The following is a 56,615-nucleotide window of genomic DNA, read 5'->3' on the forward strand; positions in this document are numbered from 1 at the left end:
ACATTATGGTGAGGCTTTTCCGTTTCGTCAACACCTAATTTCGAGGTTGTTGGCGATTCGTTTCCCTTCGTTTTGGCGCCTTGCCGGTCTGGCAGGGCCCCTTGCGTCGGGGGAGGGAAAGTATGACCTGTTCCCCCACCCTTGGGAAGGGGGAGTCGGCAAAAATTTTCATGGGATGGTTGCCGCTCTATCCCAGGATAGAGCGGCTGACGTTCACGCTTAGCCGGCGACGAGCCGAACACGTGCGAAGTTGCGCTTTCCGACCTGCAGGACGCCCTCAAACCCGGGCGCAAGCACGAGGCCCGCGTCCTCCACCACCTCGCCCGCCACCTTCACCGCGCGCTCCTTCAGCTTACGGCTGGCTTCCGAGTTGCTGGGCGTGATGCCGGCTGCCGTCAGCAGTGCCGCAATGCGGATGCCGTCGGCCGGAACCACCACATCCTTCAGTTCCAGCAGCGACGTATCGCCCTGACCGGTCACCACGGCATGCCAGCCGGCAATCGCCCGCTCGGCTTCTGCGGCATCGTGGAAGCGGGCAGTCAGTTCGCGCGCAAGCCGCAGCTTGATTTCCCGGGGATTTACGCCGCCGGAGGCCACGGTTTGTTTGAGCTGCACCGCTTCGGCAGCACTGATATCGAAGCTGAGTAGCTCGATCCAGTCCCACATCAGCTCGTCACCGATCTTCATGGTCTTGGTGACGATATCGATGGCCGGTTCCGCCACGCCGATGTAATTGCCCAACGACTTGGACATCTTGTTGACGCCGTCCAGGCCGACCAGCAACGGCATGGTCAGCACGATCTGCGGCTTCTGCCCGTAGTGCTCCTGCAGGCCGCGGCCCATCAGCAGGTTGAACTTCTGGTCGGTGCCACCGAGCTCGACGTCGGCCTCCAGCGCCACGGAGTCGTAGCCCTGCACCAGTGGGTAGAGGAATTCATGGATCGCGATCGACTGCTGGGCGGCGTAGCGCTTGGCGAAATCGTCGCGCTCCAGCATGCGGGCGACCGTATGCTGGCCGGCCAGGCGGATCATGTCGGCGGCCGCCATCTTGCCGAACCATTCGGAATTGAAGCGCACTTCGGTGCGCTCGCGATCCAGCACCTTGAAGACCTGCTCCTCATAGGTCCGGGCGTTGTCCAGCACGTCCTCACGGGACAGCGGCTTGCGGGTGACGTTCTTGCCCGAGGGGTCGCCGATCATCCCGGTGAAATCGCCGATCAGGAAGATCACCTGATGGCCCAGGTCCTGGAACTGGCGCAACTTGTTCAGCAACACGGTATGGCCCAGGTGCAGGTCCGGGGCAGTCGGGTCGAAGCCCGCCTTCACACGCAGCGGCCGGCCCAGCTTCAGGCGGGCCTCCAGGTCTTCGGGCTTGAGGATTTCGTCGGCGCCGCGGCCGATCAGGGCAAGAGCTTCAGCGGAGGACACGGGAGAGCGGTTCCAATCAGGGGGCCCGTGAAGGGCAAGTCAGTGAGGTGAAGTTACCGTTAAAAGAAAGTAAACAGTGATACCAATCAAAAAATCCAATTGACTCAATGGTTTGACGCGAAGTCTTCGCGTGTCTATGGTACGCCGATTGGGGCTTCGCCTTGGCCCCGGGGTGCAACCTTGATGCAAACTCATGGGGGCGGCAACAGCCGCAAGCAACAGTTCCGCGAACGCCTGGGGGTGCTTCGCGACACCGCGCTGCACCAGCAAGTGAAGCGGCACCTGCCTGAAGGCCGCTGGACGCGACGCCACTGGATCCACGCCAGCCTGTTTACGACGATCGGCGTGATGATGGCCACGATCGTGCCCGGCTTCTCCAGCGCGATCCAGGCGCCGGTATCCCAGCCGCGCAACACCCTTCTTCTTGAGCTGCCCGAACTCTCGGCCGCGCGCCAGGCCGGTACCGCCGGCGACAGCTGGCAGGTCGTGCGGGTGAAGTCGGGGCAGACCCTGGGTGCGATCTTCGAGGAGCTGGGCATCCCGGCTGCCACCCTGCACCGCATCCTGGACAACGCCGATGCCAAGAAGGCGCTGACGCGCCTGAAGCCCGGCACCGAGATCGCCTTCGACCTGCCGGTCACCGGCGGCCTGCGCACCCTGCGCTACGACCGCGACGCCAACCATCGCGTTGAGCTGCTGGTCGGCACGGACAAGGTCACCGAGCGCGTCATTGCTCGTGAAACCACCACGCGCACCGTGGTGCTGAGCGGCGAAGTGGGTCGTTCGTTGAACCGGTCGGCGCGCAAGGCGGGCCTGACGTCGGCGAACATCAATTCGATGACCGACGAGATCTTCAAGTACGACATCGACTTCAACTCCGACCTCGGGCCGGATGATCGCTTCAGCGTCGTGGTCGAGCAGACCTGGCGCGAGGGCGAGCTGATCAGCACCGGTCCCGTGCAGGCGGCGACCTTCACCGTGGACGGCAAGCTGCATTCGGGTTTCCGCTTCACCCGTCCTGGCGGCAAGCCGGAGTACTTCACCGCCGCGGGCCGGCCGCTGAAGAAGAGCTTCATCCGCATGCCGATTCCATACGCGCGCATGAGCTCCAAGTTCGGCGCGCGTCGCCACCCGGTGCTCGGCACGATGCGCATGCACAAGGGCGTGGACTACGCCGCGTCGACGGGCACGCCGATCATGGCCGCCGGCGATGGTCGCGTGCAGTTCGCCGGCTGGCAGGGCGGCTACGGCCGCACCGTCATCCTCGACCATGGCCGTGGCCACACCACCCTGTACGGACACATGTCGCGGCTCGGCAAGATCAAGCAGGGCCAGCGCATCCCGCAGGGCACGGTGATCGGCTACGTCGGCACGACCGGCCTGTCGACCGGCCCGCACCTGCATTACGAATTCCGCATCAACGGCGTGCACCGCAATCCGCTGTCGGTGACGATGCCGCCGCCGGAGCCGCTGTCCGGCCCGCAGCTGGCAGCGTTCCGTACGTACACCTCGAATGCGCTGGCGCGCATCCGCACGGTCGAAGACATCATCTACGCCGATGTCGGCCCCGCGGAAGAAGCCGCCAAGCCCGCCACGGCGGTGGCGTCGGCCAAGCCCGTGGCTGGCAAGAAGAGCGGCAAGGGCTGATACCCGCACACATGGCGGGAAGCCAGAAAAGGCGGGACACTGTCCCGCCTTTTTCTTTGCCCGCGAATCCCGCATGACGACACCTGCTTCCGACGAGCTCTACCTGGGATTGATCTCCGGCACCAGCGCCGATGGCATCGATGCCGCGCTCGTCAGGTTCCAGGCGTCGACGACAGGCCTGCGGTGCGAACTCGTCCATGGGCGCACGTTCCCCTGGGATCCCGCCTTGCGGACGCAACTGGTCGCACTGGGCCAGGGCGCCGATGCCGTGTCGCTGGATGCGCTGGGCTCGCTCGATGGCCGCACTGCGCTCGCCTTCGCCGATGCAGCGACGAACCTGTTGGAAGAAGCCGGCGTGCCCCGCGGTCGCGTGCGCGCGCTCGGCTCGCATGGACAGACGATCCGCCATCGCCCGCATGCCAACCCGCCGTTCACCTGGCAGCTCGGCGACGGCAACGTGATCGCCGAACGCAGCGGCATCGACACCGTCGCCGACTTCCGTCGCCGCGATGTGGCCGCGGGCGGCCATGGCGCGCCGCTGATGCCGGCGTTCCATGCCGCCCTCCTCGGCTCGCCGCACGAGGATCGCGCGGTGCTGAATCTGGGTGGCATCGGCAACTTCACCCTGCTGCCGATCGCGGGCGATTTACGCGGCTTCGATACCGGGCCCGCGAACGCATTGATGGACGCCTGGTGCGAGCGCCACACCGGCCAGCCGTACGATGCGGGCGGCGCGCTGGCCGCCGCCGGCCGAGTGGACGCCGCGCTGCTGGCGCGCCTGTTGGCCGAACCGTGGTTCGCGCTGCCGCCGCCCAAGAGCACGGGGCGCGAGCAGTTCCACCTGGACTGGCTCGACGCGCGGCTGGGGGATGCCTCGCTATCACCCGCGGACGTGCAGGCGACGCTGTTGGAGCTGACCGCGCGCACCGTCGCCGACGCATTGCAGATGACGCAGCCGGATACTCGGCGCGTGCTGGTCTGCGGTGGCGGCGTGCATAACGCCGTGCTGATGGTGCGGTTGGCGGCGCACCTGCCGCAGGCCGTGGTGGAATCCACGGCATTGCACGGCCTGGACCCGGACTACGTGGAAGCGATGGGTTTCGCCTGGCTTGCGCGCGAAACGCTTGCCGGCCGGCCCGGCAACCTGCCCGCCGTCACCGGTGCGGCGGGCCCGCGCGTGCTAGGCACGGTGTTCCCGGCCTAGAAGCCCTTGCCGGGCGGCACGTCCTTCAGTGCGCTGATGGCGTCAGCCAGTGCGTTGACCTCGCGATCACTCAGGCCGCCACGGACTTCCGACTCACAGACGAACAGGCCCTGTTCGAGCAGGTTGAAGATGGTGTCGTGGACCGTCCAGCCGCGCGCCTGGGACACCCGCCGGATGCGTTCGGCCAGGATCGGATCCACGTCCTTCAGCACGATGTCGGTCATCTTCCCGTCCCCTGTACTCCCCATCGGCAGACTTTAGCGCAGCTCATGCCGACGGCGGGCGGCCAACGCCGCTGGCAGGCTCGTGGCCGCCACCGAAGCGGATGCGCGGCGCCAACCAGAAGAACAACACGACGGCCGGCACCGCGACCAGCGCAGTGATCCAGAAGTACACGCCGTAACCAGTCTGTTCCACGATGCTCCCCGACACTGCGCCCAGCAGCTTGCCCGGCAACATCATCAGCGACGAGAACAGGGCGTACTGGGTCGCGGTGAAGCGCTGGTTGACCAGGGCCGAGAGGAAGGCCACCAGCGTGGTCCCCTGGAAGCCTTGCGCCAGGTTTTCGCCGGAGATCACCAGCGTCAGTTTCCATACATCGCCGTCGGCGCCGATCAGCCAGACGTACAACAGGTTGCTGATCGCGCCCAGCACGATGCCCGCCAGCAGCGGCCATTTCACTCCCCAGCGCGCGACCGCGATGCCGGCGATAAACACGCCCACGAGACCCACCCAGACACCCCAGATCTTGGATACGGCGCCGATCTCGGTCTTGGTGAACCCTTGGTCGAGGTAGAACGGCGCCATGATGCCGCCGCCGAGGGACTGGTCGGAGATCTTCGCCAGCAGAATGAAAGCCAGCAGGGCGGCCGCCAGGGCCACGCCGAACCGGCGGAAAAAGTCGACGAAGGGCTCCACGACACCTTCGCGCAAGCCTTCTCCCCAGGTCGTCACGCGGATCCGCACGACATCCGGTTCGCGGGACATAAAGACCGCGACGACGGGAATCAGCATGAACACTGCCATCAGCTGGTAGACCAGGGGCCACGGCACCTGGTCGGCCAGGATGAGCGCCAGCGCGCCAGTGATGATCAGTGCAATGCGATAGCCAAGCGAGTAGGTCGCCAGCAACGCACCCTGCGCTTCCTGCGGCGCGATCTCGATGCGGTACGCATCAACCGCGATATCGAGCGTCGCGCCCGCAAACGCGGTCAACAACGTGATCCATATGAAGGGCGCCAGCTGCGTGGGCGTCAGGTGCGCCATCAACAGCAGACCCACGATGACGATGACCAGCGCCAGCAGCAGCCACCCCCGCCGCTGCCCCAGTCGCCCCAGCAGCGGCAGGCGCCAGCGATCGACCAACGGCGCCCACAGGAACTTCAACGTGTAGCTCAGGCCGGCGCTGGCGATCAGCGTGATGCTCTTCAGTTCCAACCCGTTCTCGGTCAGCCAGTAGGCCAACGTGCCCGCCACCAGCAGGAACGGCATGCCCGAGGCGAAACCGAAAAAGAACATCGTCCATGCCGATGGCTGCGCAAAGGCACGCCAGACCGAGGGTTTGCCGGGCCGTTCGCTGGCGGAGGTCGTCATCAGGTGTAGTCCACCGTGAAGGGCGCATGGTCGGAGAATCGCTGCTCGCGGTAGATCGAGCAGGCCTTCAGGCGATCGCGTAGCGAAGGCGTGACGAACTGGTAATCGATCCGCCACCCCACGTTGTTGGCGCGCGCGGCGCCGCGGTTGCTCCACCAGGTGTAGTCCTGGCCTTCGGGGTGCAGCGCACGGTAGGCATCGACCCAGCCGCCATCGTCCACGCACATGCCGTTCAGCCAATCGCGCTCCGGCGGCAGGCAGCCGGAATTCTTCTGGTTGCTGGTCCAGTTCTTGATGTCCAGCCGGCTGCGCACGATGTTCCAGTCGCCGCACAGCACGTAATGGCGACCGCTGCGGCGCCATTCGTCCAGCACCGGGGCCAGCCAGTCCATGACCTTGAACTTGAAGCCCTGGCGCTCGTCGCCCGAGGAGCCCGACGGGATATAGAACGACACCACGCTTAGCTGGCCGAACCGCGCTTCGATATAGCGCCCTTCTTCGTCGAAGTCGGGCCAGCCCAGCGCGGTGCGGACCTCATCGGGCTCGCAACGCGCGTAGATCGCCACGCCGCTGTAGCCCTTCTTGGTGCTGGCGTCGCGGAACCAGGCCTTGTAGCCGGCCGGCAGGAATTCCGGACCGGCCAGCTGGTGTTCCTGCGCCTTGGTCTCCTGCACGCACAGCACGTCGGCGTTCTGCGCGGTGAACCAGTCGAAGAAGCCCTTGGTGGCCGCCGAGCGCAGGCCGTTGGCATTGAAGCTGATGATGCGCATGTGCACTACGTTCGTCGGAAACCGGGCAAGCGTACCCGAACCGGCGCCCCCACCGCGCGACGTGCACGCCATGGCGGTTATCCTGTCCCCCATCCTGTTCAGTCCTTGCTCCCATGACCGACCACCGTTCCCGGTTCCTCCAGCTCGCACTGCACGCGCAGGCCCTGCGCTTCGGCCAGTTCACGCTGAAGTCGGGCCGGCAGAGTCCCTACTTCTTCAATGCCGGGCGTTTCGACAGCGGCGCCCGGTTGGCCGGTCTGGCCGCGTGCTACGCCGATGCGGTCGAGGACGCCGGGCTGGAGTTCGACCTGCTGTTCGGGCCAGCCTACAAAGGCATCCCGCTGGCGACCGCCTTGGCGTGCGAATTCGCCCGCCGCGGCCGCGACCTCCCGGTGGCCTTCAATCGCAAGGAGGCCAAGGATCACGGCGAGGGCGGCCTGCTGATCGGCGCACCGCTGGAGGACCGCCGCGTGCTGATCGTCGACGACGTGATCACCGCGGGCACCGCCATCCGCGAGGCGCTGGGACTGATCCGCGCCGGTGGCGGCCGACCGGCCGGCATCGTGGTCGCGCTGGATCGCCAGGAAGTGCTCGGCGAGCCGGCCTCCGGTAGCGCCCGGCGCTCCGCGGCTCAATCCGTGGCGGAAGAAACCGGCGTGCCCGTCGTGGCCGTCGCCAGCCTGCATGACCTGCTTGCTTTTGCCGGTGAAAGCGCCGACCTTGTCCACCATCGCGACGACCTGCTGGCCTATCGGGCCCGCTACGGCAGCGCGTCCCAGGACTGATGCAGCAGGGGGCTGTCATGACCGTCCGTATCCCGTTGATGTTGGCTGCCTGCTTGCTGGCGCCCTCGGCTCTGGCGCAAGACAAGGCGCCTGCGAAAAAGTTGTTCTGCTGGGAAGAGAAAGGCCAGCGGGTTTGCAGCGATGCCCTGCCGGCTGAAGCCGTCAACGCCGCGCGAGAGGAAATCAGCGCGACCAGCGGCTTGCGGACAGGTGGCGTGGGCCGCGCCATGACCGAAGAAGAGAGAGCGCAAGCCGCCATCGAATCCCAGCAGCGTCAGATGGACGCGGCGGCGGCAGAAACCCGGCGACGCACCGATGCGGCGATGCTGCTGTCTTATCGGGACGAGAACGATCTGCGTCGCGTGTTCAACGAACGCATCGCCATCGTCGACAACAACGTGCGGACGGCCCGCTACAACACGGTGAGCCTGCGCGACGGCTTGGTCAGCCTGCTGCAGACCGCCGGCAACCAGGAGCTGGGCGGTCGACCCGTCGCGCCGGAGTTGGCTGCGAATATCCGGCAGCGACACGCCGAACTGGTACGCACGCGCCGGCTGCAGCACAGCTTCGAGACCCAGCGCGCGGCGCTGGACGTCGAGATCACCGACATCATGCAGCGCTATCGCGCCGTGAAGGGCATCAGCGCGGACGCCATCGAGGAAGCGGCGGGACAGACGCCGGCCACCACGCGCAAGTAACCCCGCAAACGACGACGCCGGGACATGCCCGGCGTCGCTCGCGCCCCACGTCATCAGGCCTCAGAACGTCATCGCCAGTTCCGGTGCAAGTGCCTGCAGGCGCGTGCGGAACTCGGTCTTGATGCGCTCCAGCGCTTCCTTGTTGTCTGCTTCGAAACGCAGCACCAGGATGGGTGTCGTGTTCGAGGCGCGCACCAGGCCCCAACCGTCGTCCCAGTCGGCGCGCAGGCCGTCGATGGTCGACAGTCGAGCGCCTTCGAACTCCACCCCTTCGACGAAGCGCGCAACGATCTCGTGCGGCGTGCCTTCGACGACGTCCACCTTGATCTCCGGCGTCGACACGCCGTCGGGCAGGGCGGCGAGCACCTCCGACGGCGTCTCGGACCGGTTCGCCAGGATCTCCAGCAGGCGAGCCGCCGAGTACAGGCCATCGTCGAAGCCGTACCAGCGTTCCTGGAAGAAGAAGTGCCCGCTCATCTCGCCGGCGAGCTCCGCACCGCTCTCGCGCATCTTGGCCTTGATCAGCGAGTGCCCGGTCTTCCACATCATCGGCGTGCCGCCATGGCGCAGCACCCAGCCCTGCAGCTTCCCGGTGCACTTCACGTCGTAGATGATGAGCGCGCCGGGATTGCGCTCCAGCACGTCGGCCGCGAACAGCATCAGCAAGCGGTCCGGGAAGATCACCGCGCCTTCCCTCGTCACCACGCCAAGGCGGTCGCCGTCGCCGTCGAACGCCAGGCCGATGTCGGCATCGAACCGCTTCACGGTCTGGATCAGGTCTTCCAGGTTGTGCGGCTCGCTGGGGTCCGGGTGGTGGTTCGGGAAGGTGCCGTCGACTTCGCAGTAGAGCGGAATCACCTCTGCACCGATGGCTTCCAGCAACTGCGGCGCGATGTCGCCCGCCACGCCGTTGCCCGCGTCCACGACCACCTTCAACGGGCGCTCCAGCTGCACGTCGTCGGCGATGCGTTGGATGTAGTCGGCCGAGATGTCGCGCTGCTGCAGGTCGCCCGGCACATTGGCGATGTAGAGCCGGTTGTCGCGGATGCGCTCGTACAGGTCGGTGATGGCATCGCCGGACAGCGTCTGCCCACCGACCACGATCTTGAACCCGTTGTAGTCCGGCGGATTGTGGCTGCCGGTCAATGCCACGCAACTGCCTGCACGCAGATGGTACGCACCGTAGTAGACCACCGGTGTGGGCGCCAGGCCGATGTCGACGACATTGCGGCCGGCCTTGCGCAGACCGTTGATGAGGCCGCCGATCAGGTCAGGGCCCGACAAACGCCCATCGCGGCCGACCACGATGTCGGCCAGGTCCTCGTCGCGCATCACCGAGCCGATCGCCAGGCCGATCAGCTCGGCCACCTCGGTGCTCAGTGTCTTGCCCACGATGCCGCGGATGTCGTAGGCACGGAAGATGCCGGGATCGACGTCCACCGTCGCTCGGGCAGGCCGCGCGCCTTCTTCTCGCTCGCCCACCTCGCGGGTCGCTGCGGACATCGGTGGGGGTTCGCGCAGGAGGGCCTCGCCGAGGGTCGGCTCGTCGCCTTCGGGGCCTTCCGCCTTCTTCTTGCCCAGCGCAGGCAAGCGGATGCCACCGCGGGCCACCAGCAGCGCCATGATCGCGAGGATGCCCAGCAGCCCAGCGACCACCATGGCGGGAATCGCGCCGAGGCCCAGCGGGCCGGGCTCGCTGTCGGGTACGGCCGTCGCCACCCGGAGACCGGTCTTGCCGACCACGTGCGCCATGCGCTCTGCAGCGTCCTGCAGGCTGCTGTTACCGCGCTCTCGCACGCTGAAGCCACCCTGGCGCAACGCCAGATAGCCGCCCTGCGGTGCCCGCACCCCATCGAAGCCGACCGTCAGTCGCGCCAGTGGCAACCGTACGTACACCACGCCCTGCGGTACAGCGGCGGCCAGGCCGAAGACCGTGGCCTTGCCATCCCTCAGCACACGCGCGGCGACCTGGTCTCCCTGCATCGCGGCTTCCAGCAGCGCGAGCTTGCTGTACCCGAACGCAGATGCGTCGTCGTAAGCGGCGTCCAGGTTGGCGTCCAGGATCTCGACCGTCTCGACGCCGGTCCATCCGTCCCGTAACGCGGCTGTGGCCGCCGCCGTATCGTTCGCGGCCAAGGCTTGCTTCACCGGCCCGGATTCCAGGCGTCGGGCCAACTCCTTGCTATGGGTGTCGTATTCGCCCTGCACTGCCTGCACCGCCGTGTCGCGAGCACGCTCCATGTCGGTCAGCAGGGTTGCCTCACGCCACTGCCGCACCCCGCTCCAGCCCAGCAGGCCGGCCAACAGGACCAGCAGCAAGGCGAGCATCGGCAGCGCACGCTGCAGATCGCCCACGGGCATGCGCGCACGGCGCTCGTTCGTTGCGTTCATCGGCTTGTCCCCTGTCATCGCACGCCGGTGTGGCCGAAACCACCCGTCCCCCGTGCGCTGTCGGCGAAAGTATCCACCACTTGGAGCTCCACGCGCACCACGGGCAGCACCATGACCTGGGCGATACGGTCGCCTGGCTGGATGGTGAAGGCCTCATGGCCCCGGTTCCATACACTGATCAGCAACGGCCCCTGGTAGTCGGCATCGATCAATCCCGTGCCGTTGCCGAGCACGATGCCGTGGCGGTGACCCAAGCCGGAGCGCGGCAGCACCACCGCGCAGAGATGGGGGTCGCCCAGGTGCAGGGCGATTCCGCTGGGCACGAGGGCGGCGTCGCCCGGCTCCAACACCAGCGGCGCATCCAGCGCGGCACGCAGATCCATGCCGGCGCTGGCTTCGGTGGCGTAGGCCGGTAACGGCCATTCATCGCCGAAGCGGGGGTCCAGCAGTTTCACTTCCACCGCGCGGGGTGCACTCATGCGTTCAGTCGCTCCACGATCAGATCGATCAGTTCGTCCGCCAGGCGGGTCTTGGGCGCGGTCGCGAAGCTGCGCTCGCCATCCTTCCAATACGCCGTCATCGCGTTCTGGTCGCTTTCGAAACCGCCATCGGCGATACCCACCCGGTTGGCCACGATCATGTCCAGCCGCTTGGCTTCAAGCTTCTTGCGCGCGTATTCCGCCACGTTGTTGGTCTCGGCAGCGAAGCCGACCACCAGCTTCAGCGCCTGGGTCTGCGCCGCGACCTCGGCGAGGATGTCGGGCGTGCGCACCAGGTCCAGCGCCAGCGATTCGCTGGATTTCTTGATCTTGTTGGCCGCCGGTTCGCGCGGGGTGTAGTCGGCCACCGCAGCGGCCCCGATATAGATGTCGGCAGGCAGCGCCGCGAACACCGCAGCGTGCATCTGCGCAGCCGAACGGACATCGACCCGGGTCACGCCGGGCGGCGTCGGCAGGTGCACAGGACCGGCCACCAACGTGACGCGCGCACCACGTCGGGCGGCGCTCGCCGCCACGGCGAAGCCCATCTTGCCGCTGCTGCGATTGCCCAGGTAGCGCACCGGGTCCAGGTCTTCGTAGGTGGGGCCGGCGCTCACGACCACGGCCAGCCCGGCCAGATCCTGCGGACCGGACGGCACTGCGCCTTGCGCCAGCGCGGCCACGATCTCCTCTGGTTCCGCCAACCGGCCGGGGCCGGACTCGCCTTCGGCCAGCGGACCATCGTTCGGGCCCACGATCTGCACGCCGCGTTCGCGCAGCGTGGCCAGGTTGGCCTGGGTGGCAGGGTGCTGCCACATCCGATGGTTCATCGCCGGGGCGATCGTGAGGGGCGCAGTGGTCGCCAGGCACAGGGTGGTGACCAGGTCATCGGCCATGCCATGGGCCAAGCGCGCCATGAGATCCGCCGTGGCGGGAGCGATGATCACGCGGTCGGCCCAGCGCGCCAGTTCGATGTGGCCCATCGCCTGCTCGGCGGCGCTATCCCACAACGTGGTCCGGGTAACGTGGCCCGACAGCGCCTGGAAGCTCAGCGGCGTGACGAACTGCTGCGCCCCCGACGTCATCGCCACCTGCACCTCCGCCCCCGCCTCGCGCAGGCGGCGTACGAGCTCCAGCGCCTTGTAGGCCGCGATCCCGCCCCCTACGCACAACAGCACGCGTTGCCCCGCCAGACCCGATGTCTTGTCCGCTCCGCTCACGTCGGCCCATTCCTACGTCGATTCAGGCGATTAGCTTAACCGAACGCCCCGTGATGCCCGATGCATGCCAGCACCCCCGCACGGGAAGCTGGGGCCATGCAGATCCGCGATTGGCCCGCTGAAGAACGTCCCCGCGAAAAGTTGCTGAGCCGGGGTGCCGGGTCCCTGAGCGATGCCGAACTGCTCGCGCTCTTCCTGGGGTCCGGATTGCGCGGCCGCGATGCGGTGACGACCGCTCGCGAGCTGCTCGCTGCCCATGGCCCGCTTCGTAGCTTGCTGGAACGGCCACCGGCGGACCTCCTCACCCTGCCTGCCGTGGGGCCGGCGCGGGCCTGCGCGCTGGCGGCGGCGCTCGAACTGGCGAACCGCCTGCTGCTGGCCCATCTCGAACGCGGCGAGGCCATCAGCGACCCGGCGGCCGCGGGGCGCTACTTCGCGCAGCGGCTGCGTGGGCGGCGGCACGAGGTCTTCGCGGCCCTTTTCCTGGATACGCGCCACCGCGTCCTGGCATTCGAGGAGTTGTTCCATGGCTCCGTCGACAGTGCGGAAGTACACCCGCGCGAAGTCGCGCGCCGCGCGCTGGCGTTCAATGCCTCGGCCTTGATCATCGGGCACAACCACCCCTCCGGCTGCGCCGAGCCCTCCGCCGCCGATCGGGCGGTGACCCAGCGGCTGAAGCAGGCCCTGGCCCTGGTGGACGTGCGCCTGCTGGACCATTTCATCGTCGGCGACGGTGCGCCGCAATCGATGGCGGCGCGCGGCTGGGTCTGAGACAGTCGCTGCCTGAACCGCGCCGGCACCACGCAAGCGCCGGGAAAATCTAGAATAGGCGGTTCCCACGCAACACGACGGCCTTCCGTGAAAGCTTCCCTTCGCGCCTTGATCGCCCAGGGCATCGACGCCCTGCGCTCCGCCGGCACCCTGCCGGCCGACACTGCCACGCCCGATTTCGTGGTCGAGCGACCCAAGACCCGCGAGCACGGCGACTTCGCCACCAACGCCGCTATGCTGCTGGCCAAGGCCGCGCGCAGCAATCCGCGCGCCATCGCCACCGCCCTCGTGGCGGCCCTGCCCGCCAGCGATGACGTCGCCAAGGTCGAGATCGCGGGCCCCGGCTTCATCAATTTCCACCTGACCCCGGGTGCCTACCAGCGCGAAGTGGCGACCGCCCTCGCCCAGGGCGAGGCCTATGGCCGCAACGCCAGCGGCGCCGGCCGCACGGTGGGCGTGGAATACGTCTCGGCCAACCCGACGGGTCCGCTGCATGTCGGCCACGGCCGTGCCGGCGCCATCGGCGACTGCATCGCCCGCGTGCTGGCGGCCAACGGCTGGAACGCCAAGCGCGAGTTCTACTACAACGACGCCGGCGTGCAGATCGACAACCTGGCCAAGTCCACCCAGGCGCGTGCGCTGGGCAAGTCGCCCGACAGCGAAGGCTGGCCGGAAGACGGCTATCGCGGCGACTACATCGCCGACGTCGCGCAGGCCTACCTCAACGGTGATTCGGTCGAGGTCGAGGGCCACGTGGTCACCGGCGAAAAGGATCCGCAGGACCTGGATGCCATCCGCCGGTTCGCGGTGGCCTACCTGCGCCGCGAGCAGAACCTGGACCTGGCCGCATTCGGCGTGTCGTTCGACCGCTATTTCCTGGAAAGCTCGCTGTACGCCGACCAGAAGGTCGAAGAGACCGTGCGCAAGCTGGTCGCCTCCGGCCACACGTACGAGGAAGGCGGCGCGCTGTGGCTGAGGTCCACCGACTTCGGCGACGACAAGGACCGCGTGATGCGCAAGTCCGACGGCAGCTACACCTACTTCGTGCCGGACGTGGCCTACCACCTCAGCAAGTGGCAACGCGGCTATGAGCGCGCGATCACCGAACTGGGCGCCGACCACCATGGCTCGCTGGCCCGCGTGAAGGCCGGCCTGCAGGCGCTGGGCGATGGCATTCCGAAGGGATACCCGGAGTACGTGCTGCACCAGATGGTCACGGTGATGCGCGGTGGCGAGGAAGTGAAGCTCTCCAAGCGCGCCGGCAGCTATTTCACCTTGCGCGACCTGATCGAGGAAACCAGTGCCGATGCGACGCGCTGGTTCCTGATCGCGCGCAAGCCCGATTCGCAACTGACCTTCGATATCGACCTGGCCCGTCAGCAGAGCAACGACAATCCGGTGTTCTACGTGCAGTACGCGCATGCCCGCGTGTGCAGCCTGCTGCGCCAGGCAGGCGAGAAGGGCTATGCGTACGACCAGGCGAACGGCCTGGCGAACCTCGCGCGACTGGACGACGAGACCTCGCTGCTGCTGATGGTGGAACTGTCGCGCTACCCGGAAGTGGTGGAAGTGGCCGGCGAATCGCTGGAGCCGCACGCCGTGGCGCAATACCTGCGCGAGTTGGCCTATGCTTTCCACACGTGGTACGCCGGTACGCCGGTGCTGGTGGACGATGCCGCCGCGCGCGATGCGCGGCTGGCACTGGCCCTGGCGGTACGCCAGGCGCTGGCGAACGGACTGGACCTGTTGGGCGTCAGCGCGCCCGAAAAGATGTAAGCGGAGAAGCAGTACATGGCAGCAAGACGCGGCAAGAACCAGGCCACGCGCAATTCCGGTCACGCTACGCCCGCCTGGGTATGGCTGGTCCTCGGCCTGCTGATCGGCCTGGCGGTGTATTTCATCGTCCCCGGCCTGGGCAAGAAGGACGGCGATGGCTTCTTCCGTCCGCAGCCCAATCCGGATGCGCAGCCCGCACCGATCGACAGCGCCGACGTGGAAGCCGTCGTGCCCGACGCGCCGGTGGGTGATGCCGGCGCGCCGTCGACCGCGACGGGCGATACCGGCAAGGAAACGCAGTACGACTTCTACACGCTGCTGCCGGGCAAGGAAGTACAGATGTCCGACGCCGAACTCGCCGCCAGCGCGCGCGAGGAGGAAGCCCGCAAGGCGCGTGCCGCGCTGAACGGCCAGTCGACGGCCGTCGTGCCGGCACCGTCCGGCAACGACACTGCACAGCCTGCACCGATCGACGAGGCCCCCGCGCCTCGCGCGACGACCGACGCACCGCGCGTCGCCGATACGGCGCCGGCACCCAAGCCCACGACCACGGTGGCGAGCGCGGACACCGGCGCCCGCTATATCCTGCAGGCCGGCGCGTTCGGCGCGTCCGGCGATGCCGAAGCCACCAAGGCCAAGATCGCCATGCTTGGCCTCAGCGCGCGCGTGGAATCGGCGCAGATCAACGGCAAGACGGTGTACCGCGTGCGCATGGGCCCCTACGGCACGGCGAGCGAACTGGCCGAAGCCAAGCAGAAGCTCGCCAGCAGTGGCTTGCCCGCGATGGCGGTGAAGGCGCAGTGAGTGTGCTTCGCCCCTGGCAGCGCATGGCGCTGGCCACGGTAACGGTGCTGGTGGCGCTGCTGCTCGCGTCCTGGATCGCGGCTCGCGTCCTGCCCCCCAGCTGGCAACAGGTCGTGGTGACGCCGCTGGGCTATCTCGCCCCGATCAGCTATCTGGTCACCGCCGCCTGCATGGCGCTGGGCGGCGCCATGGCCGGGCGGCGCTTCCTGGTGGTCGCGCTGGGCATGACCTTCGCGCTGTGGATCGCCACGTTCGTGCTGTTGGCGAACATCGCGCTGCCGACCGCCGACAGCACGCATCCCCTCTTCGCCGTCTTCCGCACGAATGTCGCCAGCGCCGTGTTGTCGCTTGCCGCAGCCGCGCTCGGCACCGACCTCGGTGCCCGCTGGCAGGCGCACCGCGCGCTGCGCGCGGCCGCCTGACCGCCCCTCTTCCCCTCGCTGCAGGATCGACCATGACCCGCACTGCCCTCATCACCGGCGCCACCTCGGGCTTCGGCGCCGCGGCCGTTCGCCGCTTCGTTGCCGCTGGTTGGCGCGTGGTCGCCACCGGTCGCCGGGCCGACCGACTGCAGGCATTGGTCGATGAACTCGGCGCGGACAAGGTGCATGTCGCCGCGTTCGATGTGCGCGACGAAGCCGCCCTCGACGCGGCCCTCGATGCGCTGCCGGAAGCCTTCCGTGGCATCGACCTGCTGGTCAACAACGCGGGCCTCGCGCTGGGCACGGCGCCTGCACAGAAGGCCTCGCTGGACGACTGGCGCACGATGATCGAGACGAATGTGCTGGCGCTGGTCACCGTCACCCGCCGGCTGCTGCCGCAGTTGGTCGAACGCAAGGGCGCCATCATCAACATCGGCTCGATCGCCGGCAGCTACCCCTATCCGGGCGGCAACACCTACGGCGGCACCAAGGCTTTCGTCCGGCAGTTCTCGCTCGGCCTGCGCAGCGACCTGCATGGCACCGGCGTGCGGGTAACCGATATCGAGCCCGGCATGGCCGAAACCGAATTCACCCTGGTGCGCACGCACGGCGACCAGGCTGCGTCCGACAAGCTCTACGCCGGCGCACAGCCGATGACGGCCGCCGACATCGCCGAACAGATCTTCTACGTCGCCACGTTGCCCGCGCACCTCAACATCAACCGGCTCGAGATCATGCCGGTGACGCAGTCATTCGCGGGCTTCCAGGTGGCCCGCGACTGACGCAGACTCAGCCCAGCGGTTCGTCCGACAGATAGGTGTAGCCGGTCAAACCGGCTTCCAGCGCATCGGCCAGCACCACGGCCTCATCCGCGGGCAACTTCGCCTCTTCCACGCGCGTGCGGTAGGCCGCGCGCAGGTCTTCCAGCTTGTAGCCCACGTAATCGAGCATGACGTCGGTGGTGTCGCCGCGGCGCTGCTGGGTGAGCAAGTAGCCGGTACCGGCGTCCGCGCTGACTTCCACCGCATCGGTGTCACCGAACAGGTTGTGGATGTCGCCGAGGATTTCCTGGTAGGCACCGACCAGGAAGATGCCCAGGCGGTAGCTTTCGCCAGGCTTCATCGCATGCAGCGGCAGCGAGGAGTCCAGCCCTTCGTTCTCGACGTAGGTCTTGACCATGCCATCCGAATCGCACGTCATGTCGGCGATGATGCCGCGCCGCGACGGCGCTTCGTCGAGGCGTTCGATCGGCACGATCGGGAACACCTGGTCGATGGCCCACACGTCGGGGATCGATTCGAACACGCTGAAGTTGACGAAGTATTTGTCGACGAGGCGCTCGTTGAGCTCGTCCAGCAGATCGCGATGGCTGCGCTCGTCGCTGCTCAGGCGGCCACGCACGGCGTGCGCGATCGCGTAGAACAGGTCGTCGATGCGCGCGCGGTGGACCAGGTCGATCTGGCCCAGCGCGTACAGCGACAGGCCTTCGCTGTGGTGGTGCTGCGCTTCGTGGAAGAGCTCCACGGCCGGCCGCGTGTCCAACTCGCCGTGGATCTCGCGCAGGTGGCGGATCACCACCGGCTCGTCGTCGTGTGCGGGCGGCACGCGGCCTTCCGGCGCCTGCTCGACTTCCGACACGTTGACCACCAACACCGCGTGGTGCGCGGTCATCGCACGGCCGCACTCGGTGACGATGCGCGGCGGCGTCAGGCCATGCTGCTCGCACGCCTCGGCCAACGGCTGCACGATGTTGCTGGCGTACTGGCCGATGCCGTAGTTGATCGAGCAGTAGCTGCGCGAACGCGTCCCTTCGTAATCGATGCCCAGGCCGCCGCCGACGTCGACGTGGCTGATGGTCGCGCCCAGCTTCGACAGTTCGACGAAGTAGCGGGTCGCCTCGCGCATGCCGTTCGCAATGTCGCGCACGTTGCTGATCTGCGAACCCATGTGGAAATGCAGCAGGCCCAGCGTGTCCTGAAGACCGGCCTCACGCAGCTGCTTCCACAGGTCGAGCACCTGCCGCGGCGACAGGCCGAACTTGGCCTTGTCGCCACCGCTGTTCTGCCACTTGCCCGCGCCCAGCGTGGCAAGACGCATGCGCACACCCAGGCCGGGCTTCACGCCCAGCTTGCGGGACTCCTCGATGACCAGCGCCAGTTCCGACGGCTTCTCGATGACGATGAAGGTCTGCAGGCCCAGCTTGCGGCCGATCAGCGCCAGGCGGATGTACTCACGATCCTTGTAACCGTTGCAGACGATCAACCCGCCCGGACGCGATAGCGCCAGTACCGCCATCAGTTCCGGCTTGCTGCCGGCCTCCAGGCCGAAGCCATCGCCCGCGTGCGAGGCCAGCGTGCCTGCGACGCCACGATGCTGGTTGACCTTGATCGGATACACCGCGGTGTAGCCGCCCTTGTAGTCCCAGTCGGCCTGCGCCTGCGCGAACGCGGCCTGCAGCTTGCCGAGGCGGTCGCCAAGGATGTCCGGGAAGCGCACCAGCAGCGGCAGCTGGGCGCCCTGCGTCCTGGCGGCTTCCACCACCTCCGGCAGCGGGATCTGCGGACCCTGCGCACCCTTCGGCGAGACGACGATGCGGCCGGCGGCGTCCACGTCGAAATACCCTTCCGCCCAGTGCGGGATGGAGTAGGTCGTACGGGCGCGGTCGGTGGACCAGGACATGGCGGTTTCCAGGGGTGGGGCGAACGGAGGCGCATTCTACAGGCTGCGGTCACATGGGTCCGTTACAATGCGGCGCCGCGGCGGCAGGCCCTGCCGCCGTTGACTTTCCCTTCATGCAGGACCGCCCCATGACCGCCAACGACACCTGGTTCATCGAACACTTCGAGCACACCGGCTCGGCCATCGGCTTCCGCACCACCGCCAAGCTGGACGAAGTGCAGTCGCCGTTCCAGAAGATCGAGATCTACGACAGCACCGACTGGGGCAAGTTGATGGTCATCGACGGCGCGATGATGCTGACGACGAAGGACAACTTCTTCTACCACGAGATGATCGCCCACCCGGTGCTGTTCACCCACGCCGCGCCGAAGCGCGTGGTGATCATCGGCGGCGGCGACTGCGGCACGCTGCGCGAGGTGCTGAAGCACCCGGGCGTAGAGAAGGCCACGCAGTGCGACATCGACGAGCAGGTCACGCGCATGGCGGAGAAGTATTTCCCCGAGTTGTGCGAGTCCAACAACGACCCGCGCGCCGAACTGCTGTTCGACGACGGCGTGGCGTACATGGCCAACTGCGAACCCGGCAGCGTCGACGTGGTCATCGTCGATTCGACCGACCCGGTGGGCCCGGCGGAGGGCCTGTTCAACAAAGCGTTCTTCGAGAGCTGCTACCGCGCGCTTAAGCCGGACGGCCTGCTGGTGCAGCAGTCGGAGTCGCCGCTCGCGCTGCTGGACCTGATCAAGGACATGCGCGCGGAGATGGGCAAAGCCGGCTTCCAGTCGTTCAAGACGCTACCGTTCCCGCAGCCGTGCTACCCGACCGGCTGGTGGAGCGTCACCGTGGCCAGCAAGCAGGCCGGCGCGGACTTCGCGTTCCGCCAGGCAGACGCGGCAGCCAAGCCTTTCGACACGCTCTACTACACCGCGCACCTGCACACCGGCGTGCTGGTGGCGCCGCCGTTCGTAGCGAAGGCGCTGGGCGAGTAAGCCGCTCGCCGCGATTGACGAAAGGGCCCCGCATTGCGGGGCCTTTTTTCTTTGTGTCCTGTTTGCACGATGGAGCCGCTTAGGGCGAGAAATCCTTCCACGCCGGGATGCCTTTGTTCTGCGCCTGCGCGCGCAGAATCGCCGCCATGATCAGGCCGAACGAAACACCCGCCAGCAATGCGATCGCGGCAACCATCGGCACCGGCATGCCGGCGCGGCCCCACATCAGCAGCCACATCGCCAGACCCCAGAACACGCCGAAGAAACTGCCCATCAACAACGCGACGGAGAAGAACCCCGCCATGAGCGGCGGCGGCACCTGCCAGCCCAACCTCCAGAACAGGCGATAGATCGGTGGCGCCGCCGTGCTGCGACGGACTCCCTTCGCCTCGATGAAGGCCAGCGCATGTTGCAGTCGCGCATCGAATGGGGATTCGGTCATGGGCTTAGAGCGCGTCAGCGTCGAGTTCGCCCGTGCGTATCCGGACCACGCGCTCCAGGTCGTAGACGAACACCTTGCCGTCGCCGATCTTGCCGGTGCCGGCGGCCTTCACGATGGCTTCGACGACCTGCTCGGCCTGCTCATCGGTCACCGCGACTTCCAGCTTCACCTTGGGCAGGAAATCCACCACGTACTCGGCGCCGCGGTAGAGCTCGGTATGGCCCTTCTGCCGGCCGAAGCCCTTCACCTCGGTGACCGTGATGCCGGCGATCCCGGCTTCGGCCAGCGCTTCGCGCACGTCATCCAGCTTGAACGGCTTGATGATGGCCATGACCATTTTCATGCAGCTTCCTCCCGTCGATGCTGCCTGCAGGATAACGCGACGCGGCCGCGTGCGGTTGCGACGCGGTGCGGTCTCGCGGTTCAATGGGCGCCTCGCCGCTCGGACATTTCCGACAACGCTGCGCAGCGAACGCCGATGGCCTGCCGTCGACGGCCCTCGCAAGCTCGGTGCACTGCCGGAGACCGCCATGATCGACCTCAACCACATCGACGACCTCGCCCGCCGCCTCAGCCAGCTGGTGCCGCCCGGCCTGCGTGATTCGCAGGAAGAACTGCAACAGACCTTCAAGTCCGCCCTGCAGGCAGGCCTGGCCAAGCTGGACCTGGTGACCCGCGAGGAGTTCGACGTGCAGCAGGCCGTCCTGCTGCGCACCCGCGAAAAGCTGGAAACGCTCGAGCGCACCGTCGCCACGCTGGAAGCCCAGCTGGCCGACAAGCCCGCCCAGTCCTGACCCCGCCGCCATGAGTCTGGCCCTGGTGCACAGCCGGGCACGGGCGGGTGTGTCCGCGCCCCCGGTGCGTGTCGAAGTCCACCTGTCCGGCGGATTGCCGTCCACGCAGATCGTCGGCCTGCCCGAAGCCGCCGTACGCGAGGCGCGGGACCGCGTGCGTGCCGCGATCCTGTGCGCGCAGTTCGAATTCCCGACGCGGCGCATCACCGTCAACCTCGCCCCGGCGGATCTCCCTAAGGACGGCGGGCGTTTCGACCTCCCGATCGCGCTCGGCATCCTCGCCGCCAGCGGGCAAATCCGGCGGGAGGCCTTGGCGGACTACGAATTCCTCGGCGAGCTCAGCCTGACCGGCGAGCTGCGCGCGGTGGACGGTGTGCTGCCCGCCGCGTTGGCGGTCGCCGCGTGTGGGCGCACCCTGGTCGTACCGGAACCCAGCGGCGCCGAAGCGGCGCTGGCACACCAGGGCCGGGCACTGACGGCGCGCACTCTGCTCGAGGTCTGCGCGCAGCTCGAAGGCCGGAAGACCCTGCCCGACGCCGTGGCACCGCCGACGCTTCCCCCCACCATCCCCGACATGGCCGACGTGCGCGGACAGGCGCATGCACGCCGCGCGCTCGAAGTCGCCGCGGCGGGCGGGCACCACCTGCTGCTGATCGGCTCCCCGGGCTGCGGCAAGACCCTGCTGGCCTCGCGCCTGCCCGGACTGCTGCCCGAAGCCAACGACACCGAGGCGATGGAAGCCGCCGCCATCGCGTCGGTCAGCGGTCGTGGCCTGGATCCGGCACGCTGGCGCCAGCGCCCCTACCGTTCGCCCCATCACACGGCCAGTGCGGTGGCACTGGTCGGTGGTGGCGCGCAACCACGTCCCGGCGAGATCTCGCTGGCGCACCACGGTGTCCTCTTTCTCGACGAACTCCCGGAATGGAATCGCGCCGCACTCGAAGTGCTGCGCGAGCCGCTGGAATCGGGAACCGTCACCGTCTCGCGTGCCGCGCGGACCGCGGAGTTTCCCGCGCGGTTCCAGCTGGTCGCTGCAATGAATCCGTGCCCGTGCGGGTGGGCAGGCGATCCCAGTGGTCGCTGTCGCTGTGGGCCAGACCTGGTGCGCCGCTATCGAAGCCGCGTGTCCGGCCCGTTGCTGGACCGCATCGACCTGCATGTCCATGTGCCGCGCCTTCCACCCCAGGATCTGCGACCCGATGCACCCGACGGCGAGAGCACGGCGGCCGTGCAGGCGCGCGTGGTCGACGCCCGCGCGCGGCAAATGGGCCGTTGCGGGAAACCGAACGCACGGATGGGCCAGGCGGAGACGATGGCGCACTGCCGCCTGCAGGCCCGTGACCAGGCCTTGCTGGAGCGCGCCGTCGAACGCTTGCAACTATCCGCGCGCAGTCTGCACCGCATCCTGCGGGTGGCGCGCACGATCGCCGACCTCGCCGACAGCGAGGCCATCGGCACGCCACACCTGACCGAAGCTCTGGGCTACCGGGGATTGGATCGCGGCAGCGCAGCATGACCTCCGGCCACGGCGGAGGAAGGAGGGGTGTGATCTACTCGGGTCACACATCGCGCCTGCGGACGTCCTGTCCGCTGTCCCTTCCTCCTTGCCACCCTGGAGTCCGTCCATGCGCCACACTGCATTCCGCCTCACGCTACTGGCCTCGACCGTCGCGTTCGCCCTCGCCGCACAGGCGGCGCCATCCGCCGCCGACCGCATCGCCGGTACCGAACTGATCGCGCGCGATGCGCTGTTCGGCAATCCCGAACGCGCCAACGTGCAGCTCAGTCCCGACGGCAAATACCTCAGCTGGGTCGCCGCCGTCGACGGCGTGCTCAATGTCTGGGTGGCCCCCGCCAACGATCCTGCGCAGGCCAAGGCCGTCACCCAGGACAAGGCGCGCGGCATCCGCAGTTATTTCTGGTCTTACAACCCCGACACGCTGCTGTACCTCCGCGACAGCGGCGGCGACGAGGACTTCCACCTGTACGCCGTCGACCTGAAGACCGGTCAGGCAAAGGACCTGACGCCGTTCCCGAAAACCACCGCGCAGGTCGCCGGCCTGAGCCCGAAGCACCCCGGCACGATCCTGGTCGGCATGAACGACCGCGACGCGCAGTGGCACGACGTCTACAAGGTCGACCTCGCCAGTGGCGCACGCACGCTGCTGGAGAAGAACGACGCGCAGATCGCCGGCTACATCGCCGATGCCGATTACACCCTCAAGTACGCCCAGCGCTCGCGTCCCGACGGCGGCGCCGACGTGCTGAAGCGCGGTGCCAACGGCGGCTGGGAGAAGTTCGATGACATTCCGTTCGAAGACGTCCTGACCACCAGCCCCGGCGGCCTGACGCTGGACGGCAAGACGCTGTACTTCACCGATTCGCGCGGCCGCAATACCGCCGCGCTGTTCGCGGTGGACGTGGCCAGCGGCAAGCGCACGCTGGTGCTGGAAGATGCACGCGCCGACGTCGGCGGCAGCCTGGCGGATCCGGCCACCGGCAAGGTCCAGGCCGTGTCGGTGGACTACCTGCGCGACGAGTGGAAGGTAGTCGATCCGTCGATCCGTGCCGACCTGGAGAAGCTGGAAGCCATCGGCCCGGGCGACGTGTCCGTCAACACGCGTACGCTGGACGACAAGACCTGGATCATCGCCTACTCCGCCGCCGAAGCCCCGCTGGTCTACTACCGCTACGACCGTCCGGCCGGCACGCTGACCAAGTTGTTCTCCGCGCGCCCGAAGCTGGAAGGCAAGCCGCTGGTGCCGCAGTGGCCGGTGGAGATCGCCTCGCGCGACAACAAGACGCTGGTCAGCTACCTGACCCTGCCGCGCAGTGCCGATGCGAACAACGACGGCAAGGCCGATGCGCCGGTGCCAATGGTGCTGCTGATCCACGGCGGTCCGTGGGCACGCGATTCCTACGGCTACGGCGGCTACAACCAGTGGCTGGCCAACCGTGGTTACGCGGTGCTGTCGGTCAACTTCCGTGGCTCCACCGGCTTCGGCAAGGACTTCACCAACGCCGGCAACGGCGAGTGGGCCGGCAAGATGCACGACGACCTGATCGACGCCGTGCAGTGGGCGGTCAAACAGGGCGTGACCACGCAGGACCAGGTCGCGATCATGGGCGGCAGCTACGGCGGTTACGCCACGCTGGCCGGCCTGACGTTCACGCCGGACGCGTTCGCCTGTGGCGTGGACATCGTCGGCCCGTCCAACCTCAACACCTTGCTCAGCACCGTGCCGCCGTATTGGGCCAGTTTCTTCGAACAGCTCGCCAAGCGCATGGGCGACCCGCGCACCGACGCCGGCAAGGCGTGGCTGACCGAACGCTCGCCGCTGACCCGTGCCGACCAGATCAAGAAGCCGCTGCTGATCGGCCAGGGCGCGAACGACCCGCGCGTGAAGCAGGCCGAGAGTGACCAGATCGTCAAGGCGATGACGGCGAAGAAGATCCCGGTGACCTACGTATTGTTCCCCGATGAAGGCCACGGCTTCGCGCGGCCGGAGAACAACAAGGCGTTCAACGCCGTGGCAGAAGGCTTCCTCGCCCAGTGCCTGGGCGGTCGTGCCGAACAGATCGGCAATGACCTGACGGGCTCCAGCATCAGCGTGCCGACCGGCGCCGATGGCGTCCTCGGCCTGTCCGAGGCGCTGAAGCGGCACACGCAGGAAGTGAAGAAGTAAGCCTGCTGCTTCCCGCCCTGCCAGAAACGAGAAACGCCGGCGCAAGCCGGCGTTTCTTCGTATGCATCCCTGCGGGCGGCAATCAGGCCGCCTTTTCCTTTTCGTAGAACTGCTCTTCCTCAGTGGATCCCTTCAGCGCGGTGACGCTGGAGCTGCCGCCCTGGATGACGGTGGTGACGTCGTCGAAGTAACCGGCGCCGACTTCCTGCTGGTGCGAGACGAAGGTGTAGCCCTTCTCGCGTGCGGCGAACTCGGCTTCCTGCACCTGCTCGACGTAATGCTTCATGCCCTCGCCGCGCGCATAGTCGTGCGCGAACTTGAAGGTGTTGAACCAGTTGATGTGGATACCGGCCAGGGTGATGAACTGGTACTTGTAGCCCAGCGCCGACAGCTCGTCCTGGAAGCGGGCGATCTGCGCATCGTCCAGGTTCTTCTTCCAGTTGAAGCTGGGCGAGCAGTTGTACGACAGCAGCTTGCCCGGATGCTTGGCGTGCACCGCTTGGGCGAATTCGCGGGCGAAGCCGATGTCCGGCGTGCCGGTTTCGCACCACACCAGATCGGCGTACGGCGCGTAGGCGATGCCGCGGCTGATCGCCTGCTCCAGGCCGTTCTTCACCCGGTAGAAGCCTTCCGCGGTGCGCTGGCCGGTGACGAAGGGCTGGTCGTTGGCATCGAAATCCGAGGTCAGCAGGTTGGCGGCTTCGGCATCGGTGCGCGCCAGCACGATGGTCGGCACGCCCAGCACGTCGGCGGCCAGGCGCGCGGCCTGCAGCTTCTGCACGGCTTCCTGCGTGGGCACCAGCACCTTGCCGCCCATGTGCCCGCACTTCTTCACTGCGGCCAGCTGGTCTTCGAAGTGCACGCCCGCGGCGCCGGCGACGATCATGTTCTTCATCAGCTCGTAGGCGTTCAGCACGCCACCGAAGCCGGCCTCGCCGTCGGCGACGATCGGCAGGAAGAAATCGATCGCGTCGGCTTCGTTCGCCTTGCCGTCGCAGATGTTCTTCCACTGGATCTCGTCGGCGCGCTGGAACGTGTTGTTGATGCGGCGGACCATCGTCGGCACCGAGTCGTACGCATACAGCGACTGGTCGGGGTACATGGTCTCGGAGGTGTTGCCGTCGGCGGCCACCTGCCAGCCGGACAGGTAGACGGCCTCCAGGCCGGCCTTGGCCTGCTGCATCGCCTGGCCCGCGCTGATCGCGCCGAACGCGTTGACGTAGCCTTTCTTGGCTTCGCCGTTGACGAGCTTCCACAGCCTCTCGGCGCCGCGGCGGGCCAGGGTGTATTCCGGCTGCAGGCTGCCGCGCAGGCGGACGACGTCGGCGGCGGCGTAGTCGCGCTTCACGCCGGTCCAGCGCGGATTGCTGTCCCAGTCTTTCTGGATGGCGTCGATCTGCTGTTGCTTGGTGCTCATGGCGGGCTCTCTTTCGTCGCAAGGCGTCGTGGTCGGGGTGGTCGGTCGATGCGTCAGTCGATGCGTCAGTCGATGCGGTCGTACGCGGGCAAGGTCAGGAAATCGGCCAGCTCGTCGGCGCGGCTCAGGTGGTCGAGCAGGGCGATGGCTTCGGAGATGCGCTCGCCACCGGGCAGCCGCGCGTGGTCGCCCAGCTTCGCGGGCAAGGCGGCCAGCGTGCGCTGCAGCAGCGCGTAATCGATCTGGGTGCCGTCGCACAGGTGCACGTCGGCGGTGTGCAGCCACTGCCAGATCTGCGTGCGCGAGATCTCGGCGGTGGCGGCGTCTTCCATCAGCCAATGGATCGGCACGCAGCCGTTGCCATCGAGCCACGCGGCCAGGTAGCGCACGCAGACTTCCACGTTGCCCTCGAAGCCGGCACGCGTGATGGTGCCGGTGGACGGACGGATCAGGTCGTCGCGCGTGACCGCCACGTCCTCGCGCTGCACGCTGCGTTGGTTCGGCTGCGGCATGTGTTCGTCGAAGATCGTCTTCGCGACCGGAATCAGCGCCGGGTGCGCCACCCACGTGCCGTCGTGCCCGGCGGTGACTTCGCGCAACTTGTCGGCGCGCACGCGGGCCAGCGCCTGTTCGTTCGCGGCCTCGTCGTTGCTGATCGGGATCTGCGCCGCCATGCCACCCATCGCATGGGCGCCGCGGCGATGGCAGGTCTGGATCAGCAGTTCCGAATACGCCTTCAGGAACGGCTGCGTCATCGTCACCTGGCCGCGCTCGGGCAGCACCTTGTCGGCGTGGCGGCGGAAGGTCTTCAGGTAGGAAAAGATGTAGTCCCAGCGGCCGCAGTTCAGGCCGACGATGCGGTCGCGCAGCGCGTGCAGGATCTCGTGCATCTCGAACACGGCCGGCAGCGTTTCGATCAGCACGGTGACCTTCATCTGCCCGTGCGGCAGGCCCAGTGCGGCTTCGATGTGCGACAGCGTGGTTTCCCACAGCGCGGCTTCTTCCATGCTCTGCAGCTTGGGCAGGTAGAAGTACGGACCGCGTTCGCGGGCCTGCAGCGCGCGGGCGTTGTGCCAGGCGAACACGGCGATGTCGAACAACCCACCCGCGATCGGCGCGCCATCGATCAGCACGTGCTTTTCGTCCAGGTGCCAGCCACGCGGGCGCACCAGCAGCACGGCCTGCTCGTTCTGCGGCTTCAGCGTGTAGTGCTTGCCGGCGTCGGAGGTGAACTCGAGATCGCCCTGCACGGCGCCGACCAGCGCGCGCTGGCCGGTCAGCAGGTTCTGCCAGGTCGGCGAGGTGGAATCCTCGAAGTCGGCCATGAACACCTTCGCGCCCGAGTTCAGCGCGTTGATGACCATCTTCGGGTCGACCGGGCCGGTGATCTCCACCCGGCGGTCCTGCAGGGCGGCCGGGACCGGGGCGACGGCCCAGTCGCCCTCGCGGATGCTGCGGGTGTCCTCGCGGAAATCGGGCAGGCCGCCCGCATCGAAGAAGGCCTGTCGCGACCGACGGGCCGCCAACCGGGCCTGGCGCTCCGGTTCGATCGCACGATGCAGCGAGACGAGCAGGGCCAGCGCGCCGGGCGGCAGCAGGGCGTCCTGGCCCGCCACGTTGGCGGTCAGGGCGATGCCGGGGGTGGGGCGGTCGGCGCGGGGATCGCGCGGCGGCAGGGCGAAAGCGGTGGCGGACATGGGCGTCTCCTGGCGTCTTGCTGGAGACGCACAGTGCTCCCGCGTCGAATTATTTGACAAAACAGTTTTGTCAATGCACTAAATAAGCCTGGCTTATAATTGACTAGAACGTGAGCTCTAAAGAAGCGCCAACTCCGCGATTTCCCTACAAATCCGACCGGTTGAAGCCGCTGCGCGCCTTCTGCCAGACGGTCCGTTTGGGGTCGGTGTCGCGGGCCGCGGAGGCGCTTTTCGTCAGCCAGCCCGCCATCACCCTGCAACTGCAGGCACTGGAACGGGACCTGGGGATCACCCTGTTCGAGCGCAGCGGGCGCCGTCTGACCCCCAGCCGGGAAGGCCAGGTGCTGTACGAACTGGCGCAGCCGCTGGTGGCAGGCCTGGACGGACTGGACGCGACGTTCCGGGAAAAGGTCAGCGGGCTGGAAGCCGGCGAACTGAACGTGGCGGCCAACAGCTCGACCATCCTCTACCTGCTGCCGAAGATCGTGGAGCACTTCCGCCAGGAACACCCGGACGTGAAGCTGACCCTGCACAACGCCGCCACCGCCGACGGCACCGACCTGCTGCGCTCGGATGCCGTGGACCTGGCAGTGGGCTCCGTGCTCGATGTGCCCGCCGATCTCAGCTACGCGCCGGTCTACCGCTTCGAGCCGATGCTGATCACACCGCCCGACCATCCGCTGGCGAAGAAGCGCGACCTGCGGCTGGAAGATCTCTCGCCCCATGGCCTGATCCTGCCGCCGAAACGGCTGATCACCTACCGGCTGCTGGACCTGGTGTTCCAGCAGGCACGCGTGCCCTACACCGTCGCGCTGGAAGTGGGCGGCTGGGAAGTGATCAAGCAGTACGTCAGCATGGGCATGGGCATTTCGATCATCGCGTCGATCTGCCTGACCGACGCCGACCGCGACCGGCTCGCCGCGCGCTCGCTGGCGCAATGGTTTCCGTCGCGCAGCTATGGCGTGGTGGTGCGCAAGGGCAAGTTCCTCTCACCGCAGGCGCGCGCCTTCATCGAACTGATCCAGCCCCACCTGTTCGAGCGCCGCGATTACGATGAGAGCGGCCATTCCGAACGCTGACGCCCTGCCTCCATGAGCGGCCGTTACCGACAACACGACCTTGCCCCCGGCCTGCCCCTGCTCTGCCGCTGGGACTACGTGCAGGGCGCGCACGCCGCGCCCGCGCTGGTCCTGCCCGATGCCTGCGTGGACCTGCTATGGGATGGCGCGCGCCTGAGCATCGCCGGACCGGATACGCAGGCGCAGTACGCGCATGTCGCGCCGGGCCGACGGTTGCAGGGCCTGCGATTCGCGCCGACCGCCGCCGCACGCTGGATGGGCGTTCCCCTGCATGCCCTCGCCGACCAGCGCATAGACGTGCGCGACCTCGGCCGTCCGCGCCTGAGCGCACTGGCCGACCGCATGGCGGAGCGCGAGGGCGATGCGATGGCGTGGCTCGCCGAGCGCATCCTGGTCGACACGCCGCCTCGCGACCGCGCGATGCAGGCCGTGCATGCGCGACTCTCGTGCCCGCAGCCCGACTCGGTCGCGCAGCTCGCGCGCGATCTCGGCCTCACCGAACGCACCCTGCTGCGCCGGTGCGACGAGGCGTTCGGCTACGGACCGAAGCTGCTGGCGCGCATCCTGCGACTGCAACGCTTCCTGCAGCATCGGCATCGCCACGCCAACCTGCTGGACGCCGCGCTCGACGCGGGCTACTACGACGCCGCGCAGCTGGCGGGCGATGCGCGCCGGCTCACCGGCCTCACGCCCACCCAATTGCTAGCAGAGGTCGCGGACTGACTGTCCGATTTCGCCAAGACAGGGCGCACGGACTCGGCCAGACTGACGGCCTCCTCCACGGACACCCACCATGAGCACCGCCGACCAGCACCATCGCATCGATTACATCGAGTTCAACGTCGCCTCCATCGCCGCCTCGAAGGCGTTCTATGGCGACGCGTTCGGCTGGACGTTCCAGGACTACGGCCCGGACTATTGCGAGTTCCGCGATGGTCGGCTGACCGGTGGGTTCACCCACGACGCGGCGCAGCCGGGCGGTGCGCTGGTCGTGCTGTATTCGACGGCGCTGGAAGACAGCCTGGCGAAGGTCGAGGCCGCCGGCGGGCGCATCACGAAGCCGATCTTCGCCTTCCCCGGCGGACGACGCTTCCAGTTCACCGATCCCGACGGCTACGAACTGGCCGTGTGGTCGGCGACCTGAATCAACGGGTCTCGTAGCGCGCCAGCAGCGCGCGGTGGCTGGCCCGCCACTGCGCGAGCTCGACGGGCGAACCCTCGAACGTGCCGTCGATGAAGGCCAGCGACAGCGATTCGGTAGCCCGTTTCACGTCCTCGCTGACCTCGCGCGAATCGAAATAACGATGATCGGTGAACACGTTGTGGGTGCCATGCCGGTAGACCGCCAGCACCTTGTGCGCGCCGCCGATGGCGTCAAACACCTTGAGCCGGTCGTCCACGCCCGACCCGAAGCCGGGAATGCGGATGATGTCGTCGGCCGTGGTGACGTGCAGCGTGGGGACGGTGATGCCCGACAGGATCGGGCGGAAATCCTGGTCGCCATAGAACGGCGGCGCGGAGATCACGATCGCCGCACGGATGCGCGGATCGCGTAGCTGGATCGCCTGCCCATGGCGCACCACCCGCGCGCCGGCGGACATCAGCGTGGTGTTGGCGCCGTACGAATGCCCGGCCGCGATGATGCGCGCGGGATCGATACTCGCGCCCCATTCGCCCGCGAGCACGCGATCGAGGGCGAAGCGCTGATCGCGGACGCGATCGATGGCTTCGGCGTCTCCCGCCGCGTGCTGGAAGCGGGATACCAGCGTGAAAGGATTGCCTTCCCACAGCGTGCGGTCGCTGCCGACATGCTGCACGTGGAGGCTGGCGATGCCGTGCTTCGCCCAGTAGCGCCCCAGGTAGGTGTAGCCGTCGCGCGCGCTGCCGATGCCATGCGAAAACACCACCAGCGGCACCTTGCCGCGGCGTGCTGCATCCGGCCAGAACAGCTTCACCGGCACCGCGCGTCCGCGCGCGGGATCCACCCAGTCCAGGTCCTGCACGCGATAGCCCGCCTGCGCTTCCACGACGGCATCGCCACGCGTGTGCACGTGCGACCACGCCACCAGCACCGGCGCCAGCAGTAGCAGGGACAACAGGATCGCCACGCGGCGACGGCGAAGGACAGCAGCAACGTTCATCGGCAACACATCCGGGACGGGGCAACCGCACGCGCGAGAGAGCGCATACGCAAGACGGTTCGGTTTCGCCGCGCGGACGCGGCGTCTATTTCTTCTTCGGGCGTCCGGCCTTGACCGGCGCCAGCGCATCCAGCGCCTTGGCCAGGGCCTGCGGCGACAGCGCGGACAGCGCATGCAAGCCCGCGCGCAGCAGTTCGCTTTTCTTCGCCGGCCGCTGCGCCTGCAGCGCGCGCGCCTTCATCACGTCCACCAGCGCGAAATCGTCGGCCGGCATCGTGAAGCTGTCGCGGACCAGCTTGGCGGGCTTGCCCAGGCTTTCCATCGGCGCGGCATCGCCCGACTTCTTCTGCTTGACCATGGCGCCCCCGAAAATCGTATAAATCATTTATACCTTTTCGTTCCGCTGGCGCCAAGCGTTCGTTTTCCGACCGGCGGTGGTCTGTTCAGCGATGTCGCGACGGCGGGCACGGCGCGACGCCGTAGACTCTCGACTCCCCTCCCCGGAGCGTGCCGATGCCCGGAGCCTCCTCCCGAACCGGCAAGCGCGTCGCCGCGCTCGCCGCCGACGAGATCCAGGTGCTGGCCGAGGCCTTGGCCGCAGCGCCGGCAACCGCGGCGGGCGTGCATGAGGCCCGCAAGAGCATCCGTCGACTGCGCTCGCTCCTCTCGCTGGTGCGTCCCGCACTCGGAAAGTCCGACGTGCAGCCGGTCGATGCCGCACTGAAGAGCCTGGCGAAGGGCTTGTCCGCGTTGCGCGACGGCCAGGTCGTGCTGGATACCGCCCACGATTGCGCACGCCATGCCGCCGGCGCCGACGAGGCGGCGAGCTGGGGCGCGCTCACGCCCCTGCTGGCCCACCAGCAGGAACACCGCGTGGCCGAGGCGCTCGCCGACGATCCGGGCTTCATGCGCCGGCAGGCGCAGGCGCATCGCCAGGCGGAACGGCTGCGTGCGCTGCCGTGGCACCGGCTCCATGCCGACGATCTCCGCCACGGCCTGGCGCGCTCGGTGCGCCGCCAGCAGCGAGCCCAGGAGTTCGCGCTGGACAGCGGCGACCTTGATGATCTCCATGATCTGCGCCGCAAGTCGCGTCGCCTGCGCATGCAGCTGAACGCGCTGAAGCGGCTGCGGGTGTCCACGCACGGCGTGGCGGTCGCGTCGCGCGACATCGCCGGGCTCGTCGACCAGCTCGGCGCCTTGCAGGACCTCGCCTTGCTGCAGCGCTCGCTGACCGCGCTCGAGCCAGCGCCGCCGGTGCATGCCTGGCCGGTCGCCACGCGAAGGCGCATGGCCCGCCCGTCTCCGATACATCCGCTCGCGTAACCCGCTTTACGTAAACGCGATGAAGCAAGCGTCATGGTCAAGATGGCGCAGGCAGGGCCGATAGTGACCCATACGGTCCATCCGACTTCCGTCCGGTGAAGGACCGGCGTGCGGGGCACGCCCCACACGTCCGTGCTTTCGATACATCGGCGGATTGGCACGATGCCTGCATCCCTTCACCGGGATCGGCACCGCCCTGGATGGCCGTCCCCTTCAACGCAGGAATGCCGCTGGTGGAAGCCACCCCCACGCCCCCCGGGCACGCCAACGCGGCGACACCGGGGACGCCCGACCGCCGCCTCGGCCTGCCGCCGATGGCCTGGGCGGCGGCCGTGCTGCTGGCGGGTCTGCTGTGCACCGCATTCGTGGCGCACCGCGAATGGGACGACCTGCAGGACCGCGCCGAGGAGCATCGCAGCGCACTGGCCGACGCCGGCATTGCCCGCCTTCGCGTGCCGCTGGAACAGGCCGCCTCGATGCTGCGCGCGATGCAGACGGTGTTCCTGTCCAACGACCAGATGGACCAGGCGCGCTTCAGCCAGTACCACGCCAGCCTGCGCAGCCCGTTGCAGCCGGGTTCGTACACCTCGATCGCGTTCGCGCGACGCGAACCGGCCGGGCAACCGCTGGCCGACCACGTCTCCTACCGCTACGCCTACGTCGCACCGTACGAAGCCAACACGACGCTGATCGGCTTCGACATGGTCACCCAGAAGGCGAACCTGTCGGCCCTGCTGCAGGCCCGCGACACCGACGCGGTGGTGGTCTCCGCGCCGTTCGCCCTGCGCCAGACCACGCCCGCCGGCCACAACCCGCTGGGCGTGACCCTGCGCCTGCCGGTGTACTCGCACGGACCCACGCCGACGACGCCCAACCAGCGCCGCACGCGCGAACTGGGCGCGCTGGCCATCGGCATCCGCCTGGAGCCGATGGTGGAAAGCGCACTGGCCGGTCCTGTGCTGGACGGCTTCCGGGTGCGCATCAGCGACGCCACCGCGGATCCCCATCCGTTCTACGACGCCGGTACCGAGGTGGAAGCGGGATTGGCCATGCAGGTGCGTCGCCTGGATTTCGGCGGTCGCCAGTGGCGCGTGGAACTGCTGCCGCGCCCACAGCCGCTGGACCTGGGCCGGCTGCAGGCCATCCTCGTCGGCGGCGGCGTCATCAGCCTGTTGTTGTCGGCGCTGGTGTGGTCGCTGACCACCACCCGCCGTCGCGCCGTCGCGCTGGGCGCGCAGATGAGCGCGCGCTACCGCGAAAGCGAACTGCGTTTCCGCACGCTCAACGAACTGCTGCCCGCGCTGGTCCTGCTGGCCCACGCGCGCGACGGGCGCATCGTCTACGCCAACCAGGCCGCACGCCTGCGCCTGGGCGACCCCACCGGGCTACCGCTGTCAGCGCTGTTCTCCGATCCCCAGTTGCAGCACCGTGCGCGCGACGCCGATGCCATCGGCACCGACTGGGGCAACCTGGAAGCCGTGTTGCTCAGCCCCGGCGGCGACGCGTTCTGGGCCAGCGCCTCCATTTCGCAGGTGGACATGGAAGGCCAGGCCCACCTGCTGATGGTCGCCACCGACATTTCTGAGCAGCGCGAACTGACCGAGCGCCTGAGCTACCAGGCCACGCACGACGCGCTCACCGAGCTGTGCAACCGCCGCGAGTTCGAACGCCGCGTGGAAGAAGCGCTGCACGAACGCAAGGGCCGCGTGCAGACCGATCCGTGCGCGCTGCTCTACATCGACCTGGACCAGTTCAAGCTGATCAACGACGTCTCCGGCCACATGGCCGGCGACCAGCTGCTCGCCCAACTCGCGCTGGCGATGCGCCACCAGCTGCGCGGCGGCGACGTACTCGCACGGCTGGGCGGCGACGAATTCGGCCTGATGGCGTTCCATGTGGATGCCGAGGGCGCGCATGCGCTGGCCGAACGCCTGCGCGAATGCATCGAAGCGTTGATGTTCGTCTGGCAGGACCGCACCTACACCGTCAGCGCGAGCATCGGCGTGGTCGTCGTCGACCAGCAGGAACCGACCCTGAAGGACCTGCTGGCGTGGGCGGACACCGCCTGCTACCTGGCCAAGGAGAACGGCCGCAACCGCGTGCACGTCTACCGCCAGGACAACGAGACCACGCGCCGCCAGGGCGAGATGGAATGGGCCAGCCGCCTGCGCTGGGCGGTGGAGCAGGACCGCCTGCTGCTGGACTACCAGGAGATCGTCCCGCTCGACGGCAGCGATACCGCCACCAGCATCGAGTTGCTGCTGCGGCTGCGCGACGAGGATGGCGGCGTGGTGCTGCCCGGCGCGTTCCTGCCGGCCGCCGAGCGCTACGGCCTGATGCCGGCGATCGATCGCTGGGTGATCCGCAACGCATTGGCGCACTTCGCGCAGTTGCACCACTCCGGCATGCGCCTGGGCACCTGCGCCATCAACCTGTCCGGCGCGAGCATCGAGGACGACGGCTTGGCGGATTTCATCCTGGCCCGCATCACCGAGTACGCCGTGCCCGCGCACACGCTGTGTTTCGAGATCACCGAAACGGTCGCGGTGCGCAACCTGTTGAAGGTCGTCAACGTCATCGAACGCCTGCGTCGCGCCGGCTGCCGCATCGCACTGGACGATTTCGGCGCGGGCATGTCCTCGTTCGGCTACCTGAAGAACCTGCCGGTCGACCTGATCAAGATCGACGGCAGCTTCATCCGCGACCTCGAAACCGAACCGATGAGCCGCACCATCGTCAGCGCCATCGCCCAGATCGGCCATCAGCGCGGACTGAAGGTGGTGGCCGAGTGGGTCAGCAGCCCGCAGCTGTGCGAATCGCTGCGCTCGCTGGGCGTGGACTACGGCCAAGGCTTCGCGCTGCACCGGCCCGAACGCGTGCTGTACCAGCGCGACGAACATCCGCCGCGCCGGCTCAGCGTGGTGCGCTGACGCGCGTTCAATCCCCGCGCGCGACGCGCTGCTGCTTTTGCAGCTCCTCCGCCGTCATCCGGCGAGCGTGTCCGGGCAGGATCGTCAGCCCGCGATGCGCACACACATCCACGGCCGGATACAGCACTTGCTGGCCATTGCCGAATGCCAACTTCAAGTCCTGCACGCAGGCCTGCACGGGCAGTCGCACGGTGGCCGCATTGCCGCCGCCCTGCAGGTCCTCGCCGAGTGCGACGGCCACCGGCTCGCCGCCGACGGGCGCGGCCGAAATCGCGACCAGGCGCTCGTGGGCGCGGTTGACGATGTCCAGGTAGTGCACGCGCGACACGTCCTCGGCGTGGGCGATGGCGGCGGCGGGCAACAAAGCGGCGACGAGGGCGAAGCGGATCGACAGGGGGCGCATGGCGAATCTCCGTTGGGAAGGGGATCCGCCGGAAGCCTCGCGGGCTCGGCGGATGGCCGCATCTCGCGCCGCCCGCGCCATGCCGGCAACGGATTCGGGATGAATCGTCGTTGCGCCGGGCCGAATCGTAGCCATGCGCGCATGACGCTTCCCACGCGCGGAACCCCGGCCTAGGATGCCCCCACCTTCCGGGACACCACGCATGAAGATCCGACTGGGCACCCTCGAGATCGGCCTGTTCCGCTATCTCGGCCTGTGGACGGCGGTCGCGCTGCTGTTCACCCTGCAGACGAAACTCAACAACGGCCTGCACCGTCCCAACTGGCCGCTCTGGGATCTGATCCGCTGGTCCTTGATCCAGTGGTACACCTGGGCGGCGCTGGCGCCGGTCGTGTTCCGACTGGCCGAGCGTTATCCGATACGCGACACGATGCGCTTCCGCGGACTGGGCAAGCAGCTGGTGGCCAGCCTGTGCACGACGTTCGTCGCGATGATGATCGGCGCATTGGTTTCCACGCTGTTCGAACCCAGCGGCTTCTTCGAGCAGCTGGGATACTTCCTGGAGCAGCATTTCGCCATCGGCCTGCTGACCTACTGGCTGCTGTTCGCCATCCAGCAGGCCATCCAGTTCCACGCCGAGAAGGCCCGGCGCGAACTGGAGGCCAGCCAGCTCGCCACCGAACTCGCACAATCGCGTCTGCAGGTCCTCAAGACCCAACTGCAGCCGCATTTCCTGTTCAACACGCTGCATGCCATCGTCACCCTGCTGGACGAAGACACGCTGTCGGCGGAAGACATGCTGCTGAAACTGAGTGAGCTGCTGCGCGCGTTCCTGGAGGACTACGACGGCCAGGAGATCTCGCTGCGGCGCGAACTGGAATTGCTCGAGCTCTACCTGGGTATCCAGCGCCGGCGCTTCAAGGACCGCCTGGAGACCCGCATCTACGTGGCGCCGGATACGCTCGACGCCGCGGTGCCCAGCCTAGTGCTGCAGCCGCTGGTCGAGAACGCGATCCGCCACGGCATCGGCCGCAACGTCGGCGAGGACCGCGTCGAGATCGACTGCCGCCGCGAGGGCGGCCAACTGCTGATCGAAGTGCGCAACGGCAACAGCACGCTGGGCCAGCCCAGCGATGGTGGGCACGGCATCGGCATGGCGAACACGCGACTGCGGCTGCGCGAACTGTATGGCGACAACGCCGACCTGCGCCTGGACGCGATGGTCCCGCGCGGTGTCGCCTGCCGCCTGCGCGTGCCCTTCCACGAACTCGCGCAGGACGACGATGCACCGGAGCATGTCCCGGCATGAGCGTGCGCGTGCTGGTGGTCGACGACGAGCCGATCGCGCGGCATGCGGTGGTCCGCCATTTGCGCGACGCGGAGGACCTGGAGATCGTCGGCGAATGCGGCGACGGCGTGTCCGCGGTGGAGGCGATCCGCGCGCTGTCGCCGGACCTCGTGTTCCTCGACATCCAGATGCCGGCCATCACCGGCCTGGACGTGGTCGCCACGATCGGGGCGGCGCGCATGCCGGCGACGATTTTCGTCACCGCCTACGAGCACTACGCGGTGCGCGCCTTCGAAGCGCATGCGGTGGACTATCTGGTCAAACCCTTCAGCCGTGAACGCTTCCAGGAAACCCTGCGGCGCGCGCGCCAACGGCTGACGGTCCGCGAAGGCGCCGATGCCGATGCCACCGCGCGCATCCTGCAGACGCTGGAAACCCTGCGCCAGCGCGACGACTACGCCACCCGCATCCCCGTGCGCGAGGACGAGAAGGTCGTGCTGGTGGACGTGGACGACATCGTCTGGATCCGCGCCAACGGCAACACCGTGCTGCTGCACCTGGCTGGCCGCGTGCACGAGCTGCGCGAGACGATGGCCGCACTGGCCGCACGGCTGGACCCGCGCCACTTCGCCCGCGTGCATCGTTCCGCCATCGTCAACGTGCGCCGGATCCGCGACATCCAGCCGTGGTTCAACGGCCACCACGTCATCACCCTGGACAGCGGACAGCAGCTGCGCATGAGCCGCTATCAGCACGAAGCCTTCCTGAAGCTGGTGGGGCCACGACCGACGACGTGACGCGCGCCGGTTACTCTTCGGTTTCCACCCGATTGCGGCCGGCGTGCTTCGCGCGGTACAGCGCTTCATCCGCGATCAGGAAGGCCTGGGCATAGTCCTCGCCCGGCGCGGTGCGCACCCAGCCGATGCTCACCGTCACCACGCCCCATGGCGAGTCTTCGTGTGGAATGCCCAACGCGTGCACGGCGGCACGGACGCGCTCGGCCACGCGCGCCGACACGGCGGCATCGGTGTCCGGCAGCACTACCAGGAACTCCTCGCCGCCCATGCGCGCCACCGCGTCCTGCGGGTGCCGCAGCAGGCCGCCGACGACGCCGGCCACGCGCCGCAACGCACTGTCGCCGGCCGCGTGGCCGTAGCGGTCGTTGTAGGCCTTGAAGTGGTCCACGTCGATCGCGATGACGGTCATGTCCACCGTGAGCTGCCCGGCTTCGTCGCTGACCAGCGACAGCTTGTGCTGCAGGCCGCGGCGGTTGAGGCAGCCGGTCAGCGGATCGGTACGGTTGAGCCGGTCCAGTTCGGCATTGGCCTGGCGGAGTTCGGCGGTGCGGCGGTCGATCTCCTGCTCGCGGCGTTCCAGCGTGCGCTGCAGCGACAGCGCCAGCGCACTCTGGTCGGCCAACGAGCGCTGGAGATCCTCATGCGCCACTTCCAGCTGGTCGGCCAGCTCGCCGACCGCACGACCTACCGGTTCGAATTCTTCGGGCAGCGGCGCCGTCGCGCTGGGGCGCCGGTGCACGGCCAGCGCATGTAACGCATCGGACAGCTGCGCGAGCGCACCATCGAGGCGACGCATCTGCCAGGCGTAGGCGAACCACACGCCGGCCGCGATCAGCACCAGCAGGCCCGCCGTCGCCAGTGCCCGGCTGCGCACCGTGCTCACCAGCATATCGTCGGGCACCACCAGCACGAGGGTCCAACCCGAGGTCAGCTTCGCCTGCGAGACCCAGGCCGCGCGTCCGTCCGCCATCACGCCGTGCAGCCTGCGCGACTCGGTCTCGCGTGCGCCTTGCCCCGCACCGGCCAGCAGCGGCGTATCCGCGAGCGGTTGCTGGAAGCGGTACTGCAATCCCTCGGTCGCACGGATCACGCGCAACTCGCGGTCGAGCAGCAGCATCTCCACGCCGCGGCGGCGCATGGCCGCGACCCGGGGCCCGGTGAAGGCGTCGACACGAATGGAGCCCTGCACCACGCCGGCAAAGGCGCCGTCCAGGTGCCATGGCGCCGAGACGGCGACAAGCGGATCGTTGCTCAGGCGGCGGCCGCGGAACGCATCGGAGACGAACGGCGCGCCGCTGTCGCGAGGCATCCGGAAATACTCACGGTCGGCCACGTTGATGGCCGGCGCACGCGGTGGCACCGGCTGCGACGCTTGGACATTGCCCAGCGCATCGGTCACCAGCACGCTGCTGAAGCCGGGATAGCGCCGGCGCAGCTCCGCCAGTTGCGCCGGCCAGTCGGTGTCCTTGCCGCTCATCGAGGCCACCAGGGCGACGCCCGCCTGGTGCATGTCGACGAAGTCGTTCACCGCCGTGGCACTGAGCATCGTGCTCACTTCCAGGCGCTCACCGAGGTGGTGCTGCTCCGCCCGGTAGGAACGCACCTGTTCGACCACGCCCAGCACCGCGGCGGGAAGCAGTGCCGCCAGCACCACCGCGCGCGCGAACTGTCGTCTCAGCGACGGGGGACGCGGGACGCGGCCGGTGGGCGGGGTGGTGTCGGTCATGCAGGTGCGGCGGCAGCGCGGTCCGGGTACTGCGGCGCACTATCCACTATTTCGATGCCAAATTCTGCGCAGGTGTGCGCGTTGGGCCCTACCGGCCGCTGCGGCGCAGCTTGCTGATCGTGCGGACTTCCGTGCACTGCGCCTGTACGCCCGGTGCAAACCGGGTCCGTTCCAGCATTCGCAGGGCGTAGTCGTCGAAACCCCGCCGTGGGCGCGCCTCGACGATCCGCGGATCGACCGCGCGTCCCGACCCATCCAGGCGGTAGTCGATGATGACGTAGGCGTTGTACTCCCCCGACACCTTGGGGAAGTCGGCCGGCGTGGCCTTCGCCGGTTCGACGACATGTTCCTGGCAGGTCTGCCGCGCCAGGACCTCGGGCGGCACCTCTGCCGGTCCCGCCGCCGCGACTACGGGCAGGAACAAGAGGGCAATCAGCAGCGCGTATCGCATCCGACGTCCTTTTCCCATGGGCTGGCGAGCGTTGTAGCACGCCCCGCAGAGATGCCGCATCGACGGGCAGCGAAGATCGCGCGCGCCGCGCGGCGACTAGACATGCGCCACCCATTGCCGCACCACCGCCTGCAAGGCGTCGCCACGCGCCTCGACATCTCCCGGACCGGCGAACGTCAACGTCGCCCGATCGGCGCCCAGCCAGGTCAACAGCCCTACCGGATCCGCGATCGCACCCTTCGGCAGCGCGCGCTTGCCTGCGCCGAGATGCAGCACCAACAGCACGCTGTCGGACTTTCGCAGTTGCATCGTGGCGAAGTGCCGACCCTCGATGTGGAAGCTCGGGGCATTCCACTTGATGTCTTCTGCGATACGCGGATCGGCGGCGCGGATCACCGCACGCAGCTGCTGGATGACGACGTCCTGCGGATGCGCCAGCGCGATGAGGAACGCGTCGACATCGGCGGGTGCGGTGGACTTCTTCACAGGCATCGGCGCTCCCGGGGCTAGAGGACGCGCGGATCGGCGCCGAGGCGACGGTACAACGTGCTGCGGCTGATGCCCAGCTGCCGCGCCGCCCGCGCGATGTTGCCGCCGCAAGCCTCCACCGCCGCCCGCATGCTGGCCAGCGTGATGGCGTCGAGGTCCGCGTCGAGCGGCGCGAGCAGGCGGGGCATCGGTGCCATGCGCGTGCGGAGGTAGGCGGGCAGCGCATCCAGGCCGACGTCGCTGCCCGGTTCGCTCAGGGCCGCGAGGGTCCGCAGGCTGGCGACCAGCTGCCGCAGGTTGCCCGGCCAACCGTACTGCGCCAGCGCGTCGCGCGCGGCCGGCGTCAACTGGCGTCCCTGGCCGATGCGCTCCCACAGCGTCCGCACCAGCGCGTCGCGCGCGGGCTGCTCGCGCAGCGATGGCAGCGTCACGATGTGGTGCGAGATGCGGTAGTACAGGTCGGCGCGGAACCGTCCTTCCGCGACCGCCTCCTCCAGGTGGCGGTGGGTGGCGCAGACGAGCGCGAAGTCCAGCTTCACCGGCCGGCCGCCGCCGAGCGGCGACAGCTCGCGATCCTGCAGCACGCGCAGCAGTCGCGGCTGCAACGCCATCGGCATGTCGCCGATCTCATCGAGGAACAGCACGCCACCATCGGCCTGGCGGAGCAGGCCCTGGCTGCCGTCCTTGCGGGCGCCGGTGAAGGCGCCGCTTTCGTAGCCGAACAACTCCGCCTCGATCAGGCCCTCCGGCAGCGCCGCGCAGTTCACTGCGACGAAGGGTTTGCCCGCGCGCGCGCACAGGCGATGCAGCTCGCGCGAGAACACCTCCTTGCCCGTGCCCGTCTCGCCGAGCACCAGCACGGGGATGCCGGCATCCAGCACCCGGCAGGCGCGCACCAGCTCGTCGCGCTGCGCTTCATCGAACAACGGCGCATCGGCATCGCGCGACGACGTCGCAGGTGAAACGGTGATGGGCGTGGCCGCGCGCGCGCGACGGGCACGGGTGGGTTCGTCGACATGGCCGTACAGCACGCGTCCGCTGCGGTCGTGGAGCGCGCCGTCGTCGCGCAGTCGCGACACCGCGCCATCGAACAGCGCTTCGTAGGAGGCGCGCCCCAGGTCGCCGCGTTCCAGCCCGAACAGCGCCAGGCCCACGCGGTTGGCCGCCACCAGCCGCCCGTTGCGGAAGGCCAGCAGGCCTTCGCGTGCGGTGCCCAGCAGCGCGCGATTGCTGTGCACGCGCAGCAGGTCGGCATCGGCGATGCCTTCGTCGAAGTAGCGGTGCTCGATGTTCGCCACCGCCATCTGCGCCAGCCCCAGCGCATGCACCTGCGCCACCGACGCATCGCCGGAAATGTCGAGCACCCCGACCATGCGGCCCTGCGGATCGAAGATCGGCGACGCGGCGCAGTTGAGGATGCGGTGCGGCGCGGCATAGTGCTCGGCGCCGCGCACTTCCACCGCGAGGCCATCGGCGATCGCGGTGCCGATGGCGTTCGTGCCCACGCGCGCTTCGCTCCAGCAGGCGCCCGGCATCAGCGCCACGCGGCCGGCCTTGTCCAGGAAGGCGGCGCTGCCTTCGGCATCGAGGATCCAGCCATCCGCGTCGGTGAGGATGGCGATGCTGCCGGTGTCAGCGGCATCGGCGGCCAGCATCTCGACTTCCGCGCGCGCCAAGCGCCACAGCCGCTCGTGCTGCTCGCGCATGATCCTCAGGCGCGGCGCATCGATCGGCTCGATCGCCGGTCGCGCATTCGCCGCAAGCCCCAGGCCGCGACACCGCCGCCACGACTGCAGGATCGCGCCGGGCACCTGGCCCACCGGCGTGCGGCCGGCCTCGAAGAAGGCACGTCGCGCTTCGCTGATCGCATCGTTGCCCGTCTGTGCACGCGCCATGGTCCGGTCCTCGCTGGCGATGTGTCGCATTTTGCGACAGCGCAACCACCTGCTGTCCCGATACACACCACAGCGCGCGACACCCCGCAATCCCCCTCTATGCTGCGCCGCCACAGGAATCCATGCCCGTGCGCCATCGCGCTTCGCTCCACGTCGTGACGCGATGCAGCACATCTTGTTGGCACGCGCCCTGCGTCGGACGGTCGCAGCCCAACCGGGCCCACTGACTTCCAGGGAGACCACCGATGAACGCAGTCGCCACGCCCCGCCCGCAAGCGGTCGATCCATCCGCCATCTTCAAGCGCCAGTACGCCAACTTCATCGGTGGCGCGTGGGTGGAACCGGCCTCCGGCCAGTACTTCGACAACGCCAGCCCGGTGAACGGCAAGGTCTTCACCCGCATCCCGCGTTCCAACGCCGACGACATCGAGCGCGCGCTGGACGCTGCGCACGCCGCGAAGGATGCCTGGGGCAAGGCCAGCCCCACCGAGCGCGCGAACGTGCTGCTGAAGATCGCCGACCGCATCGAGCAGAACCTCGACCTGCTCGCCCACGCCGAGACCTGGGATAACGGCAAGCCGATCCGCGAGACGCTCAACGCCGACATCCCGCTGTGCGTCGACCACTTCCGCTACTTCGCAGGTGCCATCCGCGCGCAGGAAGGCAGCGTCGCGGAGATCGACCACGACACGATCGCCTACCACTTCCACGAACCGCTGGGCGTGGTCGGGCAGATCATCCCGTGGAATTTTCCGCTGCTGATGGCCTGCTGGAAGCTGGCGCCCGCGCTGGCCGCCGGCAACTGCGTGGTGCTGAAGCCGGCGGAACAGACGCCGGCCTCGATCCTGGTGCTGATGGAAGTGATCGGCGACCTGCTGCCGCCCGGCGTGCTCAACGTGGTCAACGGCTTCGGCCTGGAAGCCGGCAAACCGCTGGCCAGCAATCCGCGTATCGCCAAGATCGCCTTCACCGGCGAGACCACCACCGGCCGGCTGATCATGCAGTACGCCAGCCAGAACCTGATCCCGGTGACGCTGGAGCTGGGCGGCAAGTCGCCGAACATCTTCTTCGCCGACGTGATGGCCGAGGACGACGACTTCCTCGACAAGGCGGTGGAGGGCTTCGTGCTGTTCGCGTTCAACCAGGGCGAGGTCTGCACCTGTCCGTCGCGCGCACTGATCCAGGAGTCGATCTACGACGCGTTCATGGCGCGCGTGCTCAAGCGCGTGGCCGCGATCGTCCAGGGCAATCCGCTGGACCCCAACACGATGATCGGTGCGCAGGCCTCGGGCGAGCAGCTGGAGAAGATCCTGAGCTACATCGACATCGGCCGGCAGGAGGGCGCGGAAGTCCTGATCGGCGGCGAGCAGAACGCGCTCGACGGCGACCTCGCCGGCGGCTGGTACGTGAAGCCCACCGTGTTCAAGGGCCACAACAAGATGCGCATCTTCCAGGAAGAGATCTTCGGGCCGGTGGTGTCGGTGACCACGTTCAAGGACGAAGCCGAAGCGCTCGCCATCGCCAACGACACCCTGTACGGCCTGGGCGCCGGCGTGTGGAGCCGCGACGCGTCGCGCCTTTACCGCATGGGCCGCGCGATCCAGGCCGGTCGCGTGTGGACGAACTGCTACCACGCCTATCCGGCGCACGCGGCGTTCGGCGGCTACAAGCAGTCGGGCATCGGCCGCGAGAACCACAAGATGATGCTGGACCACTACCAGCAGACCAAGAACCTGCTGGTGAGTTATTCGCCGAAGGCGCTGGGCTTCTTCTGACGCCCGTCGCACGCGGCCGTCCGACGGGCGGCCGCGCGACGCCATGCTGGATTGATCGGAATCAACGTGCCCGCATCGCCACCGACGTACGGTGGAGGTTCTTCGGACAAAGACAGGAGCAGCAGATGGACAGCACCATGAAGGCCGCCGTTGTGCGGGAATTCGGCAAGCCGCTGGTGATCGAGGAAGTCCCGGTGCCGCGGCCTGCGGCCGGCGACATCCTGGTCAAGATCGAAGCCTGCGGCGTCTGCCACACCGACCTGCACGCCGCCGAAGGCGACTGGCCGGTGAAACCCAACCCGCCTTTCATCCCCGGCCATGAAGGCGTCGGCCACGTGGTGGCCGTGGGCGCCGGCGTCAGCCACGTGAAGGAAGGCGACCGCGTCGGCGTTCCGTGGCTGTACTCGGCCTGCGGCTATTGCGAGCACTGCCTGGGCGGCTGGGAAACGCTGTGCGAGACGCAGCAGAACACCGGCTACTCGGTCAACGGCGGATTCGCGGAGTACGCGCTGGCCAACGCCGGCTACGTGGGCCACCTGCCGGACAATGTCGGCTTCGTCGAGATCGCGCCCGTGCTCTGCGCCGGCGTGACCGTCTACAAGGGCCTCAAGGTCACCGACACGAAGCCGGGCGACTGGGTCGTGATTTCCGGCATCGGCGGGCTCGGCCACATGGCCGTGCAGTACGCGAAGGCGATGGGGCTGAACGTGGCGGCGGTCGACGTGGACGACGCGAAGCTGGACCTCGCACGCCGCCTCGGCGCCACCGTCGCCGTCAACGCGAAGACCACCGATCCGGTGGCCTACCTGAAGAAGGAGATCGGCGGCGCGCATGGTGCGCTGGTCACCGCGGTCTCGCCGAAAGCGTTCGAGCAGGCCATCGGCATGGTCCGCCGCGGCGGCACGGTGTCGCTCAACGGCCTGCCGCCGGGGCAGTTCCCGCTGGACATCTTCGGCATGGTGCTCAATGGCGTCACGGTGCGCGGCTCGATCGTGGGCACGCGGCTGGACCTGCAGGAGTCGCTGGCGTTCGCCGCCATGGGCAAGGTGGCCGCGACGGTGGCGACGGACCGGCTGGAGAACATCAACGAGGTGTTCGCCCGCATGCATGCCGGCCAGATCGAAGGCCGCATCGTGCTCGACTTCGCCGCCTGACGCTCCCCGGATGGCACCGCCCGTGACCGACGCGCCGCCCCCTGCAGCCACCCCTCCCCTGCAGGTGATCGCGACACTGCCGGCATTGCAGCTGATCGACACGCTGCGCGCACGGCACGGGCCGGTGCTGTTCCACCAGTCCGGCGGCTGTTGCGACGGCTCCTCGCCGATGTGCTATCCGGTGGGCGACTTCATCGTCGGCGATCGCGACGTGCGGCTGGGTGCGATCGGCGGTGCCGACTTCTACATCAGCCCCGCGCAGTTCGAATACTGGAAGCACACCCAGCTCATCATCGACGTGGTGCCGGGCCGCGGCGGCATGTTCTCGCTGGAGAATGGCGAAGGCGTGCGCTTTCTGGTGCGGTCGCGGCTGTTCGACGACACCGAGTTCGCTGCGCTGCAGGCCGCCGGCCGCGCCTGATCAGCCGGGATCGACCGCGTCCGCTGCGCCGATCATCCGCACCGCCTGCTGCTTGCCCGCCGCCAGCGCATCGTGGCACGTGAAATAGTGCGGCTCGCCCTCGCGCCAGGGCGCGCTCCACGCGCTGCCCTGCGCGTCGCGCACGCGCACCGCCAGCGACCAGGGATGCTGGTCGTCGGGCCGCTCGATTACCACTTCCACCAAGTGCCCCCGGCACGTCGACAGGTCCACTTTCTTCTGCATGCACTCTCTCCGGCTCGATCACGTCGCGCCCCTGCCTGGCATGCGGTCCGGCCTATCCTGGTCCATTCCGACCAACGCGGAAACCGTATCTCCGGGGCCAGCTATTCCGATTCCACGCCCGCCAGCTGCAGCACCCATCCCGGCACCACCGGCTCGCCGGCGTAGAACTCCTTCGGCTTCTTCTCCGCCATCGCCCAGCGATGCAACCAGCTGGGGCCGTAGCGGCCGTTGTACCCTTCCTCGCCGCGTGCGTAGGCGGGGTCGCGCATCGCCTCGTCCAGCGTCACCACGCGGTAGCCGCGTCGCTGCACGCCGGCCACGAGCTCCGCGTACGCGACCGCGTTGAGCTCGTTGGCGTGCAGCAGCCAGACCTGTGGCAGCGCGTAGCCGAGCAATGCTTGCGACTGCTGTTCGTAGTAGTCGACCTTGTTGAGCATGTAGGGGATGTAGCCGCGCTTCAGCCGTTCCAGCGTGGCGGCGCGCTCGGGCGTATCGGGCTGGCCGTCGAGCACGTTCGCATAGGCGAAGGCCCAGACCCATTCGCCGTTGTCCACGGTCACCGGCGCGATGCGGTAGCCGTGCTCGCGCAGGAACGTGGACAGGGCGGCCCGCTCTTCCGGCGTGCGCCCGGCACGCAGGTAGGGATGGCGGAACCAGCGCGGCACCTGTCCGCGCTTCGCCATCAGCGGACGCAGCACGCGCTCGCCATCGAGCACATCCCGCTGGAATGCGGGCAACCCGACGGCGTGCAGGTCGACATGGCCGTGCGTGTGGTTGCCGAGTTCGAAACCACCGTCGAGCCAGTAGTCCAGCATCACCACGCGCGCCGGCTGCACCTGGCCGTCGACCTCCAGTTTGCCTTCGTTGACGAAACCCACCACCGGCACGCTGGCCTGCTTGAGCTGCGCCATCAGTTGCGCATGGCGCGCCTGCACCTCCGCCGCCGGTGTCTTGTCCATGCGCTGCCAGGGCAGGTCGTCAATGGTGATGGCGATGCGGCGATCGGGTTCGGCTGCGTGCGCCGCCAGCGATGACGCGAGCAGGAAGAGGGCAGACAGCATGCGAAGCAGTGGCCGCATTGGCAGGAACATCCCGAGGAAGAGCCGCGAGCTTAGCCAGCCCCCGCGACACCCGGCAACGGCCCGACCCATGCCAGACCTTCAGGCCGCATGACGAAGTCCTGTCCTGCCGATGCGGCATGATGCGTAAGAAAGATCACAGACCCCGAAGGACTTGCTGATGCGTGCATGGCTGTTGCTGCCCCTGTTGCTGCTGTCTTCCTTCGCCGCGCGTGCGGCCGACCCCTGCCCGCAGCTGGCCCAGCAGACGCCGTCCGATGTCGCCACCCGCATCGCCGCGGTGGCTTGCCGCGAGCACCTGACGTGGTATCGCCCCTTCATCGACCGGGAAGGCAAGCTGGCGAACGCGCCGATGATGGAAGCGGAGTCGTCGCTGTTGTCGATCGGCGACGACCGTGCCTGGCAGCGCGTGGTGCGCTATTGGCGCGACAGCGGCCTGCTCGGCGCGATCGGCCACCGCCGCGGCGCGACCGACTGCCTGTACGCCTCGGCGACCGGCCCGCAGGCCGAGGCCTGCCGCGGCTTCGTGGTGGACACGCCGTGGTCGGCCGCCTTCATCTCGTGGGTGATGCGCGAAGCCAGGGTGCCGGGCTTCCGCGGTTCCAGTCGCCACTTCACTTACGTGCAGGCCGCCTACCAGCAGCCCGCGACGAACGCCTTCGACGTGATCGACGTGGCCCACGCCAAGCCGGCGGTCGGCGACCTGATCTGCTACGTGCGCCAGTACAGCCGACTGTTCGGCCATGAAGGACTGGTGCCGCTGCTGCGCAGTGGCAGTTCACTCGACATGCACTGCGACATCGTCGTGGCGGTGAATCCGAACAACGACAGCACCGCGTACGCGATCGGCGGCAACGTGCAACAGAGCGTGACGATGCGGATGCTCCCGTTGAACCGCAACGGCGAATTCTGGGGCGGGCTGCCGCTGCGGATCGGCGACGGCACGCTGTGCGCGCCGGACAACGAAGCTGCCTGCAACATGAATCGCCAGGACTGGGCGGCGATCCTGCGCCTCAAATCGCCGGCGGAACTTGCCAAACTCCCGGGGTACCTGCCGCCGGTGCAGGACGCACCCGAGGCGTCGCCGGAACGGCCGTCGTGCTGCGTGAACTGCGTGATCGGTTCGGGCGTGCCACGGTGCCCGGCCGACGCACCCGCCACCAGCGAGCCCACCACGAATCCCTGAGCCGCACCCCGGAGTCCTCGATGAAGCCACGCACCACCGCATCGACCGTCCGCCTCACCACTGCCCTCGCCGCCTGCGTGTCGCTGGCGGCGTGCACCACCACACCCGCCGCACCGAGATGGACCGTGGGCCAGCAGGCCACGGTCGAAGGGCAGGTCGCCACCGTCGACACCACGCCGTGGACCTACGACGGCAGCGCGGTGGTCACCCTGGCCACACCGGCCGGCAACGTCGACGTCCACCTGCCGGCCCGCTGGAACCTGTGCAAGGCGCCGCCGCCGGACGAGGTGCAGGCCTTGAAGGCCGGCGACCGCGTCCGGGCGACCGGCACGGTCTCCGAGCCGCACACCCTGGTGGTCTGCGAGCAGGCCGAGCACGGGCTGCATCGCGCCCCGTAAGCGCGGCCAGTGGAGCTGCGTGCAACGCACGGCGATCAGCGGCGATTCGTGCGCTGCAACTAGCATGTAAACGTTTTCATCCCTAGTATCCGGCGCTCCCCCCGGCCTGCATGGCCTGCCTTGAGGAGCTCCGCCATGACCCCCTTCGTGCCCGCGGTCCGCCCGCCCCTGGCCCTCGCGTTGCTCGGTCTGGCGATGGGTTCGGCGATCAGCCCCCTGGCCCGTTCGGCCGACGCCCTGCCCCCGCGCACGGCGTGGAAGGCGACGAGTTCGGCCAGCACCACGGTGGAGATGGCCCCGGCCAAGGGCATCGATGGCGACTCGGCGACCAAGTGGGGCGGCGCGTTTTCGCCCGGCCACTGGTACCAGGTGGATTTCGGCAAGCGCGTCTCTGTCGGCGCGGTGGAACTGCATTGGGAATGGGGCGGCGCGCGCGCGTACTCGATCCAGGCGTCCGACGACGGCGAACATTGGCGCACCGCGTTCGAGACGCGCGATGGCGTGGGTGGCATCGAGTACGACGTGTTCCCCACCGTGCAGGCGCGCTACCTGCGCCTGACCGCGCCGGACCGCTCGGCGGACTGGGGCGTGTCGGTATTCGAGTTCCAGCCGTACGCCGGTGGCGAGACACCGCGCATCACGGGCGTGAGCGGCAATGCCGCCGCGCTGTGGTCCGATGCCGGCGAGGCGCATGCGATGAATGCGAAGCCCGCGGCCGACGGCATGCGGCAGTTGCAGATCGACCTGCCCAAGCCGCTGTCCGTGGCCGGCCTGGAAGTGGCGTGGAAGGACACGCCGCGTGCGGCGAAGCTGGAAGGCCGCGAATCAGGCTCGGACCGCTGGATCGTGCTGGCGGAAGACCCCAACGCTTACGGCAGCACCGCGTTCCTCGCCGACAGCCAGGCTCGCACGCTGTCCGCGCTGCGCTTGAGCGTGCGCGGCCAGGCCGCGCAGGCGCCCACGCTGCAGCGCCTGCGCCTGATCGGCCCGAAGCGGGTGATGACGGCGATGAAGCGCTACGAACTCGCGGCCTCGCGCGAACACCGTGCGCTGTTCCCGTCGTCGCTGCACCAGCAGCAGGTGTACTGGACGGCGGTCGGCATTCCCGCGGGCCGGCAGAAGTCGGTGCTCGACGAATTCGGCCATGTCGAAGCCTTCAAGGGCGCGCCGCTGGTGCAGCCGGTGTGGCGCGACGCCAGCGGTCGCGCGAGCGCGGCGAATGCCGACACCACCATCACCCACACCCTGCGCGACGGTTGGATGCCGATGCCGACCGTGCAGTGGTCGCCACAGCCCGGCCTGGAACTGACGACGGCGGCGATCGCGCTCGAACAGCGCGGCGCGCCGGTGACGCTGGTCCGCTACCGCCTGCGCAACACCGGCACCACGCCAGTCGCCGGCAGCTTCAACCTGCTGACGCGGCCGATGCAGGTCAGCCCGCCGTGGCAGAACGGCGGACCGTCGCCGATCCGCGACATCACCGTCGGCAGCGGCGATGCGGCGCAGGTGGCGGTCAACGGGCGCACGCTGTTCCAGTCGCTGACGCCGGTGGCACGCGCGTCCGCATCGGCCTTCGGTGCGCATGGCGAAGGCGAGATCACCGGCCTGCTGATGGCGAACGCGCTGCCGGATGCGCAGCAGGCGCACGACGACACGGGCCTGGCCGCCGGCCAGCTCGGCTACGACGTGGCGTTGGCGCCGGGCGCGACGCAGGACATCGTCATCGCGTTCGCCCTCGGCGATGCGCGCATCGATCCCGCCAAACCGCTGCCGGCCGCACCGGCGATCGACATGACGGGACTCACCGGCGAAGGCGCCTTCGACAGGCTCGCCGACCAGGTCGCCGTGCATTGGCAGAAGCGCCTGGGCCGCATCGGCCTGTCGCTGCCGGATGCATCCCTGGTCGACATGTTGCGCGCGCAGGCGGCGTACATGCTGATCAACCAGAGCGGCCACGCCATGCAACCCGGGCCGCGCAACTACAACCGCTCCTTCATCCGCGACGGCGCCGCCACCGCCGCCACGCTGGTGCGCATGGGCATGCCGAAGACGGCGCGCGACTACCTGCAGTGGTACGCGGGACACGCCGTGCACGAGAACGGCCTGGTGTCGCCGATCCTCAACGACGACGGCTCGGTCAACACGGGGTTCGGTTCCGACATCGAGTACGACAGCCAAGGGCAGTTCATCTGGCTGGTGGCCGAACTCGCGCGTCTCGATGGCGGTGCGCGCAGCGTGCGCGACTACCAGGACAAGGTGACGCGCGCGATGAAGTTCATGCAGGAACTGCGCGAACGCACGATGGTGCCCGGCTATCTCGCCGACCAGCCGTCGCCGGAACGCTTCCACGGCATCCTCGCGCCGTCGATCAGCCACGAGGGCTATCCCGTCCCCACCCACAGCTACTGGGACGACTACTGGGCGTTGAAGGGTTGGCACGACGGCGCGTGGCTGGCCGAACAGTGGGGCGATGCGAAGACCGCCGCGTGGGCGCGTGAACAGTACGCCGCGCTGCGCGCATCGATGGCCGCGTCGCTGCGCGCGACGATGAAGTGGAAAGACGTGGACTACGTGCCCGCCGACGCCGACATGGGCGGCAGCGATCCGACCAGCCTGTCGATCGGCCTGGACCCCGCCGGCCAGCAGGACGTGATGCCGGCCGATGCATTGAAGATCACCTTCGACCGCTATCTCGACGAGGTGCGCAAGCGCGACACGCCCGGCGCGCTGTATGCCTACACGCCGTACGAAATCCGCAACGTGCTGACCTACGTGCACCTCAACCGTCCGCAGGAAGCACACGAGCTGCTAATGCGTTTCCTCGGCCACCGCCGCCCCGCACCGTGGCAGGTGCTGGCGGAAGTGGTGTATTCGGATGCGCGCCACGCGATCTACCTCGGCGACATGCCGCATACGTGGATCGGGTCGGAATACGCGCGCTCAATCTTCGGCATGCTGATGCACGAAGGCGACGACGCGCTGTCGCTGCTGCCGGGCACGCCGCCCGCGTGGGTGGCCGGCGACGGCCTGCGGGTGGATGGCCTACCAACGGCCTACGGCACGCTGGCGATGGCCGCGCGGCAGCAGGGCCAGACGCTCCGCATCACGCTGGGCCCGGGCCTGCGCAAGGACACCGCGTTGAAAGTCAGCTGGCCGAACCGCACGAAGCCGTCGCGGGTCACCGTGGACGGCAAGGTGGTGAGCGACTTCGACGATCAAGGCGTGCGCGTGGCCCGGCCATTCAAAGCACTCACTGCGACCTGGTGAGCACCGGCGATCCACTCGAGCGGCGCGTTCCCGGCACCAGCATCGGCACGCGCCGGCGATAGTCTTCGTACTCCGGCAGCGCGGCAACCAGGTCGCGCTCTTCCCAGCGGATCGCGAGCAGGATGTAGACCGTGGTCATCACCGCGAACAGCAAGTGCGTCATGGTCATCGTCGGGGTGGCCCAGAACGTCAGCAGCCAAGCGACATACAACGGATGGCGCACCCAGCGGTAGACGGTGGGCGTGCGGAAAGGCAGGTGCGTGTAAGGCCGGCCTAGGAACTGCAGCCAGACCTGGCGCAGGCCGAACAGGTCGAAGTGGTTGAGCAGGAACGTCGTGTACAGCAACAGCGCCCAGCCGAATGCGTAGACGGCGTACAGGACGGCGCGCGCCGTCGGGTCCCGCACCTCCCATACCATGCCCCCCAGCGGACTCCACAGCCAGAACAGCAGGATCAGCGCGAGGCTGGACATCAGCGTGTAGGTGCTGCGTTCCGCGGACTCGGGAATCAACCGCGTCCATGCGCGCTTGAAGGCGGGTCGCGCCATCACGCTGTGCTGCACGGCGAACAGGGCCAGCAGCCCCAGGTCGATCAGCAGCGCGGTGGCGAAGGGCGCCGTCGGTGCGGCATCCATGCCCTTCGGCACCCACAGGTTGCCGATGAAGCCGATGGCGTAAAGGAACGTGGCGAAGAACACGGCGTAGCAAACCACGCCGTAGAGCAGGATCAGGGTACGTTTCATGATGACCTCACGGGGTGCGCTGCACGGCCGGGGGACCGTGGAAGGCGCTGGAAGGGGATGCGCCATCGTCCGCCCTGCACCACCTCGCCGGCAGGGGAGCAATGTCCCGACGTGTGGCCCCGCGCACGCACCGCAGGGGAGCAATGTCCCGGCTACACTGCGGACCGGCTCCCCATCGGGATGGCTGCATGCAGCAGGCGATCCGCTACCTGACCACCGGCGATGGCGCGCGCCTGGCCTGGGCGTCGCTGGGCAACGGGCCGGTGCTGGTCAAGGCGGCCAACTGGCTGAGCCACCTGGAATACGATCTGGAAAGCCCGATCTGGCGCCACTGGTCGCGGTTCTTCGGCGAGCACTACCGACTGCTCCGCTATGACGAACGCGGCTGCGGGATGAGCGGCGGCGATGCGCGCGGCCTCACGCTCGACCACTGGCTCGGCGACCTGGAGGCGGTGGTGGAGGCCGCGGACCTGCGCGAACCGTTCGCGTTGATGGGCATCTCGCAGGGCGCCGCGGCCTGCGTGGCTTATGCGGTGAAGCATCCGCAGCGCGTGTCCAGGCTGCTGCTGTACGGCGCGTACGCGCGCGGCCCTTACGAACGCGACGACGATGAAGCGGCACGGCTGTACCGCGCCATCATCGACATCGCACGCGTCGGCTGGACGGACCAGAACCCGGTGTTCCGCCAGGTCTTCACGTCGCGCTTCATTCCGGAGGCCACCGAGGCGCAGGTGCGCTGGTTCAACGAACTGGCCCGCATCACCACCACGGCCGAGGCGGCCGGCGCGCTGCTGGAAGCGCGTGCGCACCTCAACGTCACCGGTTTACTCAGCCAAGTCACCGCACCGACCCTGGTGTTGCATGCGCGACAGGATTGCGTGGTGCCGCTGGAGGAGGGCCGGTTGCTCGCCGCTGGCATTCCCGGTGCACGCTTCGTCGAGCTGGACTCGCGCAACCACGTACTGCTGGAACACGAACCGGCATGGGAGCGCTTCCGCCAGGAGGCGCTCGCATTCCTGGGCGGCGCGCCACGTGGCGAGGAGCACTTGAATGTACTGACCGCGCGCGAACGCGAGATCGTCGCGGCGCTGGTCTCCGGCAAGACCAACGCGCAGATCGCCGCGTCGCTCTTCATCAGCGACAAGACCGTGCGCAACACGCTCACCCGCATTTACGAGAAGCTGGGCGTGCAATCGCGGACGCAGGCGATGGCGTTGCTGCGCGGGGCGGAGACGGATTGAGGGGGACGAACCGCGTTATCCCGCAATCACCCACCGCCCATTGTCCTGCAGCACTACTTCGAAGCGCGCCCACTGTCGGAACTCGTCGGGGCTGCTCGTCCCCGTGTTGCCCGTTTGTTCGCCCGCTACGACGTGGTACTGGAGTGCCGGGCCTTCGCCTTCCAGCACGTGGCGCACGCTCCACAAGCGGCCGAGTTTGCCGTTGCTGTAGAAGCGGCCGCGGAGGATCGCGTCGGGGTGGGTGATGTCGCGCTCGGCGTGCTGCTTGGCGAGCTCCAGCAGTTCGGTGAGGTTCTCGGTGGTGATGTCGACGTAGGAGTTGAGTTGCTCCATCGCCGCGGAGAAGTCTTCCTGCGTCAGTTCGAACTGGCGCTGCGCGGGCTGGGTGATGCGCGAGGCCAGGCGACGGCGATGCAGGTGGGCCGGGTAGCGGCGCCACGGGAACAGCGCGTTGAAGGCGATGGCCATGGCCAGGATGGCCACGACGTTGATGAGTATCGGCATCAGCAGGTAACCGTAGCCCAGGGCATGCACATCGGGGCCGCCGATCACCGCGGCGAGGGCGGTGGCGCCGCCGGGCGGATGGATGCAGCGCAGGTAGTACATGCCCAGCACCGCGAGGCCCACGGCGAGGGCGGCGGTCCAGGCGTGGCCGGGGAACAGTTTCTGGCAGCTCACGCCGATGAAGGCGGACAGCAGGTGTCCGCCCACCACGGCCCATGGCTGCGACAACGCGCCCTGCGGCACAGCGAACAGCAGCACGGCAGACGCACCCATCGAGGTGACCATCAGCGCGCCGCCGACGGCGGACGCGGCGTCACTCGGAAACGTCCAGCGGGTCAGTCCGTACACCGCCAGGATGCCCAGCAACGCGCCGATGCCCGATATCCACTTCTCGCCATGGCGAGTGGTGTTGCGCTCGATGCCCAGCAACAGGCGCAACTCGGTCAGGCGGGAGTGAGGGCTCATAAGCGGCAGCGAGAGGGCAGGCGCCGCAGTCTATGCGAAGGACGCGCCGCACGTAGGGCGGGCCCCGGCCCGCCATGCCCACGCGTCAGCCGCGCGGACCCAGCAAGCCGATCCGCCGGAACCACATTTCCAGCGGCACGGTTACCAGCGGCGGCACCGCGGCGACCATCGCCAGCAACGCCGCCCACCACGGCCAACGCAGGCGCAGAGCGGACAGCGCGGTAACCACGACATAGAACAGGAACGCACCGCCATGCAGCGGCCCGAAGATTTTCACGCCCAGGTCGTTGCCGATGGCGCTGTACTTGAACGCCATGCCGATCAGCAGACCGGCCCAGGTGAAGCCTTCAAGGAAGGCAGCGACAGCAAACAGGCGCCCGGCGGGCGCAAGGGGTCGGGACATGCAGGAACTCCAGTGAGGGAATGCCGCGACGCGATGGCGGCGGCGACGCTCGCTGGCGTTGGGATTCTAGCGGGTCGACAAGCGAACCCGAAGCACGACCGCCAGCCCCGGATGCGATGTAGAAGCAGCAAGACTGAAGAGCCGAGATGGCCTGGTATGCTGGACCAAGAGGTAAGTCATGGCCTTTTGGTGGGTTAACCACAAGCAAACCAAGGACCACGAGGTTCGTGGCGGTTATCTGTGGTCGCCCATCCGAAACAAAGACAATGGCTTCAATCAGAGCTACGAGAACATGACTCTCGTACGTCCTGGCGACATCGTCTTTTCGTACGCAAATGCTCATATCGGAGCGATCGGGCGCGTTACGGAAGCTGCCTTCCGAAGCCCAAAGCCGCATGAGTTCGGCAAAGTTGGGGATTACTGGTCAAATGAGGGATGGCTGGTCAACGTGTACTTCAGCGCTACACCGAAGCCACTCCATCCGAAACAGCACATCGATGCCATTGCGCCACTCCTGCCCACCCGCCACTCACCTATTCAGGCCAATGGCAACGGGAATCAGGGGATCTATCTTGCATCGATATCAGATGCTTTAGGGCTCATGCTTCTTGCACTCATCGGCATCGATGCATCTCCCGATTTCGATGTGAAGAACTTCGTGCGGGACTCAGAGCCAGACATCGAGCTTCTCGACGATCTGAACGAGTTGGAGCAGCAAGGAGATGTCTCGGAGACGCAACGACTGCAGCTAGCGAAAGCTCGGGTCGGGCAAGGATTCTTCCGAAAGCAGGTGATGCTGCTCGGACCAAGCTGTCGCGTTACAGGAGTTGAGGACTCGAGGCTATTGATAGCCAGCCACATCAAGCCATGGCGAGACTCATCCAACGAGGAGCGCATCAGTGGGTATAACGGAATAATGCTTTCGCCACATGTTGACGCGCTCTTCGATGAAGCGCTTATATCTTTCGAGAATGATGGCACGATGCTCACGCATCCGAGCTTGCCCAATGATGTTCTCCATCGCTGGTCAATAAATAAGGGCCTTAAAGTGGAACCCTTCATGGATGCACATTCGAGATTCCTCGAACATCATCGAAAGTTGTTTTTGACTAGATCGGCCTAAACAAAAAAGCGGCCGAAGCCGCTTTCTTGTCTGATCTCTCTCAGGCTTAAACCGTAACCGGGTTCGCCTTCTCCACATCGATCTTGTACTGCTTGATCGCGCGGGCGACGTCCTTGCCGGTCATCTTGCCTTCCTTCGCCAGGGCGGCGATGGCGGCGTGGGCGATGTAGTAGCGGTCCACTTCGAAGTGGCGGCGCAGGTTGGCGCGGGTGTCGCTGCGGCCGAAGCCGTCCGTGCCCAGCACCGTGTACGCCGCCGGCACGAAGGCGCGGATCTGGTCGGTGTAGGCGCGCACGTAGTCGGTCGCGGCGATCACCGGACCCTGGCGGCCTTCCAGCAGTTCCGTCACGTACGCCTTGCGCGGCGTCTTCGCTTCCGGGTTCAGGCGGTTCCAGCGCTCGGC

At 68.0% G+C, this 56,615-nt stretch carries 52 protein-coding genes and 1 pseudogene (1 of these 53 running past the window's edge); 28 read left to right on the forward strand and 25 right to left on the reverse strand.

The window, feature by feature from the left end; genetic code table 11:
• Positions 1–219: 219 nt before the first annotated feature.
• Entirely contained in the window at positions 220–1,428 is a 1,209-nt protein-coding gene (tyrS, locus tag ACSION_RS00005; RefSeq protein WP_435304297.1) for a tyrosine--tRNA ligase, read from the reverse strand.
• 183 nt (positions 1,429–1,611) lie between these two features.
• On the opposite strand from tyrS, the gene ACSION_RS00010 reads away from it, so the two are divergent.
• Together ACSION_RS00010 and ACSION_RS00015 are read left to right on the forward strand one after the other, a co-directional pair.
• Positions 1,612–3,075, forward strand: coding sequence for a peptidoglycan DD-metalloendopeptidase family protein (locus ACSION_RS00010; RefSeq protein WP_435304298.1), 1,464 nt, complete (start codon positions 1,612–1,614; stop codon positions 3,073–3,075).
• Between the two features lie 73 nt (positions 3,076–3,148).
• The gene (locus tag ACSION_RS00015) at positions 3,149–4,279 is read left to right on the forward strand and encodes an anhydro-N-acetylmuramic acid kinase (protein WP_435304299.1); all 1,131 of its coding nucleotides are present in this window, start codon (positions 3,149–3,151) and stop codon (positions 4,277–4,279) included.
• Here the strand turns inward: ACSION_RS00015 and ACSION_RS00020 are convergent.
• Genes ACSION_RS00020 through ACSION_RS00030 form a run of 3 tightly spaced genes read right to left on the reverse strand, consistent with a single transcriptional unit; the run spans position 4,276 to position 6,642 of the window.
• The gene (locus tag ACSION_RS00020; protein ID WP_093488487.1) at positions 4,276–4,503 is read right to left on the reverse strand and encodes a hypothetical protein; all 228 of its coding nucleotides are present in this window, start codon (positions 4,501–4,503) and stop codon (positions 4,276–4,278) included. The genes ACSION_RS00015 and ACSION_RS00020 overlap by 4 nt on opposite strands.
• A gap of 43 nt (positions 4,504–4,546) precedes the next feature.
• The gene (locus ACSION_RS00025; protein ID WP_435304300.1) at positions 4,547–5,872 is read right to left on the reverse strand and encodes an AmpG family muropeptide MFS transporter; all 1,326 of its coding nucleotides are present in this window, start codon (positions 5,870–5,872) and stop codon (positions 4,547–4,549) included.
• Complete coding sequence (locus ACSION_RS00030; RefSeq protein ID WP_435304301.1) at positions 5,872–6,642, reverse strand: exodeoxyribonuclease III; 771 nt, start codon at positions 6,640–6,642, stop codon at positions 5,872–5,874. The genes ACSION_RS00025 and ACSION_RS00030 overlap by 1 nt, the downstream gene beginning before the upstream one ends.
• 113 nt (positions 6,643–6,755) lie before the next feature.
• Between ACSION_RS00030 and pyrE the strand changes: the two genes are divergently transcribed.
• Entirely contained in the window at positions 6,756–7,427 is a 672-nt protein-coding gene (gene pyrE, locus ACSION_RS00035) for an orotate phosphoribosyltransferase (RefSeq protein WP_435304302.1), read from the forward strand.
• 17 nt (positions 7,428–7,444) lie between these two features.
• Entirely contained in the window at positions 7,445–8,125 is a 681-nt protein-coding gene (locus ACSION_RS00040) for a hypothetical protein (protein WP_435304303.1), read from the forward strand.
• A gap of 60 nt (positions 8,126–8,185) precedes the next feature.
• On the opposite strand, the gene ACSION_RS00045 is transcribed toward ACSION_RS00040, so the two are convergent.
• From ACSION_RS00045 to coaBC, 3 genes are read right to left on the reverse strand one after another with little or no spacing between them, the layout of a single operon-like run.
• The gene (locus tag ACSION_RS00045) at positions 8,186–10,516 is read right to left on the reverse strand and encodes a phosphomannomutase/phosphoglucomutase (protein WP_435304304.1); all 2,331 of its coding nucleotides are present in this window, start codon (positions 10,514–10,516) and stop codon (positions 8,186–8,188) included.
• Between the two features lie 14 nt (positions 10,517–10,530).
• Positions 10,531–10,995 carry a dUTP diphosphatase gene (gene dut, locus ACSION_RS00050; RefSeq protein WP_093488497.1) on the reverse strand — a complete coding sequence of 155 codons (465 nt, stop codon included), beginning with the start codon at positions 10,993–10,995 and terminating at the stop codon, positions 10,531–10,533.
• Positions 10,992–12,215, reverse strand: coding sequence for a bifunctional phosphopantothenoylcysteine decarboxylase/phosphopantothenate--cysteine ligase CoaBC (coaBC, locus tag ACSION_RS00055; protein ID WP_435304305.1), 1,224 nt, complete (start codon positions 12,213–12,215; stop codon positions 10,992–10,994). The genes dut and coaBC overlap by 4 nt, the downstream gene beginning before the upstream one ends.
• A 96-nt stretch (positions 12,216–12,311) precedes the next feature.
• Here coaBC and radC point away from each other — a divergent pair, with 96 nt between their 5' ends.
• From radC to ACSION_RS00080, 5 genes are all read left to right on the forward strand, one after another.
• Positions 12,312–12,986: a RadC family protein gene (gene radC, locus ACSION_RS00060; RefSeq protein ID WP_435304306.1), complete on the forward strand. Its 675-nt coding sequence runs from the start codon at positions 12,312–12,314 to the stop codon at positions 12,984–12,986.
• A gap of 87 nt (positions 12,987–13,073) precedes the next feature.
• The gene (argS, locus tag ACSION_RS00065) at positions 13,074–14,762 is read left to right on the forward strand and encodes an arginine--tRNA ligase (RefSeq protein ID WP_435304307.1); all 1,689 of its coding nucleotides are present in this window, start codon (positions 13,074–13,076) and stop codon (positions 14,760–14,762) included.
• Positions 14,763–14,777: 15 nt separating this feature from the next.
• Positions 14,778–15,566 (forward strand): SPOR domain-containing protein, encoded by a 789-nt coding sequence (locus ACSION_RS00070; RefSeq protein WP_435304308.1) that lies wholly within the window; start codon positions 14,778–14,780, stop codon positions 15,564–15,566.
• Positions 15,563–15,988 carry a hypothetical protein gene (locus ACSION_RS00075; protein ID WP_435304309.1) on the forward strand — a complete coding sequence of 142 codons (426 nt, stop codon included), beginning with the start codon at positions 15,563–15,565 and terminating at the stop codon, positions 15,986–15,988. Before ACSION_RS00070 ends, ACSION_RS00075 begins: the two co-directional genes overlap by 4 nt.
• Positions 15,989–16,020: 32 nt before the next feature.
• Complete coding sequence (locus tag ACSION_RS00080) at positions 16,021–16,770, forward strand: SDR family NAD(P)-dependent oxidoreductase (RefSeq protein WP_435304310.1); 750 nt, start codon at positions 16,021–16,023, stop codon at positions 16,768–16,770.
• A 7-nt stretch (positions 16,771–16,777) separates the two neighbouring features.
• Here the strand turns inward: ACSION_RS00080 and speA are convergent, their stop codons facing one another.
• Positions 16,778–18,667 (reverse strand): arginine decarboxylase, encoded by a 1,890-nt coding sequence (speA, locus tag ACSION_RS00085; RefSeq protein ID WP_435304311.1) that lies wholly within the window; start codon positions 18,665–18,667, stop codon positions 16,778–16,780.
• A 128-nt stretch (positions 18,668–18,795) separates the two neighbouring features.
• Here speA and speE point away from each other — a divergent pair, with 128 nt between their 5' ends.
• Entirely contained in the window at positions 18,796–19,653 is an 858-nt protein-coding gene (gene speE / locus ACSION_RS00090) for a polyamine aminopropyltransferase (protein WP_435304312.1), read from the forward strand.
• Positions 19,654–19,732: 79 nt separating this feature from the next.
• Here speE and ACSION_RS00095 read toward each other — a convergent pair whose 3' ends face one another.
• Together ACSION_RS00095 and ACSION_RS00100 are read right to left on the reverse strand one after the other, a co-directional pair.
• Entirely contained in the window at positions 19,733–20,095 is a 363-nt protein-coding gene (locus tag ACSION_RS00095; RefSeq protein ID WP_435304313.1) for a DUF6404 family protein, read from the reverse strand.
• 4 nt (positions 20,096–20,099) lie between these two features.
• Positions 20,100–20,438 carry a P-II family nitrogen regulator gene (locus tag ACSION_RS00100; RefSeq protein ID WP_093488517.1) on the reverse strand — a complete coding sequence of 113 codons (339 nt, stop codon included), beginning with the start codon at positions 20,436–20,438 and terminating at the stop codon, positions 20,100–20,102.
• A 187-nt stretch (positions 20,439–20,625) separates the two neighbouring features.
• On the opposite strand from ACSION_RS00100, the pseudogene ubiK reads away from it, so the two are divergent.
• From ubiK to ACSION_RS00115, 3 genes and pseudogenes are all read left to right on the forward strand, one after another.
• A pseudogene (gene ubiK / locus ACSION_RS00105) lies at positions 20,626–20,902 on the forward strand (ubiquinone biosynthesis accessory factor UbiK); the annotation flags it as partial.
• Entirely contained in the window at positions 20,900–22,405 is a 1,506-nt protein-coding gene (locus ACSION_RS00110) for a YifB family Mg chelatase-like AAA ATPase (RefSeq protein WP_435306624.1), read from the forward strand. The pseudogene ubiK and the gene ACSION_RS00110, both read left to right, overlap by 3 nt.
• Positions 22,406–22,514: 109 nt before the next feature.
• A complete protein-coding gene (locus ACSION_RS00115) occupies positions 22,515–24,575 on the forward strand; it encodes a S9 family peptidase (RefSeq protein ID WP_435304314.1) in 2,061 nt (686 codons plus the stop codon).
• An 82-nt stretch (positions 24,576–24,657) separates the two neighbouring features.
• Here ACSION_RS00115 and aceA read toward each other — a convergent pair whose 3' ends face one another.
• Both aceA and aceB read right to left on the reverse strand, forming a co-directional pair.
• Positions 24,658–25,992 carry an isocitrate lyase gene (gene aceA, locus ACSION_RS00120; protein ID WP_093488524.1) on the reverse strand — a complete coding sequence of 445 codons (1,335 nt, stop codon included), beginning with the start codon at positions 25,990–25,992 and terminating at the stop codon, positions 24,658–24,660.
• 65 nt (positions 25,993–26,057) lie between these two features.
• The gene (gene aceB / locus ACSION_RS00125) at positions 26,058–27,689 is read right to left on the reverse strand and encodes a malate synthase A (RefSeq protein ID WP_435304315.1); all 1,632 of its coding nucleotides are present in this window, start codon (positions 27,687–27,689) and stop codon (positions 26,058–26,060) included.
• A 110-nt stretch (positions 27,690–27,799) separates the two neighbouring features.
• Here aceB and ACSION_RS00130 point away from each other — a divergent pair, with 110 nt between their 5' ends.
• From ACSION_RS00130 to ACSION_RS00140, 3 genes are all read left to right on the forward strand, one after another.
• Positions 27,800–28,768 carry a LysR family transcriptional regulator gene (locus tag ACSION_RS00130; RefSeq protein WP_435304316.1) on the forward strand — a complete coding sequence of 323 codons (969 nt, stop codon included), beginning with the start codon at positions 27,800–27,802 and terminating at the stop codon, positions 28,766–28,768.
• A gap of 12 nt (positions 28,769–28,780) precedes the next feature.
• Entirely contained in the window at positions 28,781–29,491 is a 711-nt protein-coding gene (locus ACSION_RS00135) for a helix-turn-helix domain-containing protein (protein ID WP_435304317.1), read from the forward strand.
• A 70-nt stretch (positions 29,492–29,561) separates the two neighbouring features.
• Complete coding sequence (locus ACSION_RS00140; protein WP_435304318.1) at positions 29,562–29,912, forward strand: VOC family protein; 351 nt, start codon at positions 29,562–29,564, stop codon at positions 29,910–29,912.
• Between the two features lies 1 nt (position 29,913).
• Here ACSION_RS00140 and ACSION_RS00145 read toward each other — a convergent pair whose 3' ends face one another.
• Both ACSION_RS00145 and ACSION_RS00150 read right to left on the reverse strand, forming a co-directional pair.
• A complete protein-coding gene (locus ACSION_RS00145) occupies positions 29,914–30,909 on the reverse strand; it encodes an alpha/beta hydrolase family protein (RefSeq protein WP_435304319.1) in 996 nt (331 codons plus the stop codon).
• An 85-nt stretch (positions 30,910–30,994) separates the two neighbouring features.
• The gene (locus tag ACSION_RS00150) at positions 30,995–31,294 is read right to left on the reverse strand and encodes a hypothetical protein (protein ID WP_435304320.1); all 300 of its coding nucleotides are present in this window, start codon (positions 31,292–31,294) and stop codon (positions 30,995–30,997) included.
• A 128-nt stretch (positions 31,295–31,422) separates the two neighbouring features.
• Between ACSION_RS00150 and ACSION_RS00155 the strand changes: the two genes are divergently transcribed.
• Positions 31,423–32,232, forward strand: coding sequence for a CHAD domain-containing protein (locus tag ACSION_RS00155; RefSeq protein ID WP_435304321.1), 810 nt, complete (start codon positions 31,423–31,425; stop codon positions 32,230–32,232).
• 224 nt (positions 32,233–32,456) lie between these two features.
• Positions 32,457–35,162, forward strand: a complete 2,706-nt coding sequence (locus ACSION_RS00160; RefSeq protein ID WP_435306625.1) for a bifunctional diguanylate cyclase/phosphodiesterase — start codon at positions 32,457–32,459, stop codon at positions 35,160–35,162.
• 7 nt (positions 35,163–35,169) lie between these two features.
• Here ACSION_RS00160 and ACSION_RS00165 read toward each other — a convergent pair whose 3' ends face one another.
• Positions 35,170–35,565: a hypothetical protein gene (locus tag ACSION_RS00165; RefSeq protein ID WP_435304322.1), complete on the reverse strand. Its 396-nt coding sequence runs from the start codon at positions 35,563–35,565 to the stop codon at positions 35,170–35,172.
• Positions 35,566–35,767: 202 nt separating this feature from the next.
• On the opposite strand from ACSION_RS00165, the gene ACSION_RS00170 reads away from it, so the two are divergent.
• Entirely contained in the window at positions 35,768–36,874 is a 1,107-nt protein-coding gene (locus tag ACSION_RS00170) for a sensor histidine kinase (protein ID WP_435304323.1), read from the forward strand.
• Positions 36,871–37,650, forward strand: coding sequence for a LytR/AlgR family response regulator transcription factor (locus ACSION_RS00175; RefSeq protein ID WP_435304324.1), 780 nt, complete (start codon positions 36,871–36,873; stop codon positions 37,648–37,650). Before ACSION_RS00170 ends, ACSION_RS00175 begins: the two co-directional genes overlap by 4 nt.
• Positions 37,651–37,660: 10 nt before the next feature.
• Here ACSION_RS00175 and ACSION_RS00180 read toward each other — a convergent pair whose 3' ends face one another.
• The 4 genes from ACSION_RS00180 to ACSION_RS00195 all read right to left on the reverse strand — a co-directional run bounded on the left by ACSION_RS00180 (position 37,661) and on the right by ACSION_RS00195 (position 42,211).
• Positions 37,661–39,376, reverse strand: a complete 1,716-nt coding sequence (locus ACSION_RS00180; RefSeq protein ID WP_435304325.1) for a sensor domain-containing diguanylate cyclase — start codon at positions 39,374–39,376, stop codon at positions 37,661–37,663.
• Between the two features lie 88 nt (positions 39,377–39,464).
• Positions 39,465–39,827, reverse strand: a complete 363-nt coding sequence (locus tag ACSION_RS00185; protein WP_435304326.1) for an energy transducer TonB — start codon at positions 39,825–39,827, stop codon at positions 39,465–39,467.
• A gap of 96 nt (positions 39,828–39,923) precedes the next feature.
• Positions 39,924–40,319, reverse strand: coding sequence for a DUF1801 domain-containing protein (locus ACSION_RS00190; protein WP_435304327.1), 396 nt, complete (start codon positions 40,317–40,319; stop codon positions 39,924–39,926).
• 14 nt (positions 40,320–40,333) lie between these two features.
• On the reverse strand, positions 40,334–42,211 hold the full coding sequence (locus ACSION_RS00195; RefSeq protein WP_435304328.1) for a sigma-54-dependent Fis family transcriptional regulator: 1,878 nt from the start codon (positions 42,209–42,211) through the stop codon (positions 40,334–40,336).
• Positions 42,212–42,456: 245 nt separating this feature from the next.
• Between ACSION_RS00195 and adh the strand changes: the two genes are divergently transcribed.
• The 3 genes from adh (at position 42,457) to ACSION_RS00210 (ending at position 45,561) form a co-directional block, all read left to right on the forward strand.
• On the forward strand, positions 42,457–43,986 hold the full coding sequence (gene adh, locus ACSION_RS00200) for an aldehyde dehydrogenase (RefSeq protein ID WP_056879093.1): 1,530 nt from the start codon (positions 42,457–42,459) through the stop codon (positions 43,984–43,986).
• Between the two features lie 125 nt (positions 43,987–44,111).
• Positions 44,112–45,140: an alcohol dehydrogenase AdhP gene (adhP, locus tag ACSION_RS00205; protein ID WP_435304329.1), complete on the forward strand. Its 1,029-nt coding sequence runs from the start codon at positions 44,112–44,114 to the stop codon at positions 45,138–45,140.
• A gap of 22 nt (positions 45,141–45,162) precedes the next feature.
• The gene (locus tag ACSION_RS00210; protein ID WP_435304330.1) at positions 45,163–45,561 is read left to right on the forward strand and encodes a DUF779 domain-containing protein; all 399 of its coding nucleotides are present in this window, start codon (positions 45,163–45,165) and stop codon (positions 45,559–45,561) included.
• Here the strand turns inward: ACSION_RS00210 and ACSION_RS00215 are convergent, their stop codons facing one another.
• Together ACSION_RS00215 and ACSION_RS00220 are read right to left on the reverse strand one after the other, a co-directional pair.
• Positions 45,562–45,804, reverse strand: coding sequence for a hypothetical protein (locus ACSION_RS00215; protein WP_435304331.1), 243 nt, complete (start codon positions 45,802–45,804; stop codon positions 45,562–45,564).
• A 101-nt stretch (positions 45,805–45,905) separates the two neighbouring features.
• Entirely contained in the window at positions 45,906–46,883 is a 978-nt protein-coding gene (locus ACSION_RS00220; protein ID WP_435304332.1) for a polysaccharide deacetylase family protein, read from the reverse strand.
• Positions 46,884–47,043: 160 nt separating this feature from the next.
• Between ACSION_RS00220 and ACSION_RS00225 the strand changes: the two genes are divergently transcribed.
• The 3 genes from ACSION_RS00225 (at position 47,044) to ACSION_RS00235 (ending at position 51,734) form a co-directional block, all read left to right on the forward strand.
• Positions 47,044–48,069 carry a DUF2272 domain-containing protein gene (locus ACSION_RS00225; protein WP_435304333.1) on the forward strand — a complete coding sequence of 342 codons (1,026 nt, stop codon included), beginning with the start codon at positions 47,044–47,046 and terminating at the stop codon, positions 48,067–48,069.
• Positions 48,070–48,089: 20 nt separating this feature from the next.
• Entirely contained in the window at positions 48,090–48,467 is a 378-nt protein-coding gene (locus ACSION_RS00230; RefSeq protein ID WP_435304334.1) for a hypothetical protein, read from the forward strand.
• Between the two features lie 135 nt (positions 48,468–48,602).
• A complete protein-coding gene (locus ACSION_RS00235) occupies positions 48,603–51,734 on the forward strand; it encodes a discoidin domain-containing protein (RefSeq protein ID WP_435304335.1) in 3,132 nt (1,043 codons plus the stop codon).
• Here ACSION_RS00235 and mddA read toward each other — a convergent pair.
• The gene (gene mddA / locus ACSION_RS00240) at positions 51,718–52,476 is read right to left on the reverse strand and encodes a methanethiol S-methyltransferase (RefSeq protein ID WP_435304336.1); all 759 of its coding nucleotides are present in this window, start codon (positions 52,474–52,476) and stop codon (positions 51,718–51,720) included. The genes ACSION_RS00235 and mddA overlap by 17 nt on opposite strands.
• Before the next feature lie 188 nt (positions 52,477–52,664).
• Here mddA and ACSION_RS00245 point away from each other — a divergent pair, with 188 nt between their 5' ends.
• Positions 52,665–53,717 carry an alpha/beta fold hydrolase gene (locus ACSION_RS00245; protein WP_435304337.1) on the forward strand — a complete coding sequence of 351 codons (1,053 nt, stop codon included), beginning with the start codon at positions 52,665–52,667 and terminating at the stop codon, positions 53,715–53,717.
• A gap of 15 nt (positions 53,718–53,732) precedes the next feature.
• On the opposite strand, the gene ACSION_RS00250 is transcribed toward ACSION_RS00245, so the two are convergent.
• Positions 53,733–54,686: an HPP family protein gene (locus ACSION_RS00250; RefSeq protein ID WP_435304338.1), complete on the reverse strand. Its 954-nt coding sequence runs from the start codon at positions 54,684–54,686 to the stop codon at positions 53,733–53,735.
• 85 nt (positions 54,687–54,771) lie between these two features.
• The gene (locus ACSION_RS00255) at positions 54,772–55,089 is read right to left on the reverse strand and encodes a DUF3817 domain-containing protein (RefSeq protein WP_435304339.1); all 318 of its coding nucleotides are present in this window, start codon (positions 55,087–55,089) and stop codon (positions 54,772–54,774) included.
• 178 nt (positions 55,090–55,267) lie between these two features.
• On the opposite strand from ACSION_RS00255, the gene ACSION_RS00260 reads away from it, so the two are divergent.
• Complete coding sequence (locus tag ACSION_RS00260; protein ID WP_435304340.1) at positions 55,268–56,212, forward strand: HNH endonuclease; 945 nt, start codon at positions 55,268–55,270, stop codon at positions 56,210–56,212.
• A gap of 46 nt (positions 56,213–56,258) precedes the next feature.
• Here ACSION_RS00260 and aceE read toward each other — a convergent pair whose 3' ends face one another.
• Positions 56,259–56,615, reverse strand: partial view of a pyruvate dehydrogenase (acetyl-transferring), homodimeric type gene (gene aceE, locus ACSION_RS00265; RefSeq protein ID WP_435304341.1) — the end only. Its footprint extends 2,337 nt past the window's final position; 357 of the gene's 2,694 nt are visible here — the last part of the coding sequence; the start codon falls outside the window, past its right edge; its stop codon occupies positions 56,259–56,261.

It is taken from the genome of Pseudoxanthomonas sp. LjRoot125, assembly GCF_964252705.1.
Classification (GTDB): Bacteria; Pseudomonadota; Gammaproteobacteria; order Xanthomonadales; family Xanthomonadaceae; genus Pseudoxanthomonas_A.

Coding starts and splice junctions, on each gene's coding strand:
- ACSION_RS00095 (WP_435304313.1), bottom strand. CDS start 20,095: ATGACCGAATCCCCATTCGATGCGCGACTGCAACATGCGCTGGCCTTC.
- ACSION_RS00245 (WP_435304337.1), top strand. CDS start 52,665: ATGCAGCAGGCGATCCGCTACCTGACCACCGGCGATGGCGCGCGCCTG.
- ACSION_RS00220 (WP_435304332.1), bottom strand. CDS start 46,883: ATGCGGCCACTGCTTCGCATGCTGTCTGCCCTCTTCCTGCTCGCGTCA.
- ACSION_RS00230 (WP_435304334.1), top strand. CDS start 48,090: ATGAAGCCACGCACCACCGCATCGACCGTCCGCCTCACCACTGCCCTC.
- ACSION_RS00070 (WP_435304308.1), top strand. CDS start 14,778: ATGGCAGCAAGACGCGGCAAGAACCAGGCCACGCGCAATTCCGGTCAC.
- ACSION_RS00145 (WP_435304319.1), bottom strand. CDS start 30,909: ATGAACGTTGCTGCTGTCCTTCGCCGTCGCCGCGTGGCGATCCTGTTG.
- adh (WP_056879093.1), top strand. CDS start 42,457: ATGAACGCAGTCGCCACGCCCCGCCCGCAAGCGGTCGATCCATCCGCC.
- ACSION_RS00100 (WP_093488517.1), bottom strand. CDS start 20,438: ATGAAAATGGTCATGGCCATCATCAAGCCGTTCAAGCTGGATGACGTG.
- ACSION_RS00135 (WP_435304317.1), top strand. CDS start 28,781: ATGAGCGGCCGTTACCGACAACACGACCTTGCCCCCGGCCTGCCCCTG.
- ACSION_RS00010 (WP_435304298.1), top strand. CDS start 1,612: ATGCAAACTCATGGGGGCGGCAACAGCCGCAAGCAACAGTTCCGCGAA.
- ACSION_RS00045 (WP_435304304.1), bottom strand. CDS start 10,516: ATGAACGCAACGAACGAGCGCCGTGCGCGCATGCCCGTGGGCGATCTG.
- ACSION_RS00255 (WP_435304339.1), bottom strand. CDS start 55,089: ATGTCCCGACCCCTTGCGCCCGCCGGGCGCCTGTTTGCTGTCGCTGCC.
- ACSION_RS00180 (WP_435304325.1), bottom strand. CDS start 39,376: ATGACCGACACCACCCCGCCCACCGGCCGCGTCCCGCGTCCCCCGTCG.
- ACSION_RS00115 (WP_435304314.1), top strand. CDS start 22,515: ATGCGCCACACTGCATTCCGCCTCACGCTACTGGCCTCGACCGTCGCG.
- ACSION_RS00110 (WP_435306624.1), top strand. CDS start 20,900: ATGAGTCTGGCCCTGGTGCACAGCCGGGCACGGGCGGGTGTGTCCGCG.
- aceB (WP_435304315.1), bottom strand. CDS start 27,689: ATGTCCGCCACCGCTTTCGCCCTGCCGCCGCGCGATCCCCGCGCCGAC.
- ACSION_RS00080 (WP_435304310.1), top strand. CDS start 16,021: ATGACCCGCACTGCCCTCATCACCGGCGCCACCTCGGGCTTCGGCGCC.
- speE (WP_435304312.1), top strand. CDS start 18,796: ATGACCGCCAACGACACCTGGTTCATCGAACACTTCGAGCACACCGGC.
- ACSION_RS00175 (WP_435304324.1), top strand. CDS start 36,871: ATGAGCGTGCGCGTGCTGGTGGTCGACGACGAGCCGATCGCGCGGCAT.
- radC (WP_435304306.1), top strand. CDS start 12,312: ATGCAGATCCGCGATTGGCCCGCTGAAGAACGTCCCCGCGAAAAGTTG.
- ACSION_RS00165 (WP_435304322.1), bottom strand. CDS start 35,565: ATGCGCCCCCTGTCGATCCGCTTCGCCCTCGTCGCCGCTTTGTTGCCC.
- ACSION_RS00260 (WP_435304340.1), top strand. CDS start 55,268: ATGGCCTTTTGGTGGGTTAACCACAAGCAAACCAAGGACCACGAGGTT.
- pyrE (WP_435304302.1), top strand. CDS start 6,756: ATGACCGACCACCGTTCCCGGTTCCTCCAGCTCGCACTGCACGCGCAG.
- ACSION_RS00190 (WP_435304327.1), bottom strand. CDS start 40,319: ATGCCTGTGAAGAAGTCCACCGCACCCGCCGATGTCGACGCGTTCCTC.
- ACSION_RS00030 (WP_435304301.1), bottom strand. CDS start 6,642: ATGCGCATCATCAGCTTCAATGCCAACGGCCTGCGCTCGGCGGCCACC.
- ACSION_RS00160 (WP_435306625.1), top strand. CDS start 32,457: ATGCCGCTGGTGGAAGCCACCCCCACGCCCCCCGGGCACGCCAACGCG.
- ACSION_RS00140 (WP_435304318.1), top strand. CDS start 29,562: ATGAGCACCGCCGACCAGCACCATCGCATCGATTACATCGAGTTCAAC.
- ACSION_RS00225 (WP_435304333.1), top strand. CDS start 47,044: ATGCGTGCATGGCTGTTGCTGCCCCTGTTGCTGCTGTCTTCCTTCGCC.
- ACSION_RS00015 (WP_435304299.1), top strand. CDS start 3,149: ATGACGACACCTGCTTCCGACGAGCTCTACCTGGGATTGATCTCCGGC.
- ACSION_RS00020 (WP_093488487.1), bottom strand. CDS start 4,503: ATGACCGACATCGTGCTGAAGGACGTGGATCCGATCCTGGCCGAACGC.
- speA (WP_435304311.1), bottom strand. CDS start 18,667: ATGTCCTGGTCCACCGACCGCGCCCGTACGACCTACTCCATCCCGCAC.
- ACSION_RS00195 (WP_435304328.1), bottom strand. CDS start 42,211: ATGGCGCGTGCACAGACGGGCAACGATGCGATCAGCGAAGCGCGACGT.
- ACSION_RS00185 (WP_435304326.1), bottom strand. CDS start 39,827: ATGCGATACGCGCTGCTGATTGCCCTCTTGTTCCTGCCCGTAGTCGCG.
- ACSION_RS00040 (WP_435304303.1), top strand. CDS start 7,445: ATGACCGTCCGTATCCCGTTGATGTTGGCTGCCTGCTTGCTGGCGCCC.
- ACSION_RS00025 (WP_435304300.1), bottom strand. CDS start 5,872: ATGACGACCTCCGCCAGCGAACGGCCCGGCAAACCCTCGGTCTGGCGT.
- ACSION_RS00235 (WP_435304335.1), top strand. CDS start 48,603: ATGACCCCCTTCGTGCCCGCGGTCCGCCCGCCCCTGGCCCTCGCGTTG.
- mddA (WP_435304336.1), bottom strand. CDS start 52,476: ATGAAACGTACCCTGATCCTGCTCTACGGCGTGGTTTGCTACGCCGTG.
- ACSION_RS00215 (WP_435304331.1), bottom strand. CDS start 45,804: ATGCAGAAGAAAGTGGACCTGTCGACGTGCCGGGGGCACTTGGTGGAA.
- adhP (WP_435304329.1), top strand. CDS start 44,112: ATGGACAGCACCATGAAGGCCGCCGTTGTGCGGGAATTCGGCAAGCCG.
- ACSION_RS00150 (WP_435304320.1), bottom strand. CDS start 31,294: ATGATTTATACGATTTTCGGGGGCGCCATGGTCAAGCAGAAGAAGTCG.
- ACSION_RS00155 (WP_435304321.1), top strand. CDS start 31,423: ATGCCCGGAGCCTCCTCCCGAACCGGCAAGCGCGTCGCCGCGCTCGCC.
- dut (WP_093488497.1), bottom strand. CDS start 10,995: ATGAGTGCACCCCGCGCGGTGGAAGTGAAACTGCTGGACCCCCGCTTC.
- aceA (WP_093488524.1), bottom strand. CDS start 25,992: ATGAGCACCAAGCAACAGCAGATCGACGCCATCCAGAAAGACTGGGAC.
- ACSION_RS00170 (WP_435304323.1), top strand. CDS start 35,768: ATGAAGATCCGACTGGGCACCCTCGAGATCGGCCTGTTCCGCTATCTC.
- ACSION_RS00250 (WP_435304338.1), bottom strand. CDS start 54,686: ATGAGCCCTCACTCCCGCCTGACCGAGTTGCGCCTGTTGCTGGGCATC.